General features: G+C 65.8%; 56 protein-coding genes and 1 tRNA gene (2 of these 57 running past the window's edge). 39 read left to right on the top strand and 18 right to left on the bottom strand.

Annotation, left to right across the window (positions count from 1 at the left end; translation table 11 throughout):
- The 3 genes in view from BMY12_RS06900 to BMY12_RS06890 are tightly spaced (at most 3 nt apart) and all read left to right on the top strand, a layout consistent with a single transcriptional unit that may run on beyond the window.
- Positions 1-1,014 carry the final stretch of a TonB-dependent receptor gene (locus BMY12_RS06900; RefSeq protein ID WP_093283765.1) on the top strand. 1,338 nt of this gene lie to the left of the window's left edge, so 1,014 of the gene's 2,352 nt are visible here — the last part of the coding sequence; its start codon lies beyond the left edge, outside the window; its stop codon occupies positions 1,012-1,014.
- The gene (locus tag BMY12_RS06895) at positions 1,011-1,373 is read left to right on the top strand and encodes a hypothetical protein (protein ID WP_093283762.1); all 363 of its coding nucleotides are present in this window, start codon (positions 1,011-1,013) and stop codon (positions 1,371-1,373) included. Before BMY12_RS06900 ends, BMY12_RS06895 begins: the two co-directional genes overlap by 4 nt.
- Positions 1,374-1,376: 3 nt before the next feature.
- Positions 1,377-2,021 carry a response regulator gene (locus BMY12_RS06890; RefSeq protein ID WP_218140112.1) on the top strand — a complete coding sequence of 215 codons (645 nt, stop codon included), beginning with the start codon at positions 1,377-1,379 and terminating at the stop codon, positions 2,019-2,021.
- A 10-nt stretch (positions 2,022-2,031) separates the two neighbouring features.
- On the opposite strand, the gene BMY12_RS06885 is transcribed toward BMY12_RS06890, so the two are convergent.
- Complete coding sequence (locus BMY12_RS06885) at positions 2,032-2,823, bottom strand: TatD family hydrolase (RefSeq protein ID WP_093283759.1); 792 nt, start codon at positions 2,821-2,823, stop codon at positions 2,032-2,034.
- Between the two features lie 239 nt (positions 2,824-3,062).
- Positions 3,063-4,868, bottom strand: a complete 1,806-nt coding sequence (locus BMY12_RS06880; protein ID WP_177188883.1) for a DCC1-like thiol-disulfide oxidoreductase family protein — start codon at positions 4,866-4,868, stop codon at positions 3,063-3,065.
- A 110-nt stretch (positions 4,869-4,978) separates the two neighbouring features.
- Between BMY12_RS06880 and BMY12_RS06875 the strand changes: the two genes are divergently transcribed.
- The 7 genes from BMY12_RS06875 to glnE all read left to right on the top strand — a co-directional run bounded on the left by BMY12_RS06875 (position 4,979) and on the right by glnE (position 12,434).
- Positions 4,979-5,653 carry an alpha/beta hydrolase gene (locus tag BMY12_RS06875; protein ID WP_093283880.1) on the top strand — a complete coding sequence of 225 codons (675 nt, stop codon included), beginning with the start codon at positions 4,979-4,981 and terminating at the stop codon, positions 5,651-5,653.
- A 64-nt stretch (positions 5,654-5,717) separates the two neighbouring features.
- Complete coding sequence (locus BMY12_RS06870) at positions 5,718-6,458, top strand: DUF6588 family protein (RefSeq protein ID WP_143068873.1); 741 nt, start codon at positions 5,718-5,720, stop codon at positions 6,456-6,458.
- Positions 6,459-6,465: 7 nt separating this feature from the next.
- Positions 6,466-6,897 carry a tellurite resistance TerB family protein gene (locus BMY12_RS06865; protein WP_093283750.1) on the top strand — a complete coding sequence of 144 codons (432 nt, stop codon included), beginning with the start codon at positions 6,466-6,468 and terminating at the stop codon, positions 6,895-6,897.
- 81 nt (positions 6,898-6,978) lie between these two features.
- Positions 6,979-7,593, top strand: coding sequence for a DUF1134 domain-containing protein (locus tag BMY12_RS06860; RefSeq protein WP_245732384.1), 615 nt, complete (start codon positions 6,979-6,981; stop codon positions 7,591-7,593).
- A gap of 144 nt (positions 7,594-7,737) precedes the next feature.
- Entirely contained in the window at positions 7,738-8,088 is a 351-nt protein-coding gene (locus tag BMY12_RS06855; protein WP_093283746.1) for a DMT family protein, read from the top strand.
- A gap of 34 nt (positions 8,089-8,122) precedes the next feature.
- Positions 8,123-9,628 carry an amidase gene (locus tag BMY12_RS06850; RefSeq protein ID WP_218140111.1) on the top strand — a complete coding sequence of 502 codons (1,506 nt, stop codon included), beginning with the start codon at positions 8,123-8,125 and terminating at the stop codon, positions 9,626-9,628.
- A 10-nt stretch (positions 9,629-9,638) separates the two neighbouring features.
- The gene (gene glnE / locus BMY12_RS06845) at positions 9,639-12,434 is read left to right on the top strand and encodes a bifunctional [glutamate--ammonia ligase]-adenylyl-L-tyrosine phosphorylase/[glutamate--ammonia-ligase] adenylyltransferase (RefSeq protein ID WP_093283743.1); all 2,796 of its coding nucleotides are present in this window, start codon (positions 9,639-9,641) and stop codon (positions 12,432-12,434) included.
- A gap of 37 nt (positions 12,435-12,471) precedes the next feature.
- Here glnE and BMY12_RS06840 read toward each other — a convergent pair whose 3' ends face one another.
- The 3 genes from BMY12_RS06840 to flgA all read right to left on the bottom strand — a co-directional run bounded on the left by BMY12_RS06840 (position 12,472) and on the right by flgA (position 14,036).
- Entirely contained in the window at positions 12,472-12,939 is a 468-nt protein-coding gene (locus BMY12_RS06840) for a flagella synthesis protein FlgN (RefSeq protein WP_177188881.1), read from the bottom strand.
- Positions 12,936-13,256 (bottom strand): flagellar biosynthesis anti-sigma factor FlgM, encoded by a 321-nt coding sequence (gene flgM, locus BMY12_RS06835; RefSeq protein WP_093283738.1) that lies wholly within the window; start codon positions 13,254-13,256, stop codon positions 12,936-12,938. Before flgM ends, BMY12_RS06840 begins: the two co-directional genes overlap by 4 nt.
- Positions 13,257-13,334: 78 nt before the next feature.
- Positions 13,335-14,036 (bottom strand): flagellar basal body P-ring formation chaperone FlgA, encoded by a 702-nt coding sequence (gene flgA / locus BMY12_RS06830; RefSeq protein WP_093283736.1) that lies wholly within the window; start codon positions 14,034-14,036, stop codon positions 13,335-13,337.
- Between the two features lie 136 nt (positions 14,037-14,172).
- On the opposite strand from flgA, the gene BMY12_RS06825 reads away from it, so the two are divergent.
- The 15 genes from BMY12_RS06825 (at position 14,173) to fliD (ending at position 28,823) form a co-directional block, all read left to right on the top strand.
- Positions 14,173-15,108, top strand: a complete 936-nt coding sequence (locus tag BMY12_RS06825) for a chemotaxis protein (protein WP_093283733.1) — start codon at positions 14,173-14,175, stop codon at positions 15,106-15,108.
- 63 nt (positions 15,109-15,171) lie between these two features.
- Positions 15,172-15,567, top strand: coding sequence for a flagellar basal body rod protein FlgB (gene flgB, locus BMY12_RS06820; protein WP_093283731.1), 396 nt, complete (start codon positions 15,172-15,174; stop codon positions 15,565-15,567).
- A 2-nt stretch (positions 15,568-15,569) separates the two neighbouring features.
- On the top strand, positions 15,570-15,977 hold the full coding sequence (flgC, locus tag BMY12_RS06815) for a flagellar basal body rod protein FlgC (RefSeq protein WP_093283728.1): 408 nt from the start codon (positions 15,570-15,572) through the stop codon (positions 15,975-15,977).
- Between the two features lie 32 nt (positions 15,978-16,009).
- Entirely contained in the window at positions 16,010-16,702 is a 693-nt protein-coding gene (locus tag BMY12_RS06810; protein ID WP_093283724.1) for a flagellar hook assembly protein FlgD, read from the top strand.
- Positions 16,703-16,734: 32 nt separating this feature from the next.
- Positions 16,735-17,943: a flagellar hook protein FlgE gene (flgE, locus tag BMY12_RS06805; protein ID WP_093283722.1), complete on the top strand. Its 1,209-nt coding sequence runs from the start codon at positions 16,735-16,737 to the stop codon at positions 17,941-17,943.
- A gap of 23 nt (positions 17,944-17,966) precedes the next feature.
- Positions 17,967-18,710 (top strand): flagellar basal body rod protein FlgF, encoded by a 744-nt coding sequence (locus BMY12_RS06800; protein ID WP_093283719.1) that lies wholly within the window; start codon positions 17,967-17,969, stop codon positions 18,708-18,710.
- A gap of 282 nt (positions 18,711-18,992) precedes the next feature.
- Entirely contained in the window at positions 18,993-19,778 is a 786-nt protein-coding gene (flgG, locus tag BMY12_RS06795) for a flagellar basal-body rod protein FlgG (RefSeq protein WP_093283717.1), read from the top strand.
- A gap of 5 nt (positions 19,779-19,783) precedes the next feature.
- Positions 19,784-20,431: a flagellar basal body L-ring protein FlgH gene (gene flgH / locus BMY12_RS06790; protein ID WP_177188880.1), complete on the top strand. Its 648-nt coding sequence runs from the start codon at positions 19,784-19,786 to the stop codon at positions 20,429-20,431.
- A 25-nt stretch (positions 20,432-20,456) separates the two neighbouring features.
- Positions 20,457-21,599 (top strand): flagellar basal body P-ring protein FlgI, encoded by a 1,143-nt coding sequence (locus BMY12_RS06785; protein WP_093283875.1) that lies wholly within the window; start codon positions 20,457-20,459, stop codon positions 21,597-21,599.
- 11 nt (positions 21,600-21,610) lie between these two features.
- Positions 21,611-22,693: a flagellar assembly peptidoglycan hydrolase FlgJ gene (gene flgJ / locus BMY12_RS06780; protein WP_093283712.1), complete on the top strand. Its 1,083-nt coding sequence runs from the start codon at positions 21,611-21,613 to the stop codon at positions 22,691-22,693.
- Positions 22,694-22,706: 13 nt separating this feature from the next.
- Positions 22,707-24,347, top strand: a complete 1,641-nt coding sequence (gene flgK, locus BMY12_RS06775; RefSeq protein ID WP_093283709.1) for a flagellar hook-associated protein FlgK — start codon at positions 22,707-22,709, stop codon at positions 24,345-24,347.
- Positions 24,348-24,353: 6 nt separating this feature from the next.
- Entirely contained in the window at positions 24,354-25,553 is a 1,200-nt protein-coding gene (gene flgL / locus BMY12_RS06770) for a flagellar hook-associated protein FlgL (protein WP_093283705.1), read from the top strand.
- A gap of 303 nt (positions 25,554-25,856) precedes the next feature.
- Positions 25,857-27,011, top strand: coding sequence for a flagellin N-terminal helical domain-containing protein (locus BMY12_RS06765; protein ID WP_093283702.1), 1,155 nt, complete (start codon positions 25,857-25,859; stop codon positions 27,009-27,011).
- Positions 27,012-27,054: 43 nt separating this feature from the next.
- Entirely contained in the window at positions 27,055-27,462 is a 408-nt protein-coding gene (locus tag BMY12_RS20805; RefSeq protein ID WP_093283700.1) for a flagellar protein FlaG, read from the top strand.
- 8 nt (positions 27,463-27,470) lie between these two features.
- On the top strand, positions 27,471-28,823 hold the full coding sequence (gene fliD, locus BMY12_RS06755; protein ID WP_093283697.1) for a flagellar filament capping protein FliD: 1,353 nt from the start codon (positions 27,471-27,473) through the stop codon (positions 28,821-28,823).
- Here fliD and yjgA read toward each other — a convergent pair.
- The 9 genes from yjgA to clpB form a co-directional block, all read right to left on the bottom strand.
- Positions 28,809-29,402 carry a ribosome biogenesis factor YjgA gene (gene yjgA / locus BMY12_RS06750; protein ID WP_093283695.1) on the bottom strand — a complete coding sequence of 198 codons (594 nt, stop codon included), beginning with the start codon at positions 29,400-29,402 and terminating at the stop codon, positions 28,809-28,811. The two genes, fliD and yjgA, sit on opposite strands and share 15 nt — an antisense overlap.
- 190 nt (positions 29,403-29,592) lie before the next feature.
- Positions 29,593-30,453, bottom strand: a complete 861-nt coding sequence (gene folD / locus BMY12_RS06745) for a bifunctional methylenetetrahydrofolate dehydrogenase/methenyltetrahydrofolate cyclohydrolase FolD (RefSeq protein ID WP_093283692.1) — start codon at positions 30,451-30,453, stop codon at positions 29,593-29,595.
- A 69-nt stretch (positions 30,454-30,522) separates the two neighbouring features.
- A complete protein-coding gene (locus BMY12_RS06740) occupies positions 30,523-33,405 on the bottom strand; it encodes a DUF748 domain-containing protein (protein WP_093283690.1) in 2,883 nt (960 codons plus the stop codon).
- 78 nt (positions 33,406-33,483) lie between these two features.
- Entirely contained in the window at positions 33,484-33,690 is a 207-nt protein-coding gene (locus BMY12_RS06735; RefSeq protein ID WP_093283687.1) for a hypothetical protein, read from the bottom strand.
- Complete coding sequence (gene feoB, locus BMY12_RS06730) at positions 33,687-35,528, bottom strand: ferrous iron transport protein B (RefSeq protein ID WP_093283685.1); 1,842 nt, start codon at positions 35,526-35,528, stop codon at positions 33,687-33,689. Before feoB ends, BMY12_RS06735 begins: the two co-directional genes overlap by 4 nt.
- Before the next feature lie 79 nt (positions 35,529-35,607).
- A complete protein-coding gene (locus BMY12_RS06725; protein WP_093283682.1) occupies positions 35,608-35,856 on the bottom strand; it encodes a FeoA family protein in 249 nt (82 codons plus the stop codon).
- 163 nt (positions 35,857-36,019) lie between these two features.
- Positions 36,020-38,398: a TonB-dependent receptor gene (locus tag BMY12_RS06720; protein WP_245732382.1), complete on the bottom strand. Its 2,379-nt coding sequence runs from the start codon at positions 38,396-38,398 to the stop codon at positions 36,020-36,022.
- A gap of 2 nt (positions 38,399-38,400) precedes the next feature.
- Positions 38,401-39,420, bottom strand: a complete 1,020-nt coding sequence (locus BMY12_RS06715) for a zinc-binding alcohol dehydrogenase family protein (protein ID WP_093283680.1) — start codon at positions 39,418-39,420, stop codon at positions 38,401-38,403.
- A gap of 107 nt (positions 39,421-39,527) precedes the next feature.
- The gene (clpB, locus tag BMY12_RS06710) at positions 39,528-42,119 is read right to left on the bottom strand and encodes an ATP-dependent chaperone ClpB (protein ID WP_093283677.1); all 2,592 of its coding nucleotides are present in this window, start codon (positions 42,117-42,119) and stop codon (positions 39,528-39,530) included.
- 265 nt (positions 42,120-42,384) lie between these two features.
- On the opposite strand from clpB, the gene BMY12_RS06705 reads away from it, so the two are divergent.
- Both BMY12_RS06705 and BMY12_RS06700 read left to right on the top strand, forming a co-directional pair.
- Complete coding sequence (locus BMY12_RS06705) at positions 42,385-42,951, top strand: HNH endonuclease (RefSeq protein ID WP_093283675.1); 567 nt, start codon at positions 42,385-42,387, stop codon at positions 42,949-42,951.
- A 103-nt stretch (positions 42,952-43,054) separates the two neighbouring features.
- Positions 43,055-43,780 (top strand): LOG family protein, encoded by a 726-nt coding sequence (locus tag BMY12_RS06700; protein WP_218140110.1) that lies wholly within the window; start codon positions 43,055-43,057, stop codon positions 43,778-43,780.
- 8 nt (positions 43,781-43,788) lie between these two features.
- On the opposite strand, the gene BMY12_RS06695 is transcribed toward BMY12_RS06700, so the two are convergent.
- The gene (locus tag BMY12_RS06695; RefSeq protein ID WP_093283672.1) at positions 43,789-44,013 is read right to left on the bottom strand and encodes a hypothetical protein; all 225 of its coding nucleotides are present in this window, start codon (positions 44,011-44,013) and stop codon (positions 43,789-43,791) included.
- A gap of 190 nt (positions 44,014-44,203) precedes the next feature.
- On the opposite strand from BMY12_RS06695, the gene BMY12_RS06690 reads away from it, so the two are divergent.
- The 3 genes from BMY12_RS06690 (at position 44,204) to BMY12_RS06680 (ending at position 46,466) form a co-directional block, all read left to right on the top strand.
- Complete coding sequence (locus BMY12_RS06690) at positions 44,204-44,629, top strand: secondary thiamine-phosphate synthase enzyme YjbQ (protein WP_093283670.1); 426 nt, start codon at positions 44,204-44,206, stop codon at positions 44,627-44,629.
- Between the two features lie 232 nt (positions 44,630-44,861).
- Positions 44,862-44,937: transfer RNA gene (locus BMY12_RS06685), tRNA-Ala, on the top strand.
- A 134-nt stretch (positions 44,938-45,071) separates the two neighbouring features.
- Entirely contained in the window at positions 45,072-46,466 is a 1,395-nt protein-coding gene (locus BMY12_RS06680) for a tyrosine-type recombinase/integrase (RefSeq protein WP_093283667.1), read from the top strand.
- Positions 46,467-46,632: 166 nt separating this feature from the next.
- Here the strand turns inward: BMY12_RS06680 and BMY12_RS06675 are convergent, their stop codons facing one another.
- A complete protein-coding gene (locus BMY12_RS06675; RefSeq protein ID WP_143068872.1) occupies positions 46,633-47,301 on the bottom strand; it encodes a hypothetical protein in 669 nt (222 codons plus the stop codon).
- A 1,844-nt stretch (positions 47,302-49,145) separates the two neighbouring features.
- Between BMY12_RS06675 and BMY12_RS06670 the strand changes: the two genes are divergently transcribed.
- From BMY12_RS06670 to BMY12_RS06650, 6 genes are all read left to right on the top strand, one after another.
- Positions 49,146-50,099, top strand: coding sequence for a hypothetical protein (locus BMY12_RS06670; protein WP_028006852.1), 954 nt, complete (start codon positions 49,146-49,148; stop codon positions 50,097-50,099).
- Positions 50,100-50,103: 4 nt separating this feature from the next.
- Positions 50,104-50,235, top strand: a complete 132-nt coding sequence (locus tag BMY12_RS20800) for a hypothetical protein (RefSeq protein WP_281169370.1) — start codon at positions 50,104-50,106, stop codon at positions 50,233-50,235.
- Between the two features lie 41 nt (positions 50,236-50,276).
- Positions 50,277-50,594, top strand: a complete 318-nt coding sequence (locus tag BMY12_RS06665; protein ID WP_028006853.1) for a hypothetical protein — start codon at positions 50,277-50,279, stop codon at positions 50,592-50,594.
- A 129-nt stretch (positions 50,595-50,723) separates the two neighbouring features.
- Positions 50,724-51,026, top strand: a complete 303-nt coding sequence (locus BMY12_RS06660) for a hypothetical protein (RefSeq protein WP_028006854.1) — start codon at positions 50,724-50,726, stop codon at positions 51,024-51,026.
- A 481-nt stretch (positions 51,027-51,507) separates the two neighbouring features.
- The gene (locus BMY12_RS06655; RefSeq protein ID WP_028006855.1) at positions 51,508-52,080 is read left to right on the top strand and encodes a TM2 domain-containing protein; all 573 of its coding nucleotides are present in this window, start codon (positions 51,508-51,510) and stop codon (positions 52,078-52,080) included.
- Positions 52,081-52,094: 14 nt separating this feature from the next.
- Positions 52,095-52,646: a hypothetical protein gene (locus BMY12_RS06650; RefSeq protein WP_093283660.1), complete on the top strand. Its 552-nt coding sequence runs from the start codon at positions 52,095-52,097 to the stop codon at positions 52,644-52,646.
- A gap of 8 nt (positions 52,647-52,654) precedes the next feature.
- Here BMY12_RS06650 and BMY12_RS06645 read toward each other — a convergent pair whose 3' ends face one another.
- Complete coding sequence (locus BMY12_RS06645) at positions 52,655-53,620, bottom strand: hypothetical protein (RefSeq protein ID WP_028006857.1); 966 nt, start codon at positions 53,618-53,620, stop codon at positions 52,655-52,657.
- 136 nt (positions 53,621-53,756) lie between these two features.
- Here BMY12_RS06645 and BMY12_RS06640 point away from each other — a divergent pair, with 136 nt between their 5' ends.
- Both BMY12_RS06640 and BMY12_RS06635 read left to right on the top strand, forming a co-directional pair.
- The gene (locus BMY12_RS06640) at positions 53,757-54,062 is read left to right on the top strand and encodes a helix-turn-helix domain-containing protein (protein ID WP_211226154.1); all 306 of its coding nucleotides are present in this window, start codon (positions 53,757-53,759) and stop codon (positions 54,060-54,062) included.
- 60 nt (positions 54,063-54,122) lie between these two features.
- Positions 54,123-54,392, top strand: coding sequence for a hypothetical protein (locus tag BMY12_RS06635; RefSeq protein WP_143068870.1), 270 nt, complete (start codon positions 54,123-54,125; stop codon positions 54,390-54,392).
- Positions 54,393-54,757: 365 nt separating this feature from the next.
- Here the strand turns inward: BMY12_RS06635 and BMY12_RS06630 are convergent, their stop codons facing one another.
- Positions 54,758-54,949: a heavy-metal-associated domain-containing protein gene (locus BMY12_RS06630; RefSeq protein WP_028006859.1), complete on the bottom strand. Its 192-nt coding sequence runs from the start codon at positions 54,947-54,949 to the stop codon at positions 54,758-54,760.
- Positions 54,950-55,099: 150 nt separating this feature from the next.
- Here BMY12_RS06630 and BMY12_RS06625 point away from each other — a divergent pair, with 150 nt between their 5' ends.
- Positions 55,100-56,144, top strand: the 5' end (the start) of a protein-coding gene (locus tag BMY12_RS06625) for a heavy metal translocating P-type ATPase (protein WP_051277903.1). Its footprint extends 1,145 nt past the window's final position; 1,045 of the gene's 2,190 nt are visible here — the first part of the coding sequence; it begins with the start codon at positions 55,100-55,102; the stop codon falls past the right edge of the window.

Here is a 56,144-nt window from a genome sequence, read left to right as displayed (position 1 = left end):
GCCTCGCTGCGCTACAACCAGGCCAGGGTCGAGCTTGCCGACCGCATCGGCACCGCGCTCAACGGCGAGCATGATTTTCACCGGCTCAATCCGGCGCTGGGCTTCACCTATACGCCTGACACCACGCTGACGCTGTATGTCGATTACAACGAAGGCAATCGCGTGCCCACGCCCATCGAACTGGGCTGCGCCGATCCCACCCAGCCCTGCAAGCTGCCCAATGCCTTCGCCGCCGATCCGCCGCTCAAGCAGGTGGTGGCCAAGACCTGGGAAGCGGGCGGCCGTGGCAGCCTTGCCGGCAAGCGTCTGAACTGGAGCGCGGCGCTGTTCCGCACCCTCAATCGCGACGACATCCAGTTCATCAGCTCCTCGATTTCGGGCGCCGGTTACTTCGCCAACGTCGGCCGCACCGAGCGGCGCGGCGTGGAGCTGGGCCTGTCCGGACAGTGGGCGGCGCTGCAATGGCATGCCGAGTACGTGCTGGTGGACGCACGTTACTTGAGCGACTTCAGCGTGGTGTCGGAAAACAACAGCACCGCCGATGCCGACGGCTTCATCGAAGTCGCCGACGGCAATCGCATCCCGCTGATTCCCCGGCACGGCGCCAAGCTCGGCGGTGAGTACGAGCTGCTGCGGGGGCTGTCGCTGGGCGCGAACCTGATGCTGTCTTCCGGCGTGTTCCTGCGCGGCAACGAGAACAACCGCCATCAGGCGGGTGACAACCCGCAGGGCAGCACCTTCGACGATCCCGGCCGCATCGGTGGCTATGGCCTGCTCAATCTGTATTCGAACTACCGCTTCGCCCGGCGCTGGGAAGTTTTCGCGCGGCTCAACAATGTCTTCGACCGGCGCTTCGCGACTTCCGGCCAGCTGGCGGGCAATCCCTTCGATGACAACGGCGCGTTTCAGGCCAATCCCGAGGACTGGCACCACGTCGCCGCCATCGCGCCGGCCGCGCCGCGCGCGGTGTGGGCGGGCCTGAGTCTCAAGCTCGGGGCGCTGCCGGCGCCGTGAGCCTGTCCGCCGCCGCGCTGCTGTTGCTGGCCGCCGCGACTGCGGCCCTGCTGCTGCACTGGTATCTGTCGCAGGGCCTGCGGCGCCGGCTGCGCGAGCTGCATCAGCAGCGCGAGCGGGAGCGGCGCGTGCTGGAGCAGCAGCTGCGCGAGGACATCGGCCAGCTGCTCAGCGCCCTGCATGCCGAGGCGCTGGTGGCGCAGCGCGCGCGCCGTCCCGAGAGTCTGGCGGCGGTGCTGCAGATCAGCGTCAATCTCAAGAACCAGCTGCGCCGCCTGCTGCGGCAGCTGCGTCCGGAACCTGAGCGGCCCGGGCTTACAATGCGGGCAGGCAATCAGGCCCATCTCCAGGAGCACTGAAGCGTGGCGGGATCAGGCGCGGCGACGCGGGTGCGCGTGATGCTGGTGGACGATCATTCGATCGTCCGCTCGGGTTTCCGGCGGCTGCTGGAGCAGCATGAAATCGAGGTGGTGGCCGAAGCCGGCAGCGGCGAGCAGGGCTATGCCCTGTTCCAGAGCGAGCGGCCCGACGTGGTGGTGCTGGATCTGTCCATGCCCGGCATGAGCGGTCTGGAACTGCTGCGCCGCATCCTGGCGCGCGAGGCGCTGGCGCGGGTGCTGGTGTTCAGCATGCACGAGGAGGCGGCACTGGCCGATCGCGCCATGCAGCTGGGCGCGCGCGCCTACATCAGCAAGAGCAGTGCACCGGAAGTGCTGGTGCGCGCGGTGCTGGAAGTGGCGGCGGGCCGGCAGTTCCTGAGTCCGGATGTCGCGCAGTCGGTGGCCTTGTACAAGCTCGGCGGCGAGGATCCGTTTGCGCAGCTTTCGGCGCGTGAGTTCGAAGTCTTCCGTCTGCTGGTGCAGGGCGAAAGCGCCGGTGCCATCGCCGAGATCCTCAAGCTCAGCGCCAAGACCGTGGCCAACTACCACACCCTGATCAAGCAGAAGCTGCGTGTGGACAGCGATGTCGAGCTGGTGCATCTGGCGCTGCGTCACAAGCTGGTGTGAACGCGGCGCTTCAGTTTTCCGGCAGGGCGAAGAAGACTCGCGCATTGGCGCTGGTGAAGCGCGCCACCTGCTCCTCGTCCTGTCCGCGGGCCTGCGCCACCGCGCGCAGCACATAAGGCAGCAGTGCCGGCTCGTTGCGGCGGCTGGCGCTCTTGGGCGCGGTGCGCGGCAGCAGGTAAGGCGCATCGGTTTCCAGCAGCAGGCGCGCATCGGGAATGTCACGCACGGCTTCCAGCAGATGCCGGCCGCGACGTTCATCGCAGATCCAGCCGGTGATGCCGATGTGGCAGTCCAGGGCCAGATAGTCCTGCAGCGCCTCGCGGGTGTCGGTGAAGCAGTGCACCACCACTGCGCCGAGCTGCGCGCGATGCTCGCGCAGCATGGCGTGGAAGTCCGCATGCGCATCGCGCTGATGCAGGAACAGCGGCTTGCCGCTGTCGACGGCGAGCTTGAGCTGCGCGGCGAAGGCGCGGCGCTGATCCTCGTGCGGCGAGTAATTGCGGAAGTAATCCAGGCCGCATTCGCCCAGCGCGCACACCTCGGGCGCCAGCGCGGCCTCGGCAAAGAATGCCGCCAGCTCCTCGTTCCACTCGCTGGCGTGATGTGGATGCAGGCCGGCGGTGGCGTGGAGAAAGCCGGGATGTTCGCGCGACAGCGTGATGGCGCGCTGCGTGCTGTCGCGCGAGCTGCCGGTGACGATGATCCGGCTGAGGCCGGCGGCGCGGGCACGAGCCAGCATCGCGGCGAAGTCGGCATCGAAGCTGTCGTGCGCGAGGTTGGCGCCGATATCAATCAAGCTCATGAGCGCCAACCTCCGGGGGCGGGGCCCCAGCCCCGTCCGTGATCCGGGCGTGGACTGCCACTGGCAGTCCACGAAAGCCCCGGCTCACTGGCGCCGATATCAATCAAGCTCATGAGCGCCAACCTCCGGGGGCGGGGCCCCAGCCCCGCCCGTGATCCGGGCGTGGACTGCCACTGGCAGTCCATGAAAGCCCCGGCTCACTGGCGCCGATATCAATCAAGTCCATGTGCAGCGCTGCTTCAGGGCGCCAGGGCCTTGGCTGGCTCGGGGACGCAGTCCCAGCGCAGCATCACCTGCTGTTCGAGCGTGGCCGGCCCGCCGGACTCCGGCCGGCGTTCCAGCATGTAGATGAGCTTGAGGCTCAGGATGCGCTGCGCATCGTCGGCGCCGGCCTGCCATTGCCGGCACAGCCAGGCGGCGTAACTCTGGCGCAGGGCCACGGCCTGCGGCTCGGCGAGCTGCGCATCGAGATTGCGCCAGCGGCTGTTGGCGGCCTCATCGACCACGCGCTCGGGTTTGCTGAAATCGGCGCTGCCGCGCTGCGGATGCCGCAGATCGATCTGGCTGCCATCGGCACGCTGCGCGGCGACCACCCACCAGCCGTCCTCGCGGGCGGGCGCGGGTGCGAAGAAGTCCCAGCGCTGATCCAGGTGCAGCAGCTGCAGCGGCGGCGCCAGCAGGCGCTGCACGAAGGCGGGCAGCAGCTGTGCACCCTGCAGGTTCCACAGCAGCGTCAGCAGCGCTGCCACGGCGGCGAAGCGCAGCAGGCGCGGCGGGCTCTGCCAGCACAGCTCAGGCTCCGCCAGCAGCGGCGCGCAGAGCCGGCCGATGCCGGCGCGATGCCGCGCGACGAAGTCGTACAGCGCATCGCCGGCGCGCTGCACCCGCGACAGGCGCAGCAGCGGCAGCAGTACGCGCCACAGCGGCGAATGCCGGCACAGCGTCAGCAGCACCTGCCATTTCAGATAAGCCTGCTCGTCGCTGTCGATCAGCACCCAGGAATTGTTGGCCTGCATCAGGGTGCGGGTGCGTGCGGTGTCCTGCGCGGGCGCGAGCTTGAGCTGCGGCAGCAGCAGCACGGTGCGCAGCACCTGCACGCTCTTGCGGCAGAACGCGCAGTCGCCGTCGTAGAAGAGTTGCGGCGCCGGCTCGGCCGGCCGGGCAGCGCGCGCATCCCAGAGCCAGCCGCCGACGAAGGCTGCCAGCGAGGCCAGACTCACCCAGGGCAGATTGCCCATGGCCAGACACAGCAGCGTGGCGATTTCGATGCAAGCCAGCGCCAGCAGCGCGCCCAGGCGCAGCGGCCGCAGCGCATACGGCATGAACAGCAGCAGCGGCGCCAGATACAGCGTCACATGGATCGCGGCGCTGAGCACGGCGCAGAGCTGCGGGAACTGCGCCAGCCAGCGGCCGGGTGCCAGCACCAGATGATCCAGGGCGAAGATTTCCGACAGCGCGCTGAACTCGCCGAACCAGGCCGCGCCGGTCTGCAGCAGGCCGGCGAAGAAATACGCCGAGGCCACCTGCAGCAGCAGGCCCAGCGAGGCCCAGGACACGTGCAGGTTTTCCTCGGGCGGCGCACGGCGCGACAGCGCCGCATCGAAGCTGGCGCGCGCGCCGGCCGGCAGGAAGATCAGCCAGAACAGCAGTGCTGCGACCAGCACATCGCCCTGCGCAAACAGGGCGGGATTGCGCGCCAGCAGCGAGATCCACAGCGCGAAGCTGATGAGACTGGCCAGGCGGGTGCGCAAGCCCAGGGTCAGCATCAGCGCGCCGGCCAGCTGCAACAGCAGCAGCGCCAGCACCACCAGGGTCTGGCCATTGATCAGATACAGCGACAGGCGCCAGGGTTCGCCGGTGGCGATCAGCGCCGCGCGCGGCAGCAGGCCCTGATCGGAGAAGAACAGCCCGGCCTCGGGCAGCAGCTGCAGCAGATTGCCCAGCAGCACCAGTCCCAGGAGGATGCGCAGCAGTGCAAGCGAGCGCAGGTCGATGCCGATGATCTCGGCCAGGCGAGGGTAGCGTTGCGCAAGATCGGGTGGCATGGGCTTGAGAATGGTTCGGCCGTCCGCGATGCTGCGGGTTCGCCGCGTCGCTGGCAAGGGCATTGCGAAAGATCGGGCACAATTATCGCCGCACACACCGACACGAGCCCATGTCAGACCCATTTCCAGAACCCGGCCAGACCCGCGGCGAGCTGATTGCCGGGCCCGCCGGCCAGATCGAGGCGCTGTGGTCGGCGCCGCGCGCCGAGCTGGCCACCGGTGACTACGCCCTGATCTGCCACCCGCATCCCCTGCTCGGCGGCGCGATGAGCAACAAGGTCACCTACACCCTGGCCAGCTGCGCGCAGAAGGCCGGCCTGCATGCGCTGCGTTTCAACTTCCGCGGCGTGGGCAAGAGCCAGGGCGCGCACGATCACGCGCGCGGCGAAACCGATGACGTGGTGTTTCTCGCCGGCTGGCTGCGCGAGCGTTTTCCGCAGGGGCGCCTGCTGCTGGCGGGTTTTTCCTTCGGTGCCTGGGTCAGCGTCAATGCCGCGGCGCGCTTGTCGCCCACCGCGCAGATCAGCATCGCGCCGCCATTTGCCAAGTACTTCGAGCATCTGCCGGTGCCGACGCGGCCGCGCTGTCCCTGGCTGGTGGTGCACGGCACCGATGATGAGGTGGTGAACTACGAGGACACCCGCGCCGTGCTGGAAAAATTTTCGCCGCCGCCGCAGCTGATCACCCTGCATGAGGTCGGACATTTCTTCCATGGCAAGCTCACGCAGCTGGCCGAGCAGTTGCAGCCCTTCATTGCCGAGCACTTCACAGGCCCTCAGGCTTGAAGCCGGACGGTGGCGGGGCTCTGCTATGCTCCGCGCCACCTCAAGAACCTCCCCGGAGCCGACCATGCGTAGACTTGCCGCCTCGCTGTTGCTGCTGACGCTGATGCCATCCGCGCACGCCGCCAACGCCGATTTCAGTATCAGCTGCAGCGCGGGTCTGTCGGCCTGTCAGCAGGCTTTCCATGACGTGGTCAAGGACGTCGGCGCGGTGTTCAACTACAAGAACCTCGCGCCCGCCGAAGCCACCGGCCTCACCGGCATCGGCGTCGGTGCCGTGGGTGGTTACGGCGCCACGCGCAATGACGCGGCCTGGAAGACGCTCACCGGTTCCAATGTCGATGCCGTGGGCTTTGTCGGCGGCTCGATCAGCAAGGGCCTGCCGCTGGGACTCGACGTCGCGGCCTTCTACACCGCCGTGCCCGGCAGCGGCGCCAACTTCTATGGCGGCCAGCTGCGCTACGCGATTCTCGAAGGCGGCGTGGCCTCGCCGGCGCTGGCGCTGGCGGCCAGCTACGCCAAGTCCGGCGGCATCGATGACTTCGACTACCGCGCCTGGTCGGTCGATGCCCTGGTCTCCAAGGGCTTCGCCTTCATCACGCCGTATCTGGGCGTCGGCCGGGTCAGCGCCAAGGCCGATCCCAGCGGCGCGCTGAAGACCACCCTGGGGCTGCAGAACCAGAGCCCGGACTACACGCGCGTGCTGCTGGGTCTGCGCTTCTCGCTGGCATTGCTGGAAATCACGCCGGAGTACGAACATATCGGCGACTACAATGTCTATAACCTGCGTGTCGGACTTTCGTTCTGATTTTTAGATGAGCTTTCTGCGCAGACTCACCCAGGCTTTTGCCCCGCCGCCGCGCGCGGGGCTGGACCGTCATCTGGCGATGGCGGTGCTGCTGCTGGAAATCGCCGCTGCGGATTTCTCGCGCAGCGAAGAAGAGCTGGGCCTGATCCGCAAGCAGCTGCTCACCGGACTGCAGCTCGATGCGTCCAGCGCCGAGGCCTTGCTGAGCCGCGCGCTGGATCGCAGCGACGCGGCCATCTCCATGCACGAGTTCGTGGCCCTGCTCAACGAAGAGCTGGACGCCGCCGGCAAGCGCGAGCTGCTGAGCTGGCTCTGGCAGGTGGCGCTGGCCGATGGCCGGCTTGCGCCGCATGAGGAAGGACGCATCCGTCAGCTCGCCGATTTGCTGTTCATTCCGCACGCCGACTTCGTGCAGACACGTCTGGCCGCAGGCGCGTAAAAAACTTTAAGCCGGGGTTCAGAGCCGCTATGGCGAACTCCGGCCCTTACCATGTTCAGGAGTAGCTCGATGCGAGATTCGATGAAACAGTGGACTCTGATGACGGCGCTGCTGCTGGGCGTGCTCAGCGCGCAGGCCGCCAGCGCGCAGGCGCAGCCGGGCGATATCCAGGCGCCGGTCGAGCCCTCCAGCGAAGGCAAGACCGACGAGGCGCACACCTACAGCGCCGATGAAGTCACCAAGGCGGCTTCCGAATTCTTTGGCTCCACCACGGAAGGTCTGGCCAAGGCCATCGAGCGCACCTTCTCCGACTACGGCCGTCCCAATGCCTACATCATGGGCACCGAGGGCGGCGGCGCGATGGTGGTGGGCCTGCGTTACGGCAAGGGCACCCTGCAGTTCAAGGGCGGTGAAAGCCAGGACGTGTACTGGCAGGGTCCGTCGATCGGCTGGGACTTCGGCGGCAACGCGTCCAAGGTCTTCACCCTGGTCTACAACCTGCGTTCCTCCACCGAACTGTTCCAGCGCTTCCCGGCGGTGGACGGCAGTCTCTATGTGGTGGCCGGCGTCGGCGTGAACTATCAGAAGAGCGACAAGATCGTGCTCGCGCCGATCCGCACCGGCGTGGGCCTGCGTGCCGGCGCCAGCCTCGGCTACGTGCATTACACGCGCAAGATGTCCTACCTGCCGCTGTAAATCCGGCGGCGTGGGAGATGTCAGGAGCCGGCCTCGCGCCGGCTCTCTGGTTTTTGCCGGCGGCCCCGGCGCCGGCCCGGTTTCGAAGGCCTCGCCTCCGGTTCTACACTCGCCGGATTCCTCCTCCATGCTTCGGGAACTGCCATGCCGATCAATCCCGCTGTGGTGCAGGCCGCCGCGCTGCTGTGCCTGTCCAATGTTTTCATGACCGTGGCCTGGTATGCGCATCTGAAGGATCTGCGCGACAAGCCCTGGCTGCTCGCGGTGCTGATCAGCTGGGGCATCGCCTTCTTCGAATATCTGATCCAGGTGCCGGCAAACCGCATCGGCTACACCAGCCTGTCACTGCCGCAACTGAAAATCCTGCAGGAGATCGTCACACTGGCGGTGTTCGTGCCGTTTGCGATTCTGTACATGAAGCAGCCGATCAAGCTCGACTATCTGTGGGCGGCGCTGTGCATGTGCGGCGCGGCGTATTTCATTTTCCGGTCGTGAACACCGGCTGCGCGATTCCAAGGAGAGGCTTTGCATGATCGGCCAGGACGAGTATCAGCAGTACGACGGTCTGGGGCTGGCGCAGCTGGTCGCGCGCGGCGAGGTGAGTCCGGCCGAGCTGCTGGACGCGGCGCTGGCGCGCGCCGAGGCGGTGAACCCCAAGCTCAATGCCATCGTGATCGCCATGCACGAGATCGCGCGCGAGCGCGCGCAGGAGAAACTGCAGGGTCCCTTCGCCGGACTGCCGTTCCTGCTCAAGGATATCCGCCAGGAATACGCGGGCGTGTCGGCCACGCTGGGCTGTCGCGGCCTGCGCAAGGCCAGGGCCGAGCGCCATGCCGAGATGACGCAGCGCTGGCTCAAGGCCGGCGTGGTGATCTTCGGCCGCACCAACACCCCGGAGTTCGGTTCCAAGGCCATCACCGAATCCGAACTCTGGGGACCCTGCCGCAATCCCTGGCATCTGGATCACACGCCCGGCGGCTCCAGCGGCGGTGCGGCGGCGGCGGTGGCGGCGGGCATCGTGCCCATCGCCGGCGCCAATGACGGCGGCGGCTCGATCCGCATTCCCGCCGGGCACTGCGGCCTGTTCGGTCTGAAGCCCGGCCGCGCGCGCAATCCCGGCGGGCCGCTGCAGCTGGACCGCATGCACGGCGCAGTGGTCGACCATGTGCTCACGCGCAGCGTGCGCGACAGCGCCGCGATGCTCGATGCCACGCAAGGCCCGGAGCTGGGCAGCAGCTTCTACATCGTGCCGCCCGAGCGCCCGTATCTGGAAGAAGTGCGCAGCGACCCGGGCCGGCTGCGCATCGGCTATTGCACGCGCTCGCCGCTGGAAACGCCCGTGGATCCGCAGGCCGTGCAGGCGGTGATGCACAGCGCGCGGCTGCTCGAATCGCTGGGCCATCATGTCGAGGAGGCCGAGCCGCAGCTCGACGGCCGGCAGCTGGCCCTGGATTTTCTCACCATGTGGTTTGCCACCTGCGCGGCGAGCATGGCCGAGATCCAGCGGCAGACGGGTTGTCCGGATTCCGATTTCGAACTCGACACCCGCGCCATGGCCGCCTTCGGCCGCGCGCTGTCGGCGCGCCAGTACGTGGAGGGCCAGCAGCGCTGGGCGCTGTACTCGCACCAGCTTGCCGAGTTCCACGCCCGCTACGATCTGCTGCTGACTCCGACCATGGCCGCGCCCCCGGCGCGCGTCGGCGAGATCGTCACGCCGGTCTGGCAGCAGACCGCGCTGCGCGTGGTGCTGGCGCTGGGACTGGAAAGGCTTCTGCTCAAGACCGACATGCTGGAGCAGAACGCGCGTGAGAATCTGAAGTGGGTGCCGTTCACGCAGCTGTCCAACATCACCGGCACGCCGTCGATGTCGGTGCCGCTGTATTTCGCCAGCTGCCGCAATGCCGCCGGCGAGAGCTACGAGCTGCCGCTGGGCGTGCAGTTCGTGGCGCCGCCGGGCGGCGAGGGTCTGCTGCTGCGTCTGGCCGCGCAGCTGGAACAGGCGCAGCCCTGGGCGCAGCGGCGTCCGCCGCTGTAGAGCGGCGGTCATGGACGAGCAAACACGCACGGCGCTGCATGACTGGCTGCCGGCGGCGCTGCGCGATGAACTGCCGCGTCTGCTGCAGGCCAGCGTGTTCTTGCGCGAGTCGCTGCCGCGCCTGCACGCCTGGGGCGCGGATGCCGGGGTTTTCGCGCGGCCGCTGGCCGCCGCCGAGCTGACGCAGGACTTCGCCGCGCTGCCGCAGAACGATGAAGCCGCCTACATGGATGGGCTGCGCCGCCTGCGGCGCCTGCACATGGCGCGCATCGCCTGCCGCGATCTCGCCGGTCTGGCGCTGCTGGACGAAACCCTGAACGATCTCTCCGCGCTGGCCGACGCCGCCTGCGCCAGTGCCCTGGCTTATGCGCAGGCGCAGCTGCAGGCGCGTCACGGCGTGCCGCGCGATGCGCAGGGCACCGAGATTGCGCCGGTGATCCTGGGCATGGGCAAGCTGGGCGGACGCGAGCTGAATTTTTCCTCCGACATCGATCTGATCTTCTGCCACACCGAGGCCGGCGAGAGCGATGGCGCGCGGCCGTTGTCCAGCGATGAGTACTTCGTGAAGCTCGCGCAGCTGGTGCAGCGCCTGCTCGCGCAGGTCACGCCGGAAGGCTTCGTGTTCCGCATCGATCTGATGCTGCGGCCCTTCGGCTCGGCCGGTCCGCTGTCGGCCTCGTTCGCGGCGATGGAGGAGTATTACCAGGTGCACGGCCGCGAATGGGAGCGCTATGCGCTGATCAAGGCGCGGCCGGTGGCCGGCGATCTGCTCGCCGGCACGGCGCTGCTGCAGGCGCTGCGGCCTTTCGTGTACCGCCGCTATCTGGACTACGACGCGATCGGCTCGCTGCGGCATCTCAAGCGCCTGATCGCCGAGGACGTGGCGCGCAAGGGCCAGACCGACAACGTCAAGCTCGGCCGTGGCGGCATCCGCGAGCTGGAGTTCATCGTGCAGTCCTTCCAGCTGGTGCGCGGCGGCGCCGAGCGGGCGCTGCGCGATACGCGCCTGCGCCCGGTGCTGCGTTATCTGGGCGAGAGCGGGCATCTGGAGATCGACGTGGCCGCGCAGCTCGACGAGAGCTATGTGTTCCTGCGGCGCCTGGAAAACGCGATCCAGATCCACGCCGACCAGCAGACGCATACGCTGCCGCTGAGCGAAGAGGCGCGCGCGGCCTTGTGTGCGGCGCTGCGCTGCGAGAGCTGGGCCAGCCTGCTGCGGCAGCTGGAGCGGGTGCGCGAGTTCGTGCAGCAGCAGTTCGACCGCATCTTCACCGAACCCGAGCGCGCCGCCGAGCCGGCCAGCGCCGGCCTGCTGCGCGCGCTGTGGTTCGGCATGCTGCAGGACGATGCCGCGCTGGAGGCGCTGACCCAGGCCGGATACGGACGTCTGCCCCGCGAGCTGCTGCAGGCCTTGCAGGGCCTGCACACCGCGCGGCTGGTGCGGCAGATGAACGAGGACGCGCAGCAGCGTCTGCTCGGGCTGCTGGCCAGCCTGTTCGACGAGGCGCTGACGCTGGAGTCGGCCGAGACCGCCTTGCTCCGCGTGCTGGAAGTGGTGCAGGCCATCGTCGGCCGCTCCACCTATCTGACCCTGCTCAAGGAAAACGCCGTCGCCCGGCGGCAGCTGCTGCAGCTGTGCGCGGCCAGTCCCTGGCTCAGCGAATTCATCGCGCGCGCGCCGGTGCTGCTCGACAACCTGCTGGACCCGCGCACGCTCTACGCGCCGCCGGATCGTGAGCAGATCGCCGCCGAGCTGCACCGGCGCATCGACGAGGTGCCGGTGGAGGACACCGAGCAGGGCATGAATCTGTTGCGACGTTTCCAGAAGGAGATGACGCTGCGCATCGCCGCCGCCGATCTCACCGGCGTGCTGCCGCTGGTGAAGGTCAGCGACCGTCTCACCTGGCTGGCCGAGGCGCTGGTGGATCAGGCCCTGCAGCGCGCCTGGGCGGAGATGCGCGCGCAGTACGGCACGCCACGGCGCGGCGACGGCGCCCCGGCCGGCTTCGCGGTGATCGCCTATGGCAAGTTCGGCGGCATCGAGCTGGGCTATGGCTCGGATCTGGATCTGGTGTTCCTGCACGACTGCGATCTGCTCGACGGCGACACCGGCAACGGCCCGCGCAGCATCAACAACGGCGTGTTCTATGCGCGCCTGGCGCAGCGCGTGATCAACTGGCTCGCCACGCAGACGCCGGCCGGGCGCGTCTACGAGATCGACATGGAGCTGCGCCCCAACGGCAAGTCGGGCCTGCTGGTCAGCAGCATGGCCAGCTATGCCAGCTATCAGCACAAGGAAGCCTGGACCTGGGAGCATCAGGCGCTGACGCGTGCGCGCTGCGTGGCCGGCAGCCCGGGGCTGGCGCGCGCCTTCGCGCAGCTGCGCCGCGAGGTGCTCTGCCAGGCGCGCGATGCGCAGAAGCTGCGTCAGGATATCGTCGAGATGCGGGCCAAGATGCGCGCCAATCTCGACAAGTCCAGCGAGGAATTCTGGGATGTGAAGCAGGGCGAGGGCGGGCTGATCGACATCGAGTTCATCGCCCAGTACCTGCTGCTGCGCGAGGCGCATCGGGCGCCGGCGGTGATCGAGTATTCGGACAACTGGCGGCAGCTCGACGCACTGGCCGAGGCCGGGGTGCTCGATGGGGCGGATCGCGAGGTGCTGATCGAGGCGTATCGCGCGCTGCGCGGCATCTCACACCGCCACGCCCTGCAGCGTCAGGGTCTGCTGCTGGAACGCAATGCCGAGCTGACGCGACTGGCGGCGCGGGTGATCGGCATCCGTCACCGCATCCTGGAGGCTTGAGGAAATTGCCGGCGCGGCGTGCGCCGCAGGCGGGGCTTCAGGCGCTGCCGAAGCTGCGGCCGGGCAGGCCCAGGTCGAAGCTGCCGCGGCGGCCGTAGACTTCGGCGCTGCCGGCGGGGCGCAGCACGCGCAGGGTGTTGCGCAGCTGCGCTTCGCGCGAGGCGAGCAGCTGGGCGTTGTCATCATTGGCCCGCCGGCATTGCTCGGCGAGTTCGATCAACTGCCGCCACTGCGCCAGCAGCGCCGCCCGCAGGCCGCCGAGCCAGAGGTCCAGGGCCTGGCGCGAATTGCCGCGCAGCTGCAGCAGACCGCGATGCAGGTTCTGCAGCTGGCCGGCGGCCTCGGCCTTGGCCTGCGTGAGTTGTTCCAGGCGCTCCACATCACTGCCGACCAAGGCGCCACGCTCCTGGCTCAGCAGCTCCGCCAGCTGGCGGGTGCAGTCGAGCTGGGCCTGCAGGTTCTGCTGCAGGCGGTCTTCGAGCGAGGCGTTGGCGATCGGGTTCATGTGCTGGCGAGCTCCCATTCAGTCTTGAGCATCTTGCTGGCGATCATCTGCGGGTCGGACTTGTAGGTGCCGTCCCGCAGCTGCTGCTTCACTTCCGAGACCAGGGCGCTGTTGACGCCGCTGGCACCGCTGGCGGCGGCATGCGCCTCCTGCAGCAGCGAGGCCTCGCCGGTCAGGCTGACCGAATCGCCACGCTTGCCGGCCGCGCCGCTGCTCGAGGCGCTGCCGGTCTTGTCGGCGCTGACGCTGCTGCTGCGCGAGCTGCCGGCAACGGGGCCGTAGCGATTGACGCCGCCGGGTTGAATCTTGTCGGACATGACAGGTGTTCCAAAGTAGCCGTATGCCCAGTGTAACGGCTGGCTGGAACAAAACTTGAGGGGAGGGGCGCGGCAGGCTCACAAACGGATCTCCACCACGCCCGGGGCGCTGACCACGCCCTCGACGATGCGCTTGGAGCGGCTGTTTTCGACGCCCACGCGTGCGCCAGCGACGGCATCGGCCATCGCCCGGCCCTCGGCGCGAATCTCGATGCCGCTGCCACGGGCCACGAGCTGCACGGTATCGCCGCGCTTGACCCACTTCGGCGGCGTCAGATCATCGGGGCCCGGCGCCTGACCAGCGGCGAGCGGACGGCGGAATTCATAGCCGGCATAACGCGCCGGCATCTCCAGATAGCCGAAGGGCAGCTGCGCGATGTCACGGGTCTCGGTCTGCAGCGTCGCCGGATCCAGGACTTCGCCGCGCTGTACGGCGCGGCCGAGTACCGGCACCGGTCGCGGATCGCGCACCCGCACGCCGACATAGACCTGCCAGGGCGCCGGCTGTGCGCAGCGCACCGCGACATTGACGCTGGCGCCGCGCGCCGCGCCCGGCTCGGCCTGCGGCCGCTGCGCACAGGCCGGCAGTCGCAGCCTTGCGTCGGGTGTTTCGGCGTGCACCTCGGCGCTGGGCGGAAGATTGCGGGCCACGGCCTGCTCGGCGAGTTCGGCGATGCGCGCGGTGCTTTCGAAATCCTGGGCCTGGACGCCGCCCGCCGGCGCCAGCAACAGCAGGGCCAGCAGGCAGGGATAACGGAAAAACGACGGACGGGCTTTCATGTCCGGGAGGCAGGCAAGGCCTGTGCCCGGCCGCGCCGGTCGCGCCGCAGACACCGTTCACCGCGCACGCCGCGCCGGCGTCTCAAGTTCATGGCCTGATGGCCGTTAGCGCAGCAGGACAATCGACGAACACACCATGGCTACAGGATTGCTGGAAAGCATCGACCGCAGCACACAGCTCGCCGGTCATAACCGACTCGCGTTGCTGCTGTTCCGGCTCGACGCCCGCCAGGTTTTTGGCATCAATGTGTTCAAGGTGCTGGAAGTGCTGCGCTGTCCGCCGCTGGCGCAGCTGCCCGGCGCGCATCCGCATGTGCGCGGCGTGGTCGATCTGCGCGGGCGTGTGGTGCCGGTCATCGATCTGGCGCGCGCCATCGACTGTGAGCTGGCCGATCCCAATGCTTCGCAGCATCTGATCGTCGCGGAATTCAATCGCAGCGTGCAGGCGTTTCTGGTGACGCAGGTCGAGCGCATCGTGCATCTGGACGTCAGCTCCCTGCAGCCGCCGCCGGGTTCCTCGCTCGACGGTTATCTGACGGCGGTGGCCCGCGTCGGCAGCCAGCTGGTGGAAATCATCGACGTGGAAAAGGTGCTGGCCGAAATCCTCGGCGGCTCGCCGAGCCTGTCCGACGACATGGTCGGCGAGGCGCAGCGCCTCGAAGCCGCGCAGCTCAAGGTTCTGGTGGCCGATGACTCGCGGGTGGCGCGCAACCAGATCGAGAAAGTGCTCAATCAGCTGGGCATCGAAGCGATCCTGGTCGCCGACGGCCGCGAAGCGCTGGAGCGTCTGCAGGCGATGTCGCAGGCCGCGCCGCCGTCCTCGCAGCTGTTGATGGTGATCTCCGATATCGAGATGCCGGCCATGGATGGTTATCGCCTCACGACGGAAATCCGTCGCGATCCGAAGCTGCGTGATCTCTATATCCTGCTGCACACCTCGCTGTCCGGCGGTTTCAACAACGCCATGGTGCAGCGCGTGGGTGCCGACCGCTTCATCGCCAAGTTCAATTCCAACGAACTGGCGCAGGCGGTGCTGGACCGCGTCAGGCAGTGTCAAACCGCCGTCGCCTAGGGCGAAAACGCGCAGGCACAGGACTTGCCTCGATGACAGCGGACTTCCAACGAGGCCGCTGCAATGGCCATCACAGATCCGCTGTTTGGTATACAGGAACCGGCGCTGCAGGTGCAGCGACGTCGTCTTGAACTGATCGCCGCCAATATCGCCAATGCCGATACGCCAGGCTTCGAGGCGCGCGACGTCGATTTTCGCAGCGTGCTGGCACAGGCGCAGACCCAGCTCGACAAGGCCAATGCCCACAACGGCAAGCTGATCGCGTCCACCAATTCCAATCTGGTGGCGGACACGCAGCCGATCTGGCGTCTGGCCACGCAGCCTTCGGAAGACGGCAACACCGTGGATACCCAGGTCGAGCAGGCGCAGTTCGCCGACGCGGCGCTGCGTTATCAGGCGAGCCTCAATTTCATCGATGGCCGCGTCAAGAGCCTGCTCTCCGCCATCACCGGACAATAATCATGAGCTCCTTCCGTATCTTCGATATCGCCGGCAGCGCCATGAGTGCGCAGTCCGCGCGCCTGAATACCGTCGCCAGCAATCTGGCCAATGCCGACAACGTCAGCGGCGATCCCAACACCGTCTACAAGGAACGCCTGCCGGTGTTCAAGGCGGCGGTGGAGCAGGGCTATCCCGACAGCGCCGGCGTGCAGGTGAGCGGCATCGTCGAAAGCGGCAAGCCGGCGGAGAAGCGTTACGAGCCGGGTCATCCGCTCGCCGACGCCGACGGTTATGTCTATGCACCCGGCATCAATGTCGTGGAGGAGATGGTCAACATGATCTCCGCCTCGCGTTCCTATCAATCCAGCGTCGACGTGATGAACACCGCCAAGGATCTGGCGACGCGCACGCTCACGCTCGGCCGATAAGCCGCGCCCCCATCCCAACAGGATTTACGATCATGTCCACCATCGACAATGCCACGCTGGCTTCCGTGCTCGGCAAGAGTGCCGGCACCAGCGCCAGCTCCGGTTCCAGCAGCAGCGCCAGCGGCAGCTCGGAAGTCAGTCAGCAGAATTTTCTCACCCTGCTCACCGCGCAGCTGAAGAACCAGGACCCGACCAAGCCCATGGACAACTCGCAGTTCGTCAGCCAGCTGGCGCAGATCAGCACGGTCTCGGGCATTCAGGGCCTGCAGACGTCCATCGAAGCGCTGAGCAGCTCGCTTACCTCCAACCAGACACTGCAGGCGGCCAATCTGGTCGGCCATCAGGTGCTGGTCGCCGGTGGCCAGGCTTACAAGTCCGCCGACGGGCAGATGCAGGGCGCGGTGCAGAACAGTGCCAGCGGCGCGGTCAAGGTCGGCATCTACAACGCCGGCGGCGAGCTGGTGAAGTCGCTGGATCTCGGCACGCAGGCATCCGGCCTGGTGAATTTCAGCTGGGACGGCAGCACCGACAGCGGTGATACCGCCGCCGCCGGCACCTACACGATAAAAGCCACGGTGACCGGCAGCGACGGCAAGGCCACCGCCCTCACCACTTACGGCGCCGCACCGGTGGCCGGTGTGGAAGTGGCCAACAACACCGTCACCCTCGATCTCACCGGTCTGTCCGCGGTCAGCCTCTCCGGCGTGCGCCAGATCCTGCAGTAAACCCAACATCATTTTTCGCAGAGGAACCCACCATGTCTTTCCAGATTGCCCTGTCCGGTCTCAATGCCGCGGTTTCGGATCTCAACGTCACCGCCAACAACCTCGCCAACGTCGGCACCACCGGCTTCAAGCAGTCGCGCGCCGAGTTCGCCGACATCTTCCCGATCTCCGCCTACGGCACCGCCGCGGCGGCGACCGGTGCCGGCGTCTACACCTCGCGCGTGGCGCAGCAGTTTGATCAGGGCAATGTCAGCGCCACCGGCAATTCGCTGGACATGGCGATCTCCGGCGACGGCTTCTTCACGGTTTCCGACAACGGCGCGCTGGCCTATACCCGCAACGGTTCGTTCAGCACCGACACCAGCGGCTACGTGGTGACCTCCACCGGCTCGCGCCTGCAGGTGTTCCCGGCGCTGTCCAACGGCAATTTCGACACCGCGAACCTGTCCGACCTGCAGCTGTCCACCTCGACCAATCCGCCGAAGGCCACCACCGGCATCAGCGCCGACTTCAACCTGCCGGCCAATGCCACGCAGCCTTCCAACACCACGTTCGATGCCACCGATGCCACGAGCTACAACCAGAGCACGGCGGTCACCGTCTATGACTCGCTGGGTGTGGCGCATCAGGCCAGCCTGTACTTCGTGAAGAACGCCACCGCCAACAGCTGGGACGTGCACACGCAGATCGACGGCACCGACGCCGGCACTGCCACGCTCACCTACGACAGCGCCGGCGCGCTGACCACGCCGGCCGGCGGCACCGTGGCCATGGCCTTCACCTCCAGCAACGGCTCGGCCAATCTGGCGGTCAATCTCAATGTCGCCGACTCCACGCAGTACGGCAACAGCTTCTCCAGCAGCTCCACGCAGGATGGCTATGCCACCGGCCAGCTCACCACCATCTCGATCGATTCCGAGGGCGTGGTGTCGGCGCGCTATACCAATGGCCAGGCCACGCCGCTGGGCCAGGTGGCGCTGACCCGCTTCGCCAGCAACCAGGGCCTGCAGCAGCTGGGCTCCAACACCTGGGCCGCTACCTATGCCTCCGGTTCGCCGCAGGTGGGCGCCGCCGGTTCGCCGGGTTTCGGCGCCGTGCAGTCCGGTTCGCTGGAAGACTCCAACGTGGATGTCACCGCGCAGCTGGTGCACATGATCACCGCGCAGCGCAATTACCAGGCGAACGCGAAAATGATCTCCACCTCCGACGAGATCACGCAGACCATCATCAATCTGCGCTGATCGCCCACTAGGTCTCTGACGCCATGGATCGCGCGCTCTATGTGGCCGCCAGCGGCGCAGCGGAAACGCTGCGCCAGCAGGCCGTCAACAGCAACAACATCGCCAACGCCGGCACCACCGGCTTTCGCGCGCAGCTCTTGTCGAGCCAGGCGAAAGCGATCCAGGGACCGGGCCTGCCGACGCGCGTCAACGCCATCGGTGCCGACCTGGGCTGGGACAGCAGCGGCGGCGCGATGCAGACCACCGGCCGCGATCTGGACGTGGCCTTGCGTCAGGATGCCTGGCTGGCAGTGCAGGGTGCCGACGGCAGCGAGGCCTATACCAAGGCGGGTGATCTGCAGATCGATGCCACCGGCCAGCTGCGCACCGCCGGCGGGCTCGCGGTGCTGGGCGATGGCGGACCGATCACGGTTCCGCCGGCCAGCACGCTGAAGATCGGCGGCGACGGCACCATCACCGTGCAGCCGCAAGGCCAGAGCGCGGCGACGCTGTCGGCCATCGGGCGCCTGAAAGTCGTCACCGCCAAGCCCGAGCAGCTGCAGCGTGGCACGGACGGCCTGATGCACGCCAAGAACGGCGTGACTCTGGACCCGGCCAGCGGCCAGTTCCTGGCCAGCGGCACGCTGGAATCCAGCAACGTCAATCTACCCGAGGCCATGGTGCAGATGATCAGCCTGTCGCGGCAGTTCGAAGCGCAGACCAAGCTGATGAAAGCCACCGAGGACAACGCCTCGGCGGCCTCCACCATCACGCGCCTGGGCAGCTGAAGCCTGAAGCATGAGAGGTGAGGGGTGAGGCGATGCGGCGTCGCGCTGTTGAAACCCGGTGTCATGCCCGCGCAAGCGGGCATCCCGTGGGCACTTTATTGCGCGCGCTGCACCAGGATCCCTGGATGCCCGCCTGCGCGGGAATGACAGAGCTGGATTCTTTTCCGGCTCAGGTCTCAGGCGCAGGGCCGCGCTGGATTTCCGACACCACCTGCATTCCTGCCCCTGGTCCAGAACTTGTAGGACTGCCTGCACAGACGGATTTCCGTCGGGAGGCAGGATATGGAACAGGCTCTATGGATCGCCAAGACCGGACTCGATGCGCAGCAGACGCGCATGGCCGTGGTCTCCAACAATCTGGCGAACGTCAACACCACCGGCTTCAAGCGCGGCCGCGCCGCGTTTGAGGATCTGCTCTATCAGAACGAAGGGCAGCCCGGCGCGCAGACCTCACAGCAGACACAGGCACCTTCGGGCCTGCTGCTCGGCACCGGCGTGCGCGTGGTGGCCACCGCCAAGAATTTCACGCAGGGCAACATCAACCAGACCGGCAATGCCCTGGACATGGCCATCAATGGCCGTGGCTTCTTCCAGATCCAGATGCCGGATGGCACCACCGCGTACACGCGTGACGGCAGCTTCCAGCTCAACAGCCAGGGGCAGCTGGTCACCTCCAGCGGTTACGTGGTGCAGCCGGGCGTGCAGATTCCCAGCGGCGCGCAAAGCATTTCGGTCAGCGCCGACGGCATCGTCTCGGTGACGGTGTCCGGCAGCGGCACGCCGCAGCAGGTGGGCCAGCTGCAGGTTGCCGACTTCATCAATCCCGCCGGCCTGCAGGCCAAGGGCGAGAACCTCTACACCGAAACCGCCGCCAGCGGTTCGCCGCAGACCGGTGCGCCATCCACCAATGGCCTGGGCGCGCTGCAAGCCGGCGCGCTGGAATCCTCGAACGTCAACGTCGTCGAGGAGCTGGTCAACATGATCGAGACGCAGCGCGCCTACGAGATGAACTCCAAGGCGATCTCCACCAGCGATCAGATGCTGCAGTACGCCACCCAGAACCTGTGATGCCCATGCGCAAGCTTGCCAGTCTGCTGCTGATCGTCACGCTCACGGCCTGCGCCAGCCACGCGGCGCGCGAGGACGCGAAGGCCGCCGAGACGGTCGAGGTGCCGGAGCTGAAACCCGCCAACGACGGCGGCATCTACGCCGTCAATTCCGGGCTGACCCTGTTCGAGGATCAGAAAGCGCATCGCGTCGGCGATCTGCTCACCGTGCTGCTGGTGGAGAGCACCAATGCGCAGAAGAAGGCCGACACCAGCGCCAGCAAGAAGGACGCGAACAGCATCAGCGCTCCGACCGTGTTCGGACATCTGTTCAGCTACGCCACCGAGCTGGGCGCGGATCGCGCCTTCGCCGGCAGCGGCGCGTCCTCGCAGTCCAACACCTTGTCGGGCTCGGTGACCGTGACCGTCACCCGCGTGCTCGCCAACGGCAATCTGATCGTGCGCGGCGAGAAGAATCTGAATCTGAATCAGGGCAACGAGAAGGTGGCGCTGGAAGGTGTGGTGCGCGCCATCGATGTTTCGCCCACCAATACCGTCACCTCGGATCGTGTTGCCAATGCCCGCATCAGCTACTCGGGCAGCGGCGCCGTCGCCGACGCCAACAGCCAGGGCTGGCTGTCGCGCTTCTTCAGCTCCGTGCTGTTCCCCTTCTGATGTGACCCGCCGCGAGCACGTTTTCATGATCAAAACCCTGCAAGGCAAGCGACCCCTGATACGACGTTTCCTGGTGGTCCTGCTGTCGAAGTGGCTGCTGCTGGCGCCGCAGCCGGCGCTGGCCGAGCGCATCAAGGATCTGGCCAGCGTCGCCGGCGTGCGCAGCAATCCGCTGATCGGCTACGGCCTGGTGGTGGGCCTGGATGGCACGGGCGACCAGACCACGCAGACACCGTTCACCACGCAGAGCCTGAAAGCCATGCTCGCGCAGCTGGGCGTGACCGTGCCGCCCAACGTCAATCCGCAGCTCAAGAACGTCGCCGCCGTGGCGGTGAGTGCCGAGCTGCCGTCCTTCGCCAAGCCCGGTCAGGGCATCGATGTCACGGTGTCCTCGCTGGGCAATGCCGGCTCGCTGCGCGGCGGCACGCTGCTGATGACGCCGCTCAAGGGCGCCGACGGGCAGGTCTACGCCATCGCCCAGGGCAATGTCGTGGTCGGCGGTCTGGGCGTGTCCGGCAAGGACGGCTCGCGCATCTCCATCAACGTGCCCTCCGCCGGCCGCATCCCCAATGGCGCGCAGGTGGAGCGCGTGGTGGGCAACTCCTTCGCCAGCGCCGCCGAGCTGCGTCTGGATCTGAATTCTCCCGACTTCACCACCGCCTCGCACATGGTGGAGGCGATCAATGCCACCCTCGGCAGCACCATGGCGCGCGCCGTGGATGCGGTGAGCGTGGCGGTGGCGGCGCCGGCCGATCCCGCGCAGCGCGTGGCGTTTCTGTCGGTGCTGGAAAACATCGAGGTGCAGGCCGGCGAGAGCGCGGCCCGCGTGGTGGTCAACTCGCGCACCGGCACCATCGTCATCGGCAACCGCGTGCGCGTACTGCCGGCGGCGGTGGCGCACGGCTCGCTGTCGGTGACCATCTCGGAAAAGCCGCAGGTGAGCCAGCCGCAGCCCTTCTCGCAGGGCGAGACCACGGTGACGCCGCGTTCGCAGCTGGAAGTGACGCAGAACGGCGATGGCCGCATGTTCGTGTTCGACTCGGGCGTGAACCTCGACGATCTGGTGCGCGCGGTGAATCAGGTGGGTGCGGCGCCGGGCGATCTGGTTGCCATCCTCGAAGCCTTGCGTGAAGCCGGCGCGCTGCGCGCCGAGCTGGTGGTCATCTAGAACGGTTTCGCATGAGCCGCACCGACGCCATCACCGATTTCCAGCAGTTTGCCGGCCTGCGCGCGCAAGCCAAGCAGGGCGACGACGCGGCGCTGCGCAAGGTTGCGCAGCAGTTCGAGGCGCTGTTCACGCAGCAGCTGCTGAAGAACATGCGCAGCGGCGAGCTGGCTTCGGATGTGATGGGCGGCGGCCAGAGCGATTTCTATCGCGACATCTTCGATCAGCAGATGGCCGTGCATCTGTCCTCGGGCAAGGGCCTGGGACTGGCCGACATGCTGGTGCAGCAGCTGCGCGGCAAGCACGGCACTGCCGACGCGGCGACACAAGATGGCAGCGACGGCAGCCTGGGCGGCGCGCGGCAGCTGTCCTTGCCTTCGGCGCGTCTGGCGGCGGATCGCGCCGCCCTGAACATCGGCGCGTCCGCGCCGGAGACCGACAGTGCCGGCGAGGGACTCACGGCGCTGCCCGGTGCCGCGACGCTGCGTCGCGACACCCAGGCCTGGCTGCGGGCGTATCAGCCGGCGGCTGCCAGCCTGACGCAGACGCAGAGCCCGTCCGCCGCCGCCAGTGGCGCGGTCGATGGCGAGGAGCAGAGCGATGCCAAGGCGCAGCGTTTCATCGCCGCCATCCAGCCGCATGCCGAGCGCGCGGCGCGCGAACTGGGCGTGCCGGCGCAGGTGCTGATGGCGCAGGCGGCGCTGGAAACCGGCTGGGGCCAGCACGGCATTGCCGACGCCTCCGGCAAACCCGCATTCAACTTTTTCGGTATCAAGGCCGATAAGAGCTGGCAGGGCTCGCGGGTTCAGGCCACCACCGGCGAATACCGCAATGGGGGCCTGCAGAGCGAGAACGCGCAGTTTCGTGCGTACGAGTCGCCGGCGCATGCCTTCGACGACTACGTGGACTTTCTCAAGTCCAATCCGCGCTACGCGCAGGCGCTGCGCAGCGGCGGCGATGCGGCGGCTTTCGCCTACGGCCTGCAGAACGCGGGCTACGCCACCGATCCGGCTTATGCGCAGAAGCTGCTGAAGGTTGCCAACAGCGGCACCATGCGCTCGGCCGTGGCGCAGCTGCCGCGGCGTTACGCGCTGTGATGAGGAATATGCAATGAGCGACATGCTTGGCACCGGCTTGTCGGCGCTGCTGGCCTACCAGACCGCGCTGAACACCACCAGCCACAATATTTCCAATGCCAACACCGAGGGCTATTCGCGCCAGCGCGTCAGCCTGAGTTCGGTGCAGGGCACCGGCACCGGCGCCGGCTACGTGGGCGCCGGCGTGCAGATCGCGCAGATCGCGCGCATCAGCGATGCCAGCACCGTGAATCTGCTGCAGGGCTATACCAGCTCGCAGTCGCGTGCCGACACCTATGCCAGCTACGCCTCGCGTCTGGACAGCCTGATGTCGGACAGCTCGCTGAACCTGGCCACGCCGCTGTCGGGCTTCTTCAGCGCCGCCAATGCCCTGGCCAACAATCCGACTTCCAGTTCCGTGCGGCAGGCCTTTCTCGCCGCCGGCGACACCCTGGCCTCGCGCTTCAACGAGATCCAGGGTCAGCTCGATTCGCTCAACGATGAGGTCAACAACGGCCTGAGCACCACGGTCGGCGAGCTCAATCAGTACACCGATCAGCTGGCCAAGCTCAACAACCAGATCACGGTGGCGCAGGCGCAGTTCGGCGGCCAGGCGCCCAACGATCTGCTCGATCAGCGTGATCAGCTGGTCAAGGAAATCTCCAGCCGCATCGGCGTGCGCACCGAAGCGCAGGCCGATGGCAGCGTCAATGTCTTCACCACCACCGGCCAGGCCCTGGTGCTGGCCGGCGACGCCACGGCGCTGGGCCTTGCCGACGACGCCTATCACAGCGGCAATCTCGACATCACCTACGGCGGGCAGAGCATCACCTCGCAGATCAGCGGCGGCGCCATCGGCGGCCTGCTCGACACGCGACGCGAGCTGATCCAGCCCGCACAGAACGAAATCGGGCGCCTGGCCACCGCGCTGGCGGTCAGCGTCAACCAGCAGAACGCCGCGGGCGTGGATCTGGATGGCAATGCCGGCGGCAATCTGTTCACGGTGCCGGCGGTCGGCGTGCTGACCAACACCAACAACACGGGCAGCGCCACGCTCAGCGCCTCGGTCAGCAGCGTCTCGGCGCTGGGCACCAGCAACTATGTGCTCAGCTATGACGGCAGCGCCTGGAGCGCCAGCGACGCGCGCAGCGGCGCCAGCGTCAGCCTCAGTGGCAGCGGCACGCTGGCCGATCCGCTGGTGCTGGGCGGTGTCTCGATCACCGTCGGCGGCAGCGCGCAGGCCGGCGATCGCTTTCTGGTCCAGCCCACCACCCATGCGGCGGGCGAGATCGGCATGGCCACCAGCAATGCGCGCAGCATCGCTGCCGCCGCTGCCGGTTCGGCCGCCAACAGCAGCAGCAACAGCAATGCGCAGGCGCTGGCCGCACTCGGTGCGCAGACCCTGCTCAATGGCGGCAAGGATTCGCTGAGCGCGGCGCAGAGCGCCATGGTCGCGCGCATCGGTTCGCAGTCGCAGCAGGCCGGCATCCAGCTCGATGCACAGACCGCGCTGCAATCGCAGGCGCAGTCGGCCTGGGAATCGAAGTCCGGCGTCAATCTCGACGAGGAAGCCGCCGATCTGATCCGTTACCAGCAGGCTTATCAGGCGGCTGCACGCGTGGTGCAGATCGCCAGCGATGTTTTTCAAACCCTGCTGTCGGCGACCAAGGGGTAAGTCATCATGATGCGTATCTCCACCGCAGCGCTGTATCAGCAGAGCCTGAGCAGCATGCAGATGCAAACCGCCAAGCTCGCCAAGACCCAGAACCAGCTGGCCACCGAGAAGAAGTGGACCAGCGCCGGCGACGATCCGGCGGGCTTTGCCAACGCCCAGAATCTCGATCAGCTGGTGGCGCTCAACGCGCAGTACACCGACAGCGCCAATGGTGCGCAGACCCGCCTGCAGATGAGCGAGGACACCGTGGCCAGCGCCGTCGATCTGGTGCAGCACGCGCGCGAACTGGTGATTCAGGCCAACAGTGCTTCGCAGTCCAACAGCTCGCGCGCCACCATCGCGCAGCAGCTGAGCAGCGTGCGTGATCAGCTGCTGGCGCTGGCCAACACCGGCGACGGTCAGGGACGTTATCTGTTCGGCGGCGCCGCCGACGGCAGCCAGCCCTTCAGCTGGAACGGCAGCAGCGCCGATTATCACGGCGACAGCACGGTGGTGACCGCACAGGTCGGCACGGCGCGCTTCGTGGCGCAGAACGATCCCGGCAGCAGCGTGTTCCAGGGCATCGCGGTCGGCAACGGCACCTATGCGGTCAGCGCCAACAGCGCCAACACCGGCACGCTCGCCATCAGCTCGGCGACGGTCAGCGATGCCAGCGCCTGGGACGGCGGCACGTATACCCTGCAGTTCACCGCGCCCGATCAGTATCAGGTGCTCGACGCCAGCAATGCCGTGGTGAGCAGCGGCAGCTACAGCGCCGGCAGCAGCATCAGTTTCAAGGGCACCACGCTGAATCTGAGCGGCACGCCCGCCGCAGGTGATGAGTTCAGCGTCGCGCCTGCCGGCACGCAGGATGTCTTCAGCATCGTCGATCAACTGGCCACGCTGCTGTCGCAGCCCCAGGACACCGGCGCGCAGCGTGCGCAGGTGCAGACCGCCTTGCAGCAGGGCTTGAACAGTCTGCAGACGGCGGAGACGCATCTGACCGATGTGCGCGGCAGCATCGGCACGCGCATGAACAGCGTCACCGACGCACTGAGCATGGCGTCCTCGGTGACGCTGAGCGCGCAGACCGCGGTTTCGGATCTGCGCGATCTGGACTACGCCGAAGCCGTGACCCGTCTGCAGCAGCAGATGACGGCACTGCAGGCCGCGCAGCAGACCTATACGCAGGTGCGCAACATGTCGCTGTTCCAGTACCTGCGCTGATCGCCGGATAGCCCCAGGCCTTCTCTTTCGCGCCGCCGCCGCTCCGCCACGCCGGTGGCTGGTGCGGCGGCGCCGTGTCCGTAGCCATGGCAAGAGCCAAAAACACCGTTCATCGTCATTGCCAAACCGCTCATCGACAGTCTGCAAATCGCCTCAAGTTTGCGCCCGGACTTTCCGATAAACAGCACAGCAACGGCGATCCGGATGCGGAGCGCTGAGGCAGGAGAGAAAACTGGCAAGACCGGAATTCGCTCCAGGTTCCCAGTCCCTATCAGCCAAGTCTTTATTTAGCAGGAGCAAACCATGACTCTCGGTATCAACACCAACGTAATGTCTCTGAACGCGCAGAAGAACCTGCAGTCGTCTCAGTCCTCGCTGTCCAAGTCCATCGCCCGCCTGTCTTCCGGCATGCGCATCAACAGCGCCGCCGACGACGCTGCCGGCCTTGCGATCAGCAGCCGTATGACCAGCCAGATCAACGGCCTCAACCAGGCGCAGCGCAATGCCAACGACGGCATCTCGCTGGCGCAGACCGCCGATGGCGCGCTGAGCTCGATCTCCGACTCGCTGCAGCGCGTGCGTGAGCTGGCCGTGCAGGCCGCCAACGGTTCGAACTCTTCCACCGACCGCAGCGCGCTCAATACCGAAGCGCAGTCGCTGCTCTCGGAAATCGACCGCGTCGCCAACCAGACCTCGTTCAACGGCGTGAAGCTGATTGACGGCAGCTTTTCCTCTGCGGTGTTCCAGGTTGGCGCCGACTCCGGCCAGACCATCACCGTCGGCTCGATCACCGACGCCAACGTTGCCGCTCTGGGTTCGGCCAGCTCGGCCTCCACGCAGTCGGGCACGGTGAGCACCACCATCACCGACCTGACCGCTGCGGCGGCGGGTTCGCTGACCATCAACGGCACCGGCATCGCCGCCCTGGCCGCCGCGGGTTCCACCCTGCAGCGCGTGGGCGATGTGGTCGACGCGATCAACAACATCGCCAGCACCACCGGCGTGAACGCGGCCTACGACACCTCGACGGCCAAGATCGTGCTGACCTCGGATGCCAACATCACCGTGGGCGGTACCGATGACGGCACGCAGACCGGCTTCGATGGCGCCACCGGCGTCAGCGCCACGGCCTCCACCACCACCGGTCTGACCACGCTGAGCCTGGCTTCCTACGCCGGCGCTTCGCAGGCCATCGACCGCATCGACAGCGCGCTGAGCCAGGTGAACACCGCGCGCGCTACGCTGGGTGCGGTGCAGAACCGCTTCCAGTCGGTGGTTTCGAACCTGGGCACCACGTCGACCAACCTGTCGGCTGCCCGCTCGCAGATTCAGGATGCGGACTTCGCGCAGGAAACGGCGAACATGACCCGCACGCAGATTCTGCAGCAGGCCGGTACGGCGATGCTGGCCCAGGCCAACAGCTCGCCCAACTTCGTGCTCAGCCTGCTCAAGGGCTAAGCGAAGGACGCGACTCCGGCGGTGGCAGGGATGCCGCCGCCGGATGTTCGCTTTAGAGGAATTTCCAGCGGAGGCGGTCATGACCGACCCTATCGCAATTTTGCAGTCCGTAACTGCGCCGAGAGGCAGCGGTTATTTTGGCGTTTCCGGTGGTACGCAAAGCACCGCCGCCGTCACGCCCACGGCCGCTGTGGCGGCCAGCGACACCGCCAGCGCGTCGAAGCAGCCGGCCATGAGTCTGGATCAGGCGATCCAGCAGGTGGGCAAGAAGCTCAAGGAGGCTGGCGTGGATGTCACCTTCAGCATCGATCAGCAGCTGCAGCGCGTGATCGTGAAAGTCGTGGATCAGAAGGACGGCACCGTGCTGCGGCAGATTCCCTCCGAGGAAATGCTGCATCTGGCGCGGGTGCTGGATGAGCAGCAGGGCGGCCTGCTGCAGGAAACCGTCTGAGATAAATCATGGCCATCACTTCCGCAGGCGTGGGCTCGGGCCTGGACATCGAGTCGCTGATCACCAAGCTGGTCACCGCTGATCGCACGGCGCCGCAGACCCGCATCACCACCCGCAAGTCCGAGCTGAGCTCCGAGCTGTCGGCGGTGGGCACGGTGAAGTCCCTGCTGTCCAGCGTGCAGAGCAAGCTCAGCGCGCTGGTGGACGATGGCGCGCTGTCCTCGGTGAAGGCCAGCTCCTCGGACGAGACGCTGTTCACCGCCAGTGCCGCCAGCGGCACGGCCTCGGGCAGCTACGATGTGGAAGTGGTGGCGCTGGCCAAGGCCAGCAAGAAGATTTCCTCGGCCATCAGCGGCGGCGCCGATGCCGTGCTCGGCGCGGGTGATGTGAATATTTCGGTGGGCAGCAAGTCGTTCAAGGTCACGCTGGGCAGCACCGACAACACCCTGGCCAATCTGCGCGATGCGATCAATGCCGCGACCGACAATACCGGCGTGACCGCGTCGCTGATCACCGAGAGCGGCGGCACGCATCTGCTGCTCACCGCCAATGAAACCGGCGCGGCCAGCGAGATCACGGTCAGCTCCTCGCTGATGAGCTTCACCTCCAAGCAGCCCGGCAGCGACGCGCATCTGAAGGTGGAGGGTTACGACGTCTACTCGGCGTCCAACACCGTCACCGATGCCGTGGAAGGCGTGACGCTGAATCTGCTGGCGGCCAAGGAGGGCACCACCAACAGCCTGTCGGTGGCCACCGACAGCAGCAGCATCCAGACCGCGCTCAACAGTTTCATCGGCGTCTACAACACCACGATGTCGACGCTGCGTTCGATGGTGTCCTACGACGCCACCACCAAGACCGCCGGTGCGCTCAACGGCGACTCCCTGGTGCGCGGCGCCATCCAGCAGCTGCGCAGCATCATCGGCGGCACGGTGTCCGGTGCCGGCAGTTTCAGCAATCTTGCCGACATCGGCATCACGGCCGACGCCAGCGGCAAGCTGAGCCTGAGCAGCAGCGACTTCACCAGCGCGCTGACCAAGGACGCGGCTTCGGTGCAGAAGCTGTTCAATGTCAGCGGCGGCTACGGCAAGCAGCTCGACAGCATGCTGGACACCCTGGTCGGCACCGACGGCTCGATGGTCTCGCGCGTGGACTCGCTCAACTCGCAGCTCAAGACCCTGGCCAATGAGCAGGACAGCCTCGATGCGCGCATGACCGCGGCCGAAGCCCGTTATCGCAAGCAGTACACCGCGCTGGACACCATGCTGGCGAAGATGAACACCACCAGCAGCTTCCTCACCCAGCAGCTGACGGCGATTGCCAATCTCAACAACTCGTCGGGCAGCTCAAGCAGCGGCTGAGTCGTCGTCCTGGATTTCGCGGCTCTCGTCGTCGAGCACGCCGCGCAGCAGCTGATACAGCTCGCGATAACGCGGGCCCTTGCGCTGCAGCGCGCCGGGCGCGGGTTCGGCGGACTGCGCCTGTTCCAGCTCCCGCCGCGCCTCGCGGATCAGCGCGCGCAGCGCGCGCGTATCGCCGCCGGGATGCGCCGACAGCCACTCGGTCAGCGCGCCATCCTCGGCCAGCAGACGATCACGCCAGCGTTCGGCATCTTTGAGCGATTGCGCGGCGCGCTGACGGCTCTGCTGCTGCGCATCCACGGCGCGCTGCAGCGGCTCGGGGTCGGCATTGCGCAGCAGCTTGCCGATGTACTGCAGCTGCCGGCGGCGCGCCTCGAAGCTCTTGATGCGGTGGTACTCCTGCAGGGCCTCGCGCAGGTTCTCGGCCATCTCGATGGCGGCGAGGCTGTGCTCGGGCAGCTCCAGAACCAAAGCGCCCAGGTCCTGCAGGGCATGCATGGCCTGCTTGCGCTGGGTCTTGCTGGGGCGCAGCGGGAGTTCGTCCTCGGGCGCGGAATCGTGGGGCTTGCGGCGGGACATGCGCGTGGGCGTCAGCGGTAAATGGGGCCTGCATCATACGCAAGCCCGGCCTTCGCAGCCTGCGTGGTGAAAAAAAGCCCCGCATGCATGAGCGGGGCCAATCGGGCCACGGGCAAATGACGGACCCAAAAAGGTAAAGGTCCGTCCACCGCTGATACGGCGCGCCCGAAGATCTGGATGCAGCGGTTTTTCAGCGAGCGGTTTCGCGCAGCTCGGCGGCCTGCAGGGTGTTGTGCATGAGCATGGCCACGGTCATCGGGCCCACGCCGCCCGGCACCGGGGTGATGAAGGCGGCGCGCTGGCGGGCGGCGGCAAAGTCCACGTCGCCGCAGAGCTTGCCGTCGGGCAGGCGGTTGATGCCGATGTCGATGACGGTGGCGCCGGGCCTGATCCAGTCGCCCTGGACCATGGCCGGCTTGCCCACCGCCGCGATCACGATATCGGCACGCGCCACCTCGCCCGGCACATCGGCGGTGAAGCGGTGGCAGCAGGTGGCGGTGGCGCCGGCCAGCATCAGCTCCAGCATCATCGGCCGGCCGACGTGGTTGCTGGCACCGACCACCACCGCGCGCTTGCCCTTGAAGGTTTCGCCCGCGCTCTTGAGCAGCTCGATCACGCCGAAAGGCGTGCAGGGCCGCAGCACCGGCAGGCGTTGCGCGAGGCGGCCGATGTTGTAGGGATGAAAGCCGTCCACGTCCTTGTCGGCGCGGATGCGTTCGGTGACCAGGATCGGGTCGATGTGCGCCGGCAGCGGCATCTGCACCAGGATGCCGTCGATGTGTTCGTCGGCATTGAGGGCGTCGATGGCGGCCAGCAGCTGGTCCTGGGAAACCCCGGTGTCGAAGTGCAGGGGCACCGAGCGCACGCCGACCTTCTCGCAGGTCAGGCGCTTGTTGCGCACATAGATTTCCGAGGCGGGATCGGCGCCGACCAGCACCGTGGCCAGGGCCGGGGCGCGCTTGCCGCCGGCCACGCGCGTGGCGATGGCGGCGCGTACGCGCTCGTGGACACTGGCGGCGACGGCTTTGCCGTCAATCAATTGGGCGCTCAAGGCTGGTCTCGCTGGGCTGATGAGGGGAGCTGGACGCGCATTGTAAAAAACTGCCGGCCTCGCCACACGTTATCGAAGACTCAGCGGCATGCGTACCGCGCCGCTGTCGCTGGCGCCGGCCGGGCCGGCACCGACGATGAACAGACGCTCCGGAGCGATTTCGCTCGCCGAGAGCAGGGCGTCCTGCACCGCCAGGGCGCGCTGCCGGCCCAGTTCTTCCAGGGCCTGCGCGCCGGGCTGCAGCGCGGTCAGCAGCGCGCCGCGCAGCGCGGCCTCGCTGGCGCCGGCCTCGGGCCTGGGCAGCTGCAGCTGCTGCATCAGCGCCTCCAGCGCGCGGCGCTGGCCGGCGGTGTCACTGGCGGCGGGCAGCTGCGCCGCCAGCGCCTGCTGTGCCAGGGCCTCGCGGTCGGTCTCGCTCACGGTCTGCGGCACTTCGAGCTTCAGGGCCGGACGTTCGAGCAGCGCCTTGCGCAGGGCGGCGAGCTTGTCGCGCGTGGCCTCGCCCAGCGCCGCCGAGCCGGGCGCGAAGTCCAGGTACTGCAATTCCTCGCCACCGCCGAACAGTGCGCCCAGCGCTGCAAACGGCGCGCTGGCGATGCGCGTGAGCAGATTGAAGAAGGTCTGGCGCAGCAGGGCGCCGTAGCGGAACTGCGGATCATCGAGACTGCCGTTCACCGGCAGCTGCAGATCGATCACGCCGTGGCGGTCCTTGAGCAGGGCCACGGCGAGCTTCACCGGCAGCGGTGCGGCGTCCTTGGAGCCGGTGGCCTCGCCGAATTCCAGCTGATCCAGACGCACATGATGCTCGGCGCGCAGCACGCGGTCCTCGATGTGGTAGTGCAGCTCGGTGGACAGCTTGCCCTTGGCGATGTTGTAGCCGGCGAACTTGCCCGAGTAAGGATTGAAAGTGCTCAGTTCCATGTTGCGGAAGGCCAGGCTGAGATCGCTGTAGCGGGTCGGTGCCAGCGGCATCAGGCTGCCGTCGATGCTCACCGGCGCGTAGGCCGCGACCTGCCCGCGCAGTTGCAGATGCGTGCGCGCGTCGGCGGCGGAGGAGAGCCGGTCCAGACCGCCCTGCAGCTGTTCGATGCCGGCGGCGAAGCGCGGCGTGATCGATTCATCGGCAAAATACGCCGAGCCGTTCTCGATGCGCAGCGCGCCGATTTCCAGCTGCAGCGGCTTCGCGTCTGCAGGCGCGACGGCGGCGGCCGCTGCCGGCGGTTGCGGCGCGGCGCTTGGCGCGCTGCCCAGCTGCGCGAGATTGAGGCTCTGGTCGGCCTGCACGATGACGCGCGCATAGGGCTCGCGCAGCCGCACGCGCGCGATGCGCAGGCGCGGCGCCTCCTGCGCCGGCAGCTGCAGATCGAAGCCTTCCAGCTGCAGCTGCCGCCAGCGCGCGAAGTCCTGATCCTGTGCGCGGTCGGCGGCGCGCAGCTGCGCGATGTCCAGCGCGCCGGCCAGATGCAGGTTCGCGCCGCGGGACTGCGTGGCGTAATCCAGCTGCGCCTGCAGGCCCAGCACGCCGCTGTGCAGCAGCACGCCGCTGTATTGCTGCAGATAAGGCTGCAGGGCGGACAGCTGCAGACCCTGCAGCTGCAGCTGCAGGCTGGCGGCGGGCGCGGCCGGGCGCAGGCTGCCGCTGAGATGCAGCTGACCGATGTCGCGCCCGTTCTGCCGTAGCCGCGTGTCGAGCCTCAGCCGTGGCTGGCTGTCGGCGCTGTTGCGGTACTGCGCAAGCTGCAGGCTCAGTGCCGGCAGCTGCATCGCAAACGGTGTCCGCAGGCTGAGATCCTGGACATCGATCAGGCCCTCGCGCAGCTGCAGCTCGTCCAGCGCCAGCTGCCAGGCGACGGCCTTGCTGTCGGCTGCGGGAGATGCTGCGGCAGATTTGGCGCTGTCGGCGGCGACCGGTGCGGCCGGTGCCAGCAGGCGGCTGAGGTTCAGGCGGCCATCGGCCTCGCGGCGCAGCTGCAGCTGCGGGGCTTCCAGCGTGAGGGTGCGCAGCTGAAGGCGGCGCTGCGCCAGCGAGAAGTCCAGATCGCGCAGGCTGATCTTGCGCACCCGCAGCGGTGTCTGCGTGCCGCCGTATTCGCCCAGCGCCAGCTGGCGCAGCTCGATCTGCGGCAGCTGCAGGGCCAGTTCCAGTTGCGGCGAGAGCTGCAGCTGGTAATGACCTTGCACATCCACTTCGCCATCGAGCAGGCGCAGCGGCAGCTGATTCTGCAGATACGCCGCCACGGTGCGCGCCTGGAGTGCGCCGATGCGCAGCGCGCCGGACAGCGCCAGGGGCTGCAGGCTCAGCTCGCCGCGCCAGTCGAGCCGCTCGCCGGCGCGGCTCAGGGCGCTGAGCTGGTAGGCGCTGGCATGGCCCAGCTGGGTACGCAGGTCCTGCAGGGTGAAATCCACCGGCTGCAGCTCCAGCGTAAACGGCGCGGGCTTGCTGTGATCGGTGAAGCGCAGATGTCCGGCGCTGATCGCCAGCGTGGCGATGCGCAGATCGGGCAGCGCGCTGGGGGAGGTTTCCGGCTGCGGCGGCGAGGGCGGCAGCAGCCTGAGCAGATTGAGGCTGCCGTCGGCGTACAGCACCAGATCCAGATCCGGCTGCTCCAGGCGCAGCTCCGCGAGCCGGAGGCTGGCGGTGAACAGCGAGAGCAGGGGATCGGCATTCACACGCAGCCGCTTGAAGCCCAGCAGCGGCTGCTGCCGCGCATCGCGCAGCCGCAGATCATCGACCTGCAGCAGGCAGCGGAAGGGATCGAAGCGCAGGGCGCCGATGCTCAGCTGCGCGTGCAGCTCGCCGGCGGCATAGCGCGTCGCCGCCGAGCGCAGCAGGGCGGGCAGCAGGACATAGCCCGCGAGCGCATAGAGCAGCAGCGCCAGCCCCAGCAGGGCGAAGGTCCGGCGCCGGCGGCGCAGGCGCGCCGCCATTGCGGCAACAGCGTCTTGCAGCATGTGTTTCAGGAGGAGGCCGGGGAACCGGCGCACGATACCATCGTCACCGCGTCCGGCGCAGCGGACGCGCCGGCGCGCTCAGCGACGCCAGTCGACGGGGCGCTCGCCGGCAGCGCTGCCGGGTGCGCAGCCGCCGCAGTTGTCGCAGCCGCTGCAGGCCGCCTTGCGCTTGAGGGCCGGCTTGCGGCCCAGCAGCTGCGGCGCCAGGCGCAGCAGCGCCGCGTACAGGCTGCCCGCCACCGCAGCGGCGACGATCAGCATTTCAAGGAAGTGATAAGCGCTCATGAGCCCAGCCACAGCGCGGTGTGATAGGTGATGAAGGAGGCGCCGTAGGCCAGGGCGAACAGATAGCCTGCGGCGATCAGCACCACTTTCATGGAATTGGTTTCGCGGCGGATCACCGCCAGCGTCGACAGGCATTGCGGCGCGAACACATACCAGGCCAGCAGCGACAGCGCGGTGGCCAGCGACCAGTGCTGCGCGATGGTGCTGCCCAGCTGCGCGGCCAGCGCATCGCCGTCGCCGGACATGGCGTAGACGGTGCCCAGCGCCGAGACCGCCACCTCGCGCGCCGCGAGGCCCGGAATCAGCGCGATGCAGATTTCCCAGCCGAAGCCGATGGGCGCGAACAGCGGCTGCAGCAGATGGCCGATGCGGCCGGCGAAGCTGTAGTCGATGGCGGCGCCGCTGAAGCCTGCCGGCGGCGCCGGGAAGCTGGACAGGAACCACAGCAGCACGGTCAGCGCCAGGATGATGCCGCCGACGCGCTTCAAAAAGATCATCGCGCGCTCCTTGAGGCTGATCGCCAGATCGCGCAGATGCGGCACGCGGTAGGACGGCAGCTCCATGAGCAGCGCATGCTCGCTGCGATCGCTGCGCAGGCGCTTGATCACCGTAGCCACCGCCAGCGCGCTGGCGATGCCGGTGAAGTACAGCGCAAACAGCACCACGCCCTGCAGATTGAAGATGCCCAGCACGCTGCGCTGCGGGATGAAGGCGGCGATCAGCAGGGTATACACCGGCAGGCGCGCCGAGCAGGTCATCAGCGGCGCCACCAGAATCGTGGTGAGGCGATCACGCGCATCCTGGATGCTGCGCGTGGCCATGATCCCGGGAATGGCGCAGGCAAAGCTGGACAGCAGCGGGATGAAGGCGCGGCCGGTGAGGCCGGCCTTGAACATCAGGCGGTCGAGCAGGAAGGCGGCGCGCGGCAGATAGCCGGATTCCTCCAGCACCAGGATGAAGAAGAACAGGATCAGGATCTGCGGCAGGAACACCAGCACCCCGCCCAGGCCGGCGAACAGGCCATCGCGCAGCAGGCTGCGCAGCACGCCCTCGGGCAGCGCGTTGGTGAGGACATCGCCCAGCCACTTCACGCCGACGTCGATGCCGTCCATCAAGGGCTGTGCCCAGGAGAACACCGCCTGGAACATCAGGAACATCGCCACCGCCAGAATCGCCAGACCCGCGACCGGGTGCAGCACCACGCGGTCGATGGCGTCGTCGATGCGCGCGGTGCGCGTGGGCATCTGCACGGTGGCGGCGAGCAGCGCGCGCACCTCGGCGTGCAGGTCTTCGCCGAAGGCGTGCGTGTCCGGCAGCGGCGGCAGATGCTGGGCATCGATCTGGCGCAGCAGCTCGGTCGCGCCGTTGTGATGCACGGCCACGGTCTCCACCACCGGAATGCCCAGGCGGCGCTGCAGCCCGGGCAGGTCGATGTGGATGCCGCGCTTCTTGGCGGCGTCGCTCATGTTCAGCGCCAGCAGCATCGGCCGCTGCAGGCGCATCACTTCCAGCACGAAGCGCAGGTGCAGGCGCAGATTGGTGGCGTCGGCGACGCAGACGATCAGGTCCGGCGCCGGTTCCTCGGGATGCTCGCCGTAGCAGATGTCGCGGGTGATCACTTCATCCGGGCTGGCGGCGTCGAAGCTGTAGGCGCCGGGCAGATCGAGAATCTGCAGGCTGCGCCCGGCCGGGGTCAGCAGCCGGCCTTCCTTGCGCTCGACGGTGGCGCCGGCGTAATTGGCCACCTTCTGGCGGCTGCCGGTGAGCAGATTGAACAGCGCGGTCTTGCCGCAATTGGGATTGCCGACCAGGGCGACGCGTAGCGCGGCGGCGCTCATGACGGCAGCCTGCCGGCCTGCGCGCGCCGTGAATGCGGGAGCATCTTGCGCAGCCATATCGGGCAGTGCCGCAGCAGATTCATGCGCTGCCCGGGCCGGGATTGACCTGCACCCGAGCCGCCTCGGTCTTGCGCAGGGCAAAGCGCGTGTAGCCGATCTGCACCAGCAGCGGGTCGCGCCGTACCGGGCCTTGTGCCACCACCCGGATCGGCTCGCCCTGCACAAAGCCCAGATCCCGCAGGCGCCGCGCGATGGGGTCGGCGGGACCCAGCGCTTCCACGGCGGTGACCGTCGCGGCGAGGTTTTGCGGCAGATCCGAGAGGCGCATGAAAGGGCTCAATCAGGCTGAAGATAAGAATCGTTATCATATCACCTGCGCTTTCAACTTGCGCCTTGACCCAGATCAAAGCGCGAAGGCCCGCAGCCGTGATTACGAGCGCCGGTACTGGCCGCTGCTCCGGGCCCGGCCCGGGCGTGGTCCGGGCGTCCGGCTACAGCTTCAGCTGCAGATTGGCGGACAGCACGCGGCCGCGGTCGGCGCGGGCGCCGCCGTAGCCGCCGGGCGCCAGGGGCTGGTCGAGCACCTGATCGAGAATCACCTCGCGGCCCAGATTGCGCGCCGCCAGACTCAGCAGCCAGCGCTCGTTGTCGGCGCCCAGCAGCAGACGCGCATTGAGTTCGGTGGTGGCGCTCTGCAGCTTGGCCGGGGCCAGGTCCACATCGACATAGCGCTGGCTGCGATAGAGCAGGTCCACCGCCACGGTCAGCACCGTGGCGCCCGGCAGCGGCATGGAATACGAGGGGATGGCGGCCGCCGTCCAGTGCGGGGCATTGCTCAGGGTCTTGCCGCTCAGGTCCTGGGTGCCGGACGCGGGCTTGGGCGTATGGCATTGCGAGGACACCGCGCAGTCCGGCGCATTCGGATAGCTGGTGTAGAAGGCATTGGTGTAGCCCAGCGAGCTGTAGAAGGCCAGGCCGTGCAGCGGCGTCAGCCAGTGCAGCTCCAGCTCGCCGCCACGGGAACGCGCGCTGGCGGCGTTGAGAAAGATCGGCGCGGTGCCGGCGTAGGTGGAGACCTGCAGATCGTCGAAGCGGGTGTCGAACAGCGCCGCCGACACGCGCAGGGTGTCGGCCCACAAGCGCGACTTGGCGCCCAGCTCCAGGCTGGTGGCGCGCTCGGGTTCGAACTCCAGATGCTCGTCATTGAGCGGCAGGGCATTGAAGCCGCCGCTCTTGTAGCCGCGCGTCCAGGTGGCATAGAGATTCGAGGCCTCGCTCAGGTGCCACTTCAGGCCGGCCTTGGGCGAGAACTCGATTTCTGAGCGCTGGCGGTGGGTGTCGAAGTCCTTCTGGTTGGCGATCGCCGGGATGAACACGCCTTCGGCCTTGCTGCTGAACTGGCCCTGCTTGGTTTCACGGCCGACCCGCGCGCCGAGAATCAGGCCCCAGTCTTCCAGCACGAAGTACTCCATCTGCCCGAACAGCGCGGCGGTGCTGGTGCGCTGGCTCAAGGTCACGGCGGCCGATTGCTGCTGGCCGATTGCCGGCCCCAGCAGCGGCGTCAGCACATCGATCACGCCGGCCAGCGGCAGGCCCAGGCGCGCCAGCGGCACGCCGGCGAGATTGAGCAGCGCGCCGTTGTCGGGATTGCCGCTCTGCGCGGCGCTGACGTAGGCCAGCGTGGCGCCAAGGTCTTCCAGCTGGATGAGGTCGCTGGAGTTCAGATGCGCGTCGTAGTAGTAGGCGCCGATCACGAAGTCCAGGGCATGGCCGAAGCCGAGGATGCTGTCGTCGTGTCCGGCCAGGCGCAGCTCCTCGCTGCGCTGGCTGAACGGTGCCGGCTTGACCAGGGTGTCGCGCAGCACCGGCACCGGGCTGAAGTCGGCGTCGATGTCGCGGGAGAGCAGGGTCTGCCGCGCCCAGGCGCTGATCGAGCTCAGCTGCAGCTGGTCAATGTCCGCCAGGCCATCGAGCCTGTAGTCCAGACTCAGGCTGGCGCCCGCGAAGCGGGTATCGCCCCGCGAGGGCACGTTGGCGGAGTTGTGGAAGTCGGTGCGATCCTCGGCCTGCGGATCGTACTGACGCATCAGCGTCAGCATCGGCGCGGTGACGTGCACCAGCTGGAAGTTGTTGGCGTTGAAATGCTGCTGCGAATAGAAGCCGGCGAGGTCCAGGTGCAGGTCTTCGCCGTGATAGCCCAGGCGCAGACGCGAGCTGTTCTGCTGGAAGTTCAGCTCATGACGCGACAGGGCGCTGTTGTAGAGCAGGCCTTCGTCGCTGGAGAGACTGCCGGCGTAGCGCAGCGCCCAGCCTTCGGCCAGCGGCAGGTTCAGCACCGGACGCAGCGCGCGTTGGCCATCGTCGGTGACGAACAGTTCGCCGCCGGCGTTGAAGTCCTGCTGCGGCGCCTGGGTGATCAGGCTGAACACGCCGGCCGTGCTGTTCTTGCCGAACAGCGTGCCCTGCGGTCCGCGCAGCACTTCCATGCGTTCGATGTCGCTGTAGAACACCGAGAGAAAATTCGAGCGGCCGTAGAACACGCCGTCCACCACCGTGCCCACCGAAGGCTCGAAGCCGGCGTTGGTGGACAGCGTGCCGAAGCCGCGGATGAAGAAATCACCGCCGGTGGGCGACAGCGAGAGCGTGACATTGCCGACGTAGGACTGGATGTCCTCGAAGCTGCTGGCGCCGGTCTGCCGGGTCAGCGTGCCGTCGATGGTGCCCACCGACACCGGCACGTCCTCCACCGCCTGCGCGAACTTCTGCGAGGTGACGATCACCTCCGGCAACACATCCGGAATGTCGGTGCTGTCCAGGGCCAGCGCGGTGCCGGGCAGCGCGCAGGCTGCCAGCATCAGAGTCTTGCGCATGCCTAGGGGTTTCCGAAGCCGCTCAGGACCAGCTTGCCGAGGGTGCTGCCGCTTTCGATCTGCGCATGCGCGCGGCGCAGCGTGGCGGCGTCGATGGGGCCGAGCACCTGTTGCAGGGTGCTGCGCAGAATGCCGGCCTCGCTCAGGCGCGAGACCTCTTCGAGTATGTGGTGTTGTTCGATCATGTCGGCGGTGGCGTAGACGCTGCGCGTGCACATCCACTCCCAGTGCACGGACACGCTCTTGGTTTTCAGCGGGCGGATGTCGATGGGGTCCGGATCGTCGATCAGCGCGATGCGGCCCTGCGGCGCAATGGCTTCGACCATCGCCGGCCAATGCTGGCTGGTCTGGGTGAGGCTGGCGATGTAGGCCACGCTCGCGATGCCGATGTCGCGCAGCGCCTCCTGCAGCGGCCGGCGATGGTCGATGACCTCGTGCGCGCCCAGGTCCAGACACCACTGCCGCGTTTCATCGCGCGAGGCGGTGGCGATCACCTTCAGGCTGGTGAGCTGGCGCGCGAGCTGGATCAGCATCGAGCCCACGCCGCCGGCGCCGCCGATCACCAGCAGGCTGGCGCCGTCACCGCCCAGGCGCGGCACGCCCAGACGCGTGAACAGGATTTCCCAGGCGGTGAGCGCGGTCAGCGGCATCGCCGCCGCCTGCTCGAAACTCAGCGAGGCGGGCATGTGGCCCACCAGGCGCTCGTCCGCCAGCTGGTATTGCGCATTGGAACCCTGGCGCAGCGGCGTGCCGGCGTAGAACACCGGATCGCCCGGCGTGAACAGACTCACTTCGGAACCCACTGCGCAGACCACACCGGCGGCATCGAAGCCCAGCACCTGCGCCTGTCCGGGCGGCGGCGCGGCATTGCGACGGCGCTTGGTGTCGATGGGATTCACGGACACCGCGCGCACCGCGATCAGCAGATCGCGGGGTCCGGGCTTGGGCACGGCCAGCTCGATGTCGAGCAGGGCGTCAGGGGCATCGATCGGGCCGGTCTGGCGGTAGCCGACGGCCCGCATGTGCGCTGGGGGAGGCGGGGCGTGTGACATGCCATGTATCTTCGGCAACTCAGTCGCGCAGAACAAGCCCGCGGCCTGAAGGCCGCGGGCTGCCGATCACATCCGCATCAGACCTTGTCGAAGACGATCTCGCCGCCGCGCAGTCCCACCTGCACCTTGTCACCGGCGCCGAAGTGGCCGTCGAGAATCAGCCGCGCCAGGGGATTTTCGATGTGCGCCTGGATGGCACGCTTGAGCGGACGCGCGCCGTAGATCGGATCGAAGCCGGCCTCGGCGAGCCGGTCCAGCGCCTCGTCGGCGAAGGCCAGCTCGATGCTGCGCTCCTTGAGACGCTTGACCACGTTCTGCGTCTGGATGCGCGCGATCGAGCGGATCTGCGCGCTGCCCAAGGGATGAAACACCACGGCCTCGTCGATGCGGTTGATGAACTCCGGCCGGAAGTGCTGACCGACCACACCCATCACCGCTTCCTTGATCGCGTTGTAGTCCTCGCCGCTGCTGCGGCTCATCATCTCCTGGATCAGCTGCGAGCCGAGATTGGAGGTCATCACCACCACGGTGTTGCGGAAGTCCACGGTGCGGCCCTGGCCGTCGGTGAGGCGGCCATCGTCCAGCACCTGCAGCAGCACGTTGAACACTTCCGGATGCGCCTTCTCCACCTCGTCGAGCAGAATCACCGAGTAGGGCCGGCGCCGCACCGCTTCGGTGAGATAACCGCCCTGGTCATAGCCGACATAGCCGGGCGGTGCGCCGATCAGGCGGCTCACCGCATGGCGCTCCATGAACTCGCTCATGTCGATGCGCACCATCGCTTCTTCGGTGTCGAACATGAACGCGGCCAGGGCCTTGCACAGCTCGGTCTTGCCCACGCCGGTGGGGCCCAGGAACAGGAAGGAGCCGATCGGGCGGTTGGGATCGGACAGGCCCGCGCGCGAACGGCGGATGGCATTGGCCACGGCGGTGATCGCCTCGTCCTGCGAGACCACGCGCGTGTGCAGCGCCTCTTCCATGCGCAGCAGCTTTTCGCGCTCGCCTTCCATGAGCTTGGTGACCGGCACGCCGGTCCAGCGCGACACCACCTCGGCGATCTCGTCCTCGGTGACGCTGTTGCGCAGCAGCTCGAACTTCTGCGGCGTGGCGGCGCTGCTGGCGCTTTGCGCCAGACGCTTTTCCAGTTCCGGAATCCTGCCGTACTGCAGCTCGGCCATGCGCGAGAGATCACCGGCGCGGCGCGCGGCTTCCAGCTCGGTGCGCACGCGATCCAGCTCTTCCTTCACGCCGGCACTGCCGGTGACCTGGGCCTTTTCGGCCTTCCACTTCTCTTCGAGATCGGCGTATTCCTTTTCCAGCCTGGCGATCTCGGCTTCCAGCGCGGCCAGCGATTTCTTCGCGCCCTCGTCCTCTTCCTTCTTCAGCGCCTCGCGCTCGATCTTGAGCTGGATGAGGCGGCGATGCAGGCGATCCAGGGATTCGGGCTTGGAGTCGATTTCGATGCGGATGCGCGAAGCGGCCTCGTCGACCAGGTCGATGGCCTTGTCCGGCAGATTGCGGTCGGTGATGTAGCGATGGCTGAGCTTGGCGGCGGCGATGATCGCGCCGTCGGTGATGTCCACGCCGTGATGCACCTCGTAGCGTTCCTTGAGGCCACGCAGGATGGCGATGGTGTCTTCCACGCTGGGCTCGCCCACCAGCACCTTCTGGAAGCGGCGTTCCAGGGCCGCGTCCTTCTCGATGTACTTGCGGTATTCATCCAGCGTCGTGGCGCCCACGCAGTGCAGCTCGCCGCGCGCCAGTGCCGGCTTGAGCATGTTGCCGGCGTCCATCGCGCCTTCGGCCTTGCCGGCGCCGACCAGGGTGTGGATCTCGTCGATGAACAGGATGATGTTGCCTTCCTGCTTGGCCAGGTCGGTGAGCACGGCTTTCAGGCGCTCCTCGAACTCGCCCCGGAACTTGGCGCCGGCGATCAGCGCGCCCAGGTCCAGGGACAGCAGGCGCTTGTCCTTGAGCGATTCGGGCACCTCGCCGTTGACGATGCGCTGCGCCAGGCCTTCGACGATGGCGGTCTTGCCCACGCCGGGTTCGCCGATCAGGGCCGGGTTGTTCTTGGTGCGGCGCGAGAGCACCTGGATCACGCGGCGGATTTCCTCGTCGCGGCCGATCACCGGATCGAGCTTGCCGCTGCTGGCGCGGGCGGTGAGGTCGATGGTGTACTTGTCCAGCGCGCCGCGCTGTTCCTCGGCATTGGCCGAGTCCACCTTGGCGCCGCCGCGCACGGCGGTGATGGCCTTCTCCAGCAGTTCCTTGCGGCCGCCGGCGGCGCGCAGCGCCTCGCCCGCCGCGCCCTTGTCGTCCAGGGCTGCGAGCACGAACAGCTCGGTGGAGATGAACTGGTCCTTGCGCTGCTGTGCGAGCTTGTCGGTGAGGTTGAGCAGCTTGGCCAGATCCGGCGAGACATTCACCTCGCCGGTGGCTTCCTTGAGCTTGGGCAGGCGCTCGATGCCCTGCGCCAGCTTGCTGCGCAGCAGATCGATGTTGACCGAGGCATTTTGCAGGAGCGGCAGGGTGGAGCCGCCCTCCTGATCGAGCAGGGCCTGCAGCAGATGCAGGGGCTCGATGGCCGGATGGTCGCGGCCCACGGCCAGCGACTGGGCGTCGGCCAGGGCCTGCTGGAAGCGGCTCGTCAGTTTGTCCATGCGCATGTGGCGGTTTTCCTCTCGGGCCTTGCGGGGGCGGCCCGGCAATCAAAGTGATGCCGTAGTAGTGCGGTCGCACGGCCGTGATTCAAGCCACGTTCCTGGCCGCCGGGACTGACGGCGGTCAATTCCAGCATCACAGCGGGTTTTCACTCTAAGTCGCTGTCTTGCGAAAGCTTGCGCCGGAGCGCATGGACCGGCTATCGTCCAGAGGATGTCATCTTGTTCGTGTGCAATCGCGGTCAAGGACAAAGGTAGCGGCACTGAAGCGATGGACAATATTCCGGCGATACTGAAGGTCGATGCCGGCGGAATACCGGTATCGTGGATTCACTGGCATGTGGCGGTGACGCTATATGCCCGCGAGCGCGTGCGCTGGGAAGCCGGCGCCGAACGCTTCCTCATCCGTGGCGGCACCAATGCCCGTACCGGCAGCGTGTCGCAGATCGAGATCGGCTCCATCATCGCGGTGGCCGACCGTTCCTGCCGCCACAGCCGCGGTGTGCCGCTGCTGACCAACCGCACCCTGTTCCAGCGCGACCGCAATCTCTGCCTGTATTGCGGCAAGCAGTTCCCGCAGCATCTGCTCACCCGCGACCACATCATGCCGGTGTCGCGCGGCGGCATCTCGGTGTGGGAGAACTGCGTGACCGCCTGCCGGCACTGCAACCAGCGCAAGGACGACCGCACGCCCGAGGAAGCCGGGATGCGTCTGCTGGCGGTGCCGTACACGCCGAACCTGGCGGAATATCTGATTCTGTCCAACCGCCGCATCCTGGCCGACCAGATGGAATTCCTGATGGCCCACGCCGGTCGTCAGCGCCGGCCACGGCATTAGTCGGCATCGCGGCACTTCCTGTTTCCCGCCCCAACATCATGGTGCCGCGCCGCCTCGGCGTGGCGCGTTTTGCCGCCCCCTGGCGGCGTTTCGGAGAGACCTCGTGCGAGCTGTGAAGGCTTACAAGAACAACGAATTCCTGATGAGCGAGGAGGCGCGCAGCGTGCGCATCCTCTGTGAATACCTGGAGCCGGAGCGGCGCTTCAGGCTCAACGGCGTGCGCAACACGCTGCCGTTCTTCGGCTCGGCGCGGCTCAAGCCCGGCGTCGGCGCCGATGGCCGCGACTGGTACATGGAAGCCGCGCGGCTGGCCGAGCGCGTGGCGCAGTGGACGCTGGACACGCACAGCGCCGAGGATCGCTTCTACATCTGCACCGGCGGCGGGCCCGGCGTCATGGAAGCCGCGCACACCGGCGGCGCGCGCGTGGACGCCAAGCTCAATATCGGCCTGAACATCTCGCTGCCCTTCGAACAGCACCTGAACCCTTACGTGGAAACGCGGCAGGCCTACCAGTTCCACTACTTCTTCATGCGCAAGTTCTGGCTGGTGCGCCTGGCGCGCGGCGCGGTGTTCTTCCCCGGCGGCTTCGGCACCCTGGATGAGCTGTTTGAGCTGCTGACCCTGACCCAGACCGGCAAGGTGGAGCGCATTCCCATCGTGCTCTACGGGCGCGCGTTCTGGGAGGGACTGGTGAACTTCGCGCTGCTCAAGGAGCGCGGTCTGATTTCACCGGAGGATGTGGAGCTGTTCCACCTCTGCGATTCGGTGGACGAGGCCTTCGCCCTGCTGCAGGCCGGCCTGCAGCCGCTGCCGCCGGGCGCGGTGTGAACGGCTGATCAGCCGATATCGAAATCCAGATCGTCGGCGATCAGGCGGCGCAGGCGCCGCTCTTCCTGCAGCTTCTCGACGTCGCGCCAATCGCGGTTCTTGCCGGGCGGAGCGGCGGCGGGGGAGTCGGCTGCCAGCGCCTCCTCGTCCAGCGCCTCGCCCTCATCGACGAACTCGTCAAAGCTCTTGGGGGCTTCGTTCTGCGGGACCTGCTTTTTCGGCTTGCGTGGCATGCCCAATCTCGGAAATTCGCGTCTTCCAAAAAGCCGTGAACGCGATCGCGTCCACTTGGCGCGCGTTTTTAGCAGGCTTTCCGGGCGCCGAAAAGAGTCTTGAATAGCGCTTTTAGAATCAGTTGTTTAAGGGCATGATTCCGGATGGGCGCGCGGTCTTCGCGCAAGTATGGCGAGGTTGGGAGCCGGGATGTTCCGCCAGGAATTGCTGGAAGTGAAAACCCGGGGACGGGGCTTTGTCGAGATCAGCGAAGCGGTGCGCCGCTTCGTGGCCGCCAGCGGCTGCCGGGCAGGGCTCTGCCACCTCTTTCTGCGCCACACCTCGGCCTCGCTGTGCCTGTGCGAGAACGCCGCGCCGGCGGTGCGCGAGGACCTGGAGCACTGGGCGCAGGCCCTGGCCCCGGACGGCAGCCGGCACTATCGCCACGACGAGGAAGGGCCGGACGACATGCCCGCGCACATCCGCAGCATCGCTGTCGGCGTGGAGCTGAGCGTGCCGGTGCGCGACCGCGAGCTGCTGCTGGGCACCTGGCAGGGCATTTACGTCTGGGAGCACCGCCTGATGCCGCACAGCCGCCAAGTGGTGCTGAGCCTGAGCGGCGAGTTTGACCCCTGATACGGAAGATCGCGCTGGCATTTGCGCCCGCGATGGGTAGAATACGCGTCCTCGTATGGGGCGGTAGCTCAGCTGGGAGAGCGTCGCGTTCGCAACGAAAAGTGCGAACTTTTCACCCCCCGAATCAGACTGATTGTTCGGTCTCGCGAGTCCAGCAAGATAGACGTAAGATGTAGTGGCACCTTCTGACGGCAGCAGTACACCATCAGAAGTGATGTAAGTTGTTGTTTGTGGGGACGTAGCTCAGCTGGGAGAGCGCCGCGTTCGCAATGCGGAGGTCGAGGGTTCGAACCCCTTCGTCTCCACCACTTCAAGCTCATATAACCTCAGCAGAGGGGCGGCTTGAAGGGGTTCCCACAAAGGAAAAAACAACGATTTAGGACAGTGGTTGCAATTTTGGTTGCAAGGACACTGTCCGGCATGGCCGGACGTTGGAGGCCATGTGGCGATTCACAAGCGAAAGCGCAAAAGCGGCGCGCGTTACACCGCCGTTATCCGAGTTGTAGGCCAGCCCACCGAGTCCCAAACCTTCGACAGCCTCAAGCAGGCTGAGCGATGGCATAACTCGCGCCTGGAGCAGATCGCGAACGGCAGCAAGGTGCTGGAAAGCCGTGCCCGCACTGCGACGTTGAACGACATCCTGCCGCGATATGCGGAGCAGGTTGCCGCGCATCGCGGCAAGACGGTTGCCTGCGGTGTTTCCGAATTGGCAGCGCTCGGACGCCTTTCTGAATCATTCCTGGGCGAAATGCGTGTCGTGGCGATTGATGCCAGCCATGTCGAAACCTGGCTGGACCAATTCCGAAAGATGGAGAAGCCGGGCGGTGGGCGCTACAAGGAATCCTCGATCAGGCGGAGTCTGGATACGTTCGCCGCCGTCCTGAACTTCGCCGCCACTGACTTGGGCCTTCACAGGTTCCAGAATCCGTGCCGGTTCATCTCCCCCTCTAAGCGTCCCAAGGGCGCGGACCCACGCGAGCGCAACCTACGTGAGGGCGAGTTCGAGGAGTTCGAGCGACAGCTGGCGCTCTTTCAGGGCGGATGCTTCGCGGACACCTATCGCTTTCTACTGTTCTCTGGGATGCGCCGTACCGAAGCCTTCTTACTTCAAGAGTCATGGGTCAATTGGGAAGACTGCACGATCGCTTTTCCTATCACCAAGACCGGGGCTGAGACGCGAGCCCTCGCACCTCCGGCGATGGCGTTGCTTCGCCGACTGAAAGTGGGCGAAGACGGGAGGTACTTCAAGTTTCTTCCCGATCGGGTGACCAAGGTCAACGCCATTTTGTCGCGACGCACTTCCATCATGATCGCGGCGCGCAGGCTCGACGGCGGGCGATTCGCTGGGGCGATCCAGCTGTTCCTGCTTCTGCCCCGGCTGAAGAACATCGAGGAACTCCTGACGCTGCGTGCCGACGCGACGGATTGGGGTGCCTGCGTCATCAAGTTCGACAATCCGAGGGGCACCACGCTTCGTAGAAGGCGAGTTTCGTACGAGGCACTTGAACTGGTGCGGATACTGACGCGGCCTGATCAGAAATCCCTTTTCGACTTCACTGCTGATGAACTGAAGGCCGCGATGGAGAAATGCCAATGGCATGCCCGCTCAATCGGCACCTTCTCACCTCATATCCTCCGTGCTGCCTTCACGACAGCACTACTTGAAGGCGGTGTGCCGCAGGCGGTGGTGGGGAAGTTCACCGGCCACCGCGACGCTCGGTCGATTCAGAGATATACCCGGGTCACCTCTCCCAAAGCGGCAAAGATGTTTGGCGCAATGGCGAAGAAAGGTCTGGACGCGCTGCTGGGCAAAGAAATGCAGACGGTCGTCAGCTAATGAGCTATCTGGCTGGCGGTGTATGACGCTGCCAGCGATTGCATTGATCACGATTGATTGCACTAACGTTGAAAAGCGATACAGCCGATCTTGAGGTGGGCTGTATCGCTTTCAGTTTTTCTTTGCCATCAAGGAGGCGCCGCTAAGGGGCGCCGGCGGCGATCAATCAGTTCTCGTCGATCCCAATAGCCGTTTCGTTTTCAGCAGTCTCGGCTGCATTGTCCCTGGCCCAGACGATCTGCTCGCGAAGAAGTGAGTACAACTCGCGCTCGGCAGCTGGCTCCTGATCAATGAGCGCCTCAAAGAGGATGCCACCGATATCGGCGAGTTCCTCACGAGTGGCCTCCATTTTTCGAGCAGACCAGTCGGCATCCACAAAAAACTGCTTGACCTGATCATAGACACGATCTTGAAGCATCGACGTTGCGACATCGACCTGTTCTTCACTGAGGTTGAGCCAGCCATCTTCAGCATCAAAGAACGCACCCACCGGGTAGTCGAGTGGAAAACTGAGTGCGAGTGAGCAGCGCTGCGATCGCGAGCCAAGCAATTGCACCACGATTCGCGGAATTTCGTGCGCCAGCCCAATAGGCATCGCATCGTCGTAGCAAGAAAAGCTCTTCACAGGAATCAGTGCGAGTGCTCCGTCACGCATCATCATCGGCGCCATTAGTGGTGGAGCGTAAGGAAAGCTGTCTTGCGCCATGCGCAAAGCCAGAGTGGAGCGAATACTTGATGCGAGTGTTGCGATTTCCATGGACATCATCCTTGAGAAATAGATCGGTAAGGGATTCGATTTTTCACTCAAGAGTGGCGATGAAAAGTCGAGGTCCATGGGTATCAATATCCATCTAACCATCGCGGTCAAGCTTGTTTTTGGTTAAAAGAGTCGAAAGGGAGGGGGTCAGGAAGTTGATTAAAAACCCCGTAAATTCCGACAAAATCCTCGGACTTTTCTAATTCGGGGCGCGTCAAACGAGGGGTGAGTCTGTAGCGACTCGTTGACAGGCGTGCGCGCTGGTTTTTCTAAGAAACGCGCTAGGCAGACAATGGTCTGGTTCCTAAATGTCGAATTTCGATGAACCGTGCTCTGTGCGTGACTGTGCCGTCGTACTTTGTGGATCGCGAGCCTTGATCAAGTTCGTGCCCGCGAGCAGTCCAAAATCCTTCGGCGTGTCCGAAGCGATGGATGCAGAAAACCCCCTCCCGCCCATGCCGAAGCACGAGCGGGAGGGGTTTTCGAGAACAACAACAGCTCCTTCACTGTCCTGATAATTGCATTCACTGACCTTCGATCATTCGGCCGTCAAGCCGAACAATCGTTGCAGCACCTTTCCAATGTCGCTCGTCCGCCCGTCAAGGCATGGAGCTAGCGACAGCCCGCCAAGGCCGTCGCCTGTACCGCTGACCCGTTTACACGGGGTACACGTCGTCGGAGGCGTCAGCCTCCCTGCGCTTGCGCGCAGTGGGGTCACTTCCCCGAGCGTTTCGTCGCCTGTGCCACCTGCGTTGCCCTTTCGGGGGCTGTCGTCCTTTCGGGACAACAGCTCGGCCATTCGGCCGCGCTTCGGCACCCATCTCCCCACCCGGTACAACGCGCTGGTGCCTTCCAGCGCATCGGGGTCGGGGTTTCGGTAGTTAGACGTGGGCTCTGTTCTCTCTGATCAGTACGCTGTCTGCTCGGTCGTGGTTTGCGCCATCGCGCTCAGCCCTTGCGGGCCTTTCGTCGGTACGAAGCTCCGAAGCTGACTCGACTACTTCCATCACCACAATTCCTTCACTGCAGATTCGCATCCCCCTGCGGGGACTAGCAGCACTTGATCTACCCGGAAGACGTTGAGGATCAATACCTCTTCGCCCTATCACCATCCGCTCCACCCGTTACGGCTCGCAGACCTCAACATCGAGGTCCACGTCCGAGTCCGCGTCGTCTCTGCCTTACGGCATGGCCACGCTGCATCGTTTCCGATGCAAAGGCTTCTGGAACCGGGCACCGACCGCGCATCCCTTTCGGGGTAGCGCAACCGGGGCGGGAGTTACACCCGCTTTGCCTACGCCCGCCACACTCGCCATTTCCTACGAGGGGCAGTGTCCTACCCGCACAACTTCGTTCTTCTCAGAACGTTGAGATAGATGAGCGGGACTACTCCGACGAACCGTCGGGATTACTCCGCCACACCCCCTCAATGCACGCAGCAAGCGAGTTTCCCGGCACTGCGCGCTAACGACTTCCCCATTGGCGTGGGGTCCTGCTCGACGACGTGGTGTTGGCGCACCCCGATGCCTCCATGCCGGATGGGCTGGAAATCAGCGTCTGTACAGTGTGTGGACGTCGATTTCCCTTGAAGTTCGGGCTGCGTCGGCGTTGTCACCCTGTGATACCTCCGGATTCCGGAAGCATCGGGGTGCGCCAACACCTCGGCGCTAACCAGACAGTGTTCGGCGCCGGTACATCGCCTCTCCGGCGAGGCCTGCCGAATCGGCAATCGCGAACCACACACTGTACGGGCCGCTATTTCTCGCCCTCCTTGGATGCCATCCGCAGTCGCAAGGCGGTACGCCGACCCAGCATCGGCTGGGTCGGCGTACCGCCTCCGAACACTGTGGTGAATAGGAGCTTCTATTAGTTCGTCGCTGGAACAGAGAAGCGAATTCACGCAATCAAGGAGTTAGACCGCGATGAAAGCGATCGCCACCGATGCCGATTTTCTGATCCCGCAGCACCGCGCTGCCGCCATGTCGTATCTGCAGACCCTGGCTGCCACCGGCTATCACTATTGGAATACCGGCTCCGTTCACTATGAGAAGGCCGCCGGGTTTCTGGCCAAGATGAGGGCGTTGTATCCGATCGACCTGAGCCCCGGCCAGCGGGCCGTCGCTCAGGCCAAGGGTCGCGCCAATGCCTATCTCGTGATGTTTCCGGATGGATCAAAAACCGGCTACATCCAGTGGTTTCTCGTGGCCACGCGCGGGCGGCATGCCGTCGATCCACTGACCGGCGAACTGCTCACCGATCAGCCGTTCGCTGACCTGATCCACCAGCGAGAGAAGATGAAGGATGGCCATCGCATCCCGCTGACCTGGCTGGGCCATTACCGCCTCGTGCAACACCAGCCGGTCCGCGATCCGCGCAAGAAGAAGAGCCAGAAGCGTGTCTGGACTTGGCGCCTGACCGTCGAAACCTATCGCCAATGGCAGCTTCGACTGGAGCAGGCCGCGAGAATCGGCAACACCGCGCTACGCAAGGAGATCGAGCCGCTGTTGCGCAGCCCGATGTTCTCCGGCGTCCGCGACGACATCGCCCAACTCGCCGCGCTGGCCGAGGCCGCATTCCGCAAGCAGCACAAGTCCGCGGCGTATGTCTCGCCGCTGCCAGCCATGCTGCCGTACATGCCCCGGGTCACCGTGTACCGCGACGGAACACTGTTCTCGCTGGTGGAACAACTCCGGCAGCAAGACGCCGACGACAAGGCCCGAGCGATGGCAGCGTCGAGGGCACTTCTGGCCGGAGCTGAACCCCGAATGCAATTCACTCAATCGATGTTTATGGAGATATCCAATGGCTCTTCTGAAGAAGAAGGTGGTTCTGGTGCCGTACAAGGTCACGCTGCAGGTCGATCAGGCTCTGCATGACCGCATGCTCAAGCTCGAAAAGCTCGCGGCCCAGTACGGTTACGAATTTGATGTGAGCGCTGGACTCGTCGATTCGTTGGTTATGCAGGTGGCCCGTGCCGAGAACCTGTTGCGCGACAACGGAGCGTCGGCTTAGCCGACGCTCCATCCTATTCACGCGAAATCTGGAGACACCCAATGAACCAGTTCAACGCCGATTTCCCCAATCCGTATGCCTTCGATCCGGGCGAAGAGAAGCCTGTCGGCGGCTTCCGCGAAGTGAAGCGCCGCAACGGCGCCGTGTCATATCGCGCGCACTTCACGTACAAGAAGACGCGCTATTCAGTGACCTTCCGCACGGACCGCGAAGCCAAGAATTTTCTGGAGTGGGCCGCGCATTTCACCCACTGGGAGGTCCCGTACAAGAAGCGCCTGAAGCAGTGGGTGGATGACTTTCGCGACGAGTCGGGTTGCCCCGATCTTGAAGGCTGGTATTTCGGTACACAGCCTGCTTGATGGCGACGAGCAGCCCCTGCCTGGGCTTCCGGGCAGGGGCTTGCGCTCGCTTCAATGGCAACTATTCCCACGGCTGCGAATCTGAGCATGACGCAATCACGCTTGGTCTTCGGAGCAAAGGGGGATGCCATGAACGACAGTCAGCACACGCCATCGGCACAGGAGGTCGAGCGTGCCATCAAGTGTCTTGAGAAATACGAGAAGGCCGCGAACCCGCTGGCACTGGCGAGCATCGTGACCTGTCTTGCAGGGCCGGTGCTGCTGTCAGGCTCCGAGTTTCTGGCTGCGTTTCCAGATCTAGTTCCGGTTCTGTACATCGTGATGCTGGTGGCCTGGCTCAACGGATACACGATCCTGATCGCTCGCCATCATGCGCTGCACGCACGCCGCTTACTGTCAAAGGCGCAAGCCACATCAAACCCGCTTCTATAGTCGCGCTGCCGCTGGCACAGCTCTCGTGTCATACGGCAAAGTGTAGGGAGCGCGGGCACGCTCATTCGCGCGTTCCACACGAACGCTGGCTGGCATCAAGTGCCGTCCGACGCCTCGCGGCTACGCCACGAGCCGACGGCGCCGCCAATAGCGGCGCGCTCCGCGTCGATACTTGACCCCAGCCTCCCACGGGCCTCCCGGCCGCCGTTGACATCTCGCGCCACCTTCCGCGCGAGAGCCATCCGGAGGCCTCATGAAGCTATTTCAGATTCTTGTATCCGCACTGCGATTGGCTGTTCGCCTGTTTCGGCGCCCGATCGTGATCGTCGTTTACCGCCCAGCCATCGTACAGCGGTTTCGGAGCTTTTCACCTGTCCGGCTGACGGCGGCGGAGGCGGCTCGCTATGGCCAACTCTCTCTTCTTTAGTTTGTGCCGATGCCGCGTTCTCGCCACATCGGTCACGTCGCCGGAGACATTGCAGTGAGCCGGCGCTGGATCGCGATGGGCTTGGCTCTGTTCTTTGGCGTGCTTGGCCTTCAGTGGTTTTACCTGGGACGATTCCGCCGCGGATTTCTTTATGTCGGCCTCGGGCTCTTCGGCATCTCGCTCTATGTCGGCGTGATCGATGCGATCCGATGGATTCGGCTGTCCGACATCGAATTCGAGCGCCGATATGGCCGCGGTCGGTACACCGAGCGCCGGCGACATCAACGTCTCTACACTGTACAGAAGGATCATTTCCTCAGACTGGACTATCGCGATGTCGATCGACTGCGCAGGGAGTGGAAGGTTGACGTATACGACCCCGCATACGGAACACCCCGCGCCGAGTCCGAACGGTGGTCAGACGAAGCACCGGTGATCAATCCTGCCACCGGCCTGCTGATGCTCGGCGGTATCGGGGGCATCGATGCCGGCGGACACTTCTACGGAACCGGATTCGAGCAGGACGATCTGAGTCACTGGCATCGTGACGATGACGCATTCGGCCGGAACGCGGACGATACGCATCGCGGCATAGACGACAGTCCGTTCAAGCCCTGGGAACCCTGATCAGGAGGCATGGTATGACCCTGCTGAGTACGCGCCTTACCACGCTAGACGGCCTGGGCGATCAGATTCTGGACTTCCGCGAGCTGCCGCGCCCTCATGTCGCGCTGCAGATTGGACTACATCCTGTAGCGCCGATCATTGATCGCATCCGGACCACAGCCGAGCCCGCGGGCATGACAGTGGTAGCCGCCGATCTCAGTGGCGTGGATGCTGAAGATGTACTGTGGAAAATCGGAACTGCATTGTTCGCGGTGGTCGATGGTGAGCCACCTGTCCGGCCAACGACCGATCATCCGGCACTTGCCTTCAAGCGCCTATTCAATGCCGTCGTCGGGTACTCGGACGACGACTTCGTCCTGATCGTCGGCCCGATCGACCACCTCGAAGCGGTGCCCGACAAGGCCGACAACATCTACGGCGCGCTGCGCGCCGCCGTTGTCGAATTCGAACGCCGCGTTCAGCTCATTGTTCTGGTCCGCGCCGACATCATCCGCAAGCAGGTTTTCTGGCTGGATCGCCCAATGATGGAGTTCGCGAGCTTCCTCGATCTTCGTGTGACCGGTTGATTTAACGCTCAGCCGCCGCACATCGGACGGGCCATCGATTTGAACGTTCTTGGCGTCAGGATGGGCGTGATCATGCTGCCGGTCCAGAGCTTCTGAAGCTCTGCGCTTCTGGATAGGTTATCTGCCACATCTTCTGAAAATTGGATTGGATTCGTTCTGAGCAGATTACGATCCGGCAACTGATCGGCCGTGAGTGCGCGCTCCTGAGAGCGCCCGCGATCGATATTGTTGAATGAAGTGACGGGAACGCCGACAGACGCGCAGTACTGCGCCAGCTTGAGTGCATCGGCCCGTTCCGCCTGATCGATCTGGGCCGTCCTTTGCCGCGCTTGAGCCCATGCTTGGGCTTCGACGCGATATATCGGCGGAGCGCCGGGCACACCAGCGCATGTCTCACGCTTGAACGCTTGGTCTGAAAGTGTTTTGTAATCGAGATTGGCCAAAGCCGAGCAGGCTTGGGCATTGCCATGCGTGGCATCGAAGATCAGAGATTGCTTCAGGCTGTCCTGGAATGAATTGATGCTGTCGGTGTTCCACTGGAACAAGGGGAACGGCACGAAGTTCCGCCGCGCGATGGCACCTGTCAGCACCGGGTCATTCTGTGCCACTGCCAGCAGGTCCTTTTCCCACGGCGTGCGCTCGACGTTCGACGGCGGCCGTCCCGGACCGCGTAGCAACAGCAAGTAGACGCCCGCGGCCGTGTACCCCCGCTCATCGAGGGACATCGCGCTCAATACGCGTCTCATCTCCTGATCCGCCGATGCCTGATCCGCGCGCAAGCTCGCGCCCGCGCGAAACTGCAGCAGCGCCGCGAGGTAGTCGAGTTTCTGGTCAAAGTTCAGATGGTGATAGTTCTCGTCTGGTGGCGTCGGCAGCGCAGCCTGAACCGGGACCGGCGCTTTGACCGGGGCACCTGCACCGCATGCAGCAAGCAAGATCGAGAGAAGAAGAGAAGCGGCGCAGTACAGACGCAATGGGCACCCCCAATCGAGACGAGACAAAGCCGGTTCACACGAGTGCGAAAGAGGGGTCGGAAATGACGCCAATCCGCATAATGAATAGTAAACTATTCTAAATGAACTGTTATATATGTGGATAGGATGGTTTTGCATGCGGGACGCTTCCCGCATGCCAAAAAAGAGCAGCGACTCCAAAATTCGTGAGGTTGTGGCTGAGAACGTCCGCTATGCCCGGGCTATGCGCCGCTGGAGCCAAGAACAGTTGGCGGAGCTGGCTGGGCTGCATCGGACCGGGATTGGCGCACTCGAACGAGCGGAGGCCGCCGCGACTGTCGATTCGGTGGCAGCGCTCGCAAAAGCCATAGGGGTACCCGCCCACGTATTGCTGATGCCGCTGCGCGACGCTCAGCCTCTCATCCTGCAGACACTGGAAAGTGGGCCGAAGCGGTCGCGTTAGGTGCGGCTGTCGGCGGTAAGCGGCGCCTCGACAAATATTTGACGAAGTACGACCTGACCGATGCAGAGATTTGGCTCTTCCATTACACCGGCAATTGCGCAAAACAATTTTCGGGGTACTGCTGACCGCAAACCGTTGGGTCGCATTGTGGGCGGCGTGCAGCTCGCCTTTTTCGGTCTTCTGTTCGTCACGCTGTTGCTCTCGCTGTGGCCGAGCTTCTGGACCGAACCCTTACAGACGGTCAAGCCGTTCATAGCGTTGATCGTGCTGCTCTTATCATGCGTTGTAATTTACTGGCTCTATGTCAAGCCATGGCTTGTGCAGCGGTAGTTGTTCAAGAAAACGAAGTTTGGTCCTGCCTGATAAGCCTGTTGCTATCCGTTCCGCTCAATTAATGCGGAACAGTCTATTACGCTCGACGAGCAGCAGACCGTGCTTGTCGGAATGAACGAGGCAGGAAAGACGGTCTTCTTAAAGGCTTTGGAAAAGTCTGCGGATGCGCCGGGGCAACAAAGTTTGATCCCGTTGAGGATTACCCGCGCAAAGAATTGCCCGCATACGCTCGCTCCAATGGCGCTTTGCCGTCATGAGCGCGACGTTCGCGAAGGACCCTCTGCAGCGCTTGGATGAAGCGCTGCCGGCGCAAATCGCGATTCCCTATGGGGAAGTTCACTGAACCTTTTTCGTGGCCCAGTTCACGTTGCGGGATAGTCAGCGTCCGCCAGCGCCCGTCTGATCGCAGTTTCGTCAGCCTGCGATTCAACTTTGACCCGCTTGGTCGCCAAATCGATCGACACCTTTGCGCCCGGGTCCTGACTTTGGATGGCGCGCGTGACGGACTGCACGCAATGATTGCAGTTCATGTCCTTCACTTCGAACTCATACATCGTGATGCTCCTGTGGTCAGCTGGATCGTGAAATAAGCTTGGGCCCTACCATCGTGGAAAGGTCAAGCTGCCAAGGCAATGAGCGTCGATTCTTGACCTTCCCATGGGGGGAACCATCAGGCTGCAACCTCTGCAACACCGAGAGCCGTCATGGACAGCCCTTCGCCGCTAACGACCACTGATCTTCTGATCGAAGGCATGACCTGCGCATCCTGCGTCCGTCGGGTCGAAAAGGCGTTGAATGCCGTGCCCGGCGTCATCGAAGCGCAGGTCAATTTGGCGACCGAGCGTGCCACGATCCTGCACCAAGAGGGCGTCAGCGACGCACCGCTGGCCGCCGCCATCGAAAAGGCCGGCTACAAGCGTGGTGCCCCGATGCCTGCAACAACGGCATCAAGAAGCCTGCCCGAGTGGTGGCCGGTCGCGCTGGCTGCGCTGCTGTCGGCACCGCTGGCGCTGCCGATGCTCGGCAGTCTGATCAACGAACACCTCATGCTGCCCGGATGGCCGCAATGGGTTCTGGCCACGCCGGTTCAGTTCTGGCTCGGCGCGCGATTCTATCGCGCCGGCTGGAAGTCCCTGCTCGCCAAGACGGGCAGCATGGATCTGCTAGTGGCCATCGGTACTTCGGCCGCATACGGCTTGTCTGTCGTCACGCTTCTGCGCGATAGCAGTGGCATGCCGCATCTGTACTTTGAGGCCTCGGCCGTCGTCATCACGCTGGTGCTCCTCGGTAAATGGCTAGAGAACCGCGCCAAACGCCAAACCACGGCTGCGATTCGCGCGCTTCAGTCCTTACGCCCCGAAGTCGCGCGTGTCCGTCGTGATGGCATCGAATGCGATGTGCCGGCAGCAATGGTCCGGGTTGGTGACTTTGTGGTCGTACGCCCCGGCGAGCGGATTGCGGTCGATGGTGAGGTCGTCGAAGGAGTCAGCCATGTCGACGAATCGCTGATTACTGGCGAGAGCCTTCCCGTCACCAAGGAAGTCGGCGCACAGGTCACCGGCGGCGCGGTCAACGGCGAAGGGGTGCTGCTACTGCGTACGCTTGCCGTTGGCGCCGAAAGCACGCTGGCCCGGATCATCCGCCTGGTCGAAACCGCGCAGGGAAAGAAGGCGCCGATCCAGCGCCTTGTCGACCGCGTCACTGCGGTGTTCATTCCGGTCGTCTTGGGCATTGCAGTGCTGACGCTGC

This window comes from Solimonas aquatica (genome assembly GCF_900111015.1).
GTDB lineage: Bacteria > Pseudomonadota > Gammaproteobacteria > Nevskiales > Nevskiaceae > Solimonas > Solimonas aquatica.
Note: the sequence above shows the minus strand (reverse complement) of the source record. Positions and strands in the feature narration are given on the sequence as shown.

Coding starts and splice junctions, on each gene's coding strand:
- flgB (WP_093283731.1), top strand. CDS start 15,172: ATGGCCATCACAGATCCGCTGTTTGGTATACAGGAACCGGCGCTGCAG.
- BMY12_RS06825 (WP_093283733.1), top strand. CDS start 14,173: ATGGCTACAGGATTGCTGGAAAGCATCGACCGCAGCACACAGCTCGCC.
- BMY12_RS06725 (WP_093283682.1), bottom strand. CDS start 35,856: ATGCGCCTCTCGGATCTGCCGCAAAACCTCGCCGCGACGGTCACCGCC.
- BMY12_RS06800 (WP_093283719.1), top strand. CDS start 17,967: ATGGATCGCGCGCTCTATGTGGCCGCCAGCGGCGCAGCGGAAACGCTG.
- feoB (WP_093283685.1), bottom strand. CDS start 35,528: ATGAGCGCCGCCGCGCTACGCGTCGCCCTGGTCGGCAATCCCAATTGC.
- BMY12_RS06640 (WP_211226154.1), top strand. CDS start 53,757: ATGCGGGACGCTTCCCGCATGCCAAAAAAGAGCAGCGACTCCAAAATT.
- BMY12_RS06880 (WP_177188883.1), bottom strand. CDS start 4,868: ATGCCACCCGATCTTGCGCAACGCTACCCTCGCCTGGCCGAGATCATC.
- clpB (WP_093283677.1), bottom strand. CDS start 42,119: ATGCGCATGGACAAACTGACGAGCCGCTTCCAGCAGGCCCTGGCCGAC.
- flgK (WP_093283709.1), top strand. CDS start 22,707: ATGAGCGACATGCTTGGCACCGGCTTGTCGGCGCTGCTGGCCTACCAG.
- BMY12_RS06740 (WP_093283690.1), bottom strand. CDS start 33,405: ATGCTGCAAGACGCTGTTGCCGCAATGGCGGCGCGCCTGCGCCGCCGG.
- BMY12_RS06785 (WP_093283875.1), top strand. CDS start 20,457: ATGATCAAAACCCTGCAAGGCAAGCGACCCCTGATACGACGTTTCCTG.
- BMY12_RS06720 (WP_245732382.1), bottom strand. CDS start 38,398: ATGCGCAAGACTCTGATGCTGGCAGCCTGCGCGCTGCCCGGCACCGCG.
- BMY12_RS06715 (WP_093283680.1), bottom strand. CDS start 39,420: ATGCGGGCCGTCGGCTACCGCCAGACCGGCCCGATCGATGCCCCTGAC.
- BMY12_RS06850 (WP_218140111.1), top strand. CDS start 8,123: ATGATCGGCCAGGACGAGTATCAGCAGTACGACGGTCTGGGGCTGGCG.
- BMY12_RS06865 (WP_093283750.1), top strand. CDS start 6,466: ATGAGCTTTCTGCGCAGACTCACCCAGGCTTTTGCCCCGCCGCCGCGC.
- BMY12_RS06765 (WP_093283702.1), top strand. CDS start 25,857: ATGACTCTCGGTATCAACACCAACGTAATGTCTCTGAACGCGCAGAAG.
- BMY12_RS06860 (WP_245732384.1), top strand. CDS start 6,979: ATGAAACAGTGGACTCTGATGACGGCGCTGCTGCTGGGCGTGCTCAGC.
- flgG (WP_093283717.1), top strand. CDS start 18,993: ATGGAACAGGCTCTATGGATCGCCAAGACCGGACTCGATGCGCAGCAG.
- BMY12_RS06635 (WP_143068870.1), top strand. CDS start 54,123: ATGCAGAGATTTGGCTCTTCCATTACACCGGCAATTGCGCAAAACAAT.
- flgH (WP_177188880.1), top strand. CDS start 19,784: ATGCGCAAGCTTGCCAGTCTGCTGCTGATCGTCACGCTCACGGCCTGC.
- BMY12_RS06870 (WP_143068873.1), top strand. CDS start 5,718: ATGCGTAGACTTGCCGCCTCGCTGTTGCTGCTGACGCTGATGCCATCC.
- flgE (WP_093283722.1), top strand. CDS start 16,735: ATGTCTTTCCAGATTGCCCTGTCCGGTCTCAATGCCGCGGTTTCGGAT.
- flgC (WP_093283728.1), top strand. CDS start 15,570: ATGAGCTCCTTCCGTATCTTCGATATCGCCGGCAGCGCCATGAGTGCG.
- BMY12_RS06665 (WP_028006853.1), top strand. CDS start 50,277: ATGAACCAGTTCAACGCCGATTTCCCCAATCCGTATGCCTTCGATCCG.
- BMY12_RS06735 (WP_093283687.1), bottom strand. CDS start 33,690: ATGAGCGCTTATCACTTCCTTGAAATGCTGATCGTCGCCGCTGCGGTG.
- fliD (WP_093283697.1), top strand. CDS start 27,471: ATGGCCATCACTTCCGCAGGCGTGGGCTCGGGCCTGGACATCGAGTCG.
- BMY12_RS06675 (WP_143068872.1), bottom strand. CDS start 47,301: ATGGACCTCGACTTTTCATCGCCACTCTTGAGTGAAAAATCGAATCCC.
- BMY12_RS06630 (WP_028006859.1), bottom strand. CDS start 54,949: ATGTATGAGTTCGAAGTGAAGGACATGAACTGCAATCATTGCGTGCAG.
- flgA (WP_093283736.1), bottom strand. CDS start 14,036: ATGAAAGCCCGTCCGTCGTTTTTCCGTTATCCCTGCCTGCTGGCCCTG.
- flgL (WP_093283705.1), top strand. CDS start 24,354: ATGATGCGTATCTCCACCGCAGCGCTGTATCAGCAGAGCCTGAGCAGC.
- BMY12_RS06885 (WP_093283759.1), bottom strand. CDS start 2,823: ATGAGCTTGATTGATATCGGCGCCAACCTCGCGCACGACAGCTTCGAT.
- BMY12_RS06670 (WP_028006852.1), top strand. CDS start 49,146: ATGAAAGCGATCGCCACCGATGCCGATTTTCTGATCCCGCAGCACCGC.
- BMY12_RS06660 (WP_028006854.1), top strand. CDS start 50,724: ATGAACGACAGTCAGCACACGCCATCGGCACAGGAGGTCGAGCGTGCC.
- BMY12_RS06840 (WP_177188881.1), bottom strand. CDS start 12,939: ATGAACCCGATCGCCAACGCCTCGCTCGAAGACCGCCTGCAGCAGAAC.
- BMY12_RS06855 (WP_093283746.1), top strand. CDS start 7,738: ATGCCGATCAATCCCGCTGTGGTGCAGGCCGCCGCGCTGCTGTGCCTG.
- BMY12_RS20805 (WP_093283700.1), top strand. CDS start 27,055: ATGTTCGCTTTAGAGGAATTTCCAGCGGAGGCGGTCATGACCGACCCT.
- BMY12_RS06690 (WP_093283670.1), top strand. CDS start 44,204: ATGTTCCGCCAGGAATTGCTGGAAGTGAAAACCCGGGGACGGGGCTTT.
- BMY12_RS06705 (WP_093283675.1), top strand. CDS start 42,385: ATGGACAATATTCCGGCGATACTGAAGGTCGATGCCGGCGGAATACCG.
- flgM (WP_093283738.1), bottom strand. CDS start 13,256: ATGTCCGACAAGATTCAACCCGGCGGCGTCAATCGCTACGGCCCCGTT.
- glnE (WP_093283743.1), top strand. CDS start 9,639: ATGGACGAGCAAACACGCACGGCGCTGCATGACTGGCTGCCGGCGGCG.
- BMY12_RS06650 (WP_093283660.1), top strand. CDS start 52,095: ATGACCCTGCTGAGTACGCGCCTTACCACGCTAGACGGCCTGGGCGAT.
- flgJ (WP_093283712.1), top strand. CDS start 21,611: ATGAGCCGCACCGACGCCATCACCGATTTCCAGCAGTTTGCCGGCCTG.
- BMY12_RS06810 (WP_093283724.1), top strand. CDS start 16,010: ATGTCCACCATCGACAATGCCACGCTGGCTTCCGTGCTCGGCAAGAGT.
- BMY12_RS06695 (WP_093283672.1), bottom strand. CDS start 44,013: ATGCCACGCAAGCCGAAAAAGCAGGTCCCGCAGAACGAAGCCCCCAAG.
- BMY12_RS20800 (WP_281169370.1), top strand. CDS start 50,104: ATGCTCAAGCTCGAAAAGCTCGCGGCCCAGTACGGTTACGAATTTGAT.
- yjgA (WP_093283695.1), bottom strand. CDS start 29,402: ATGTCCCGCCGCAAGCCCCACGATTCCGCGCCCGAGGACGAACTCCCG.
- BMY12_RS06875 (WP_093283880.1), top strand. CDS start 4,979: ATGTCAGACCCATTTCCAGAACCCGGCCAGACCCGCGGCGAGCTGATT.